This is a genomic window from Glaesserella sp. (assembly GCF_041814905.1).
In the GTDB taxonomy this organism is placed as follows: domain Bacteria; phylum Pseudomonadota; class Gammaproteobacteria; order Enterobacterales; family Pasteurellaceae; genus Glaesserella.
The window spans coordinates 1-54,471 of record NZ_JBGXYA010000045.1 but is presented as its reverse complement, the minus strand read 5'-3'; the positions used below and the strand labels follow the sequence as shown (position 1 = coordinate 54,471).

Below are 54,471 nucleotides of genomic sequence, written 5' to 3'. Positions count from 1 at the left end.
TATGCTCAAAATTTATAACACCTTAAAACGTGAAAAAGAAGAATTTAAACCGATCCACCCTGATCACGTTGGAATGTATGTCTGTGGTGTCACGGTTTACGATCTCTGTCACTTTGGGCACGGGCGGACTTTTGTTTCTTTTGATGTGATCGCACGTTACCTTCGCTATCTTGGCTATAACTTACGCTATGTGCGTAACATTACCGATGTGGACGACAAAATCATCAAACGTTCGTTAGAAAATAATGAAACCTGCGATCAGCTTGTTGATCGTATGATCATTGAAATGCACAAAGATTTTGATGCGTTAAATATCCTTCGCCCTGATGTTGAACCCCGTGCAACGCAACATATCCCTGAAATTATTGCGATTGTTGAAAAACTCTTAGCGAAAGGTCACGCTTATGTGGCGGAAGATGGTGACGTGATGTTCAATGTCGAATCTTTCCAAAAATACGGTGCCTTATCTCGCCAAAATCTTGAACAGCTTCAAGCAGGGGCAAGGGTTGAGATTAAATCGGTCAAGCGTAACCCGATGGATTTCGTATTATGGAAAATGTCGAAAGAGAACGAACCAAGCTGGGATTCCCCTTGGGGCAAAGGTCGCCCAGGTTGGCATATCGAATGTTCGGCGATGAACAGCAAAGAGTTAGGCAACCATTTTGACATTCACGGTGGCGGTTCGGACTTAATGTTCCCACACCACGAAAACGAGATCGCACAATCTTGCTGTGCTCACGGTGACGATTATGTGAATTATTGGCTACACACGGGAATGCTTACGATCAACGAAGAGAAGATGTCAAAATCGCTCAATAACTTCTTCACCATTCGTGATATTTTAAATAAATATGATTGTGAAAGTGTTCGTTACTTCTTCTTAACCGCACAATACCGTAGCTTGTTGGATTACAGCGAAGAAAATATCGGCTTGGCTCGCAAAGCGTTAGAGCGTTTATATACGGCATTGCGTGGCTGTGATTGGAATGTCGAACTTGCAGAAAACGATCAGTATGTGACCGCTTTTAAAGAATCGATGGACGATGATTTCAATACCCCTGGGGCATTAGCAGTGTTATTTGAATTGGCTCGTGAAATCAACAAACTCAAAGCGGAAAATCAGGGGGAAGCGAACAAACTAGCGGCGCGTTTAAAACAACTTGCTGGCGTGCTGGGTTTGTTAGAGCAAGACCCAGAAACTTTCTTACAAGGCGATGCAAATAACGATGAAGTCGCAGAAATCGAAGCATTAATTAAACAACGCAACGAAGCGAGAGCCGGCAAAAACTGGGCTGCAGCAGATGAGGCGCGCAATAAGCTGACAGCAATGGGCATTGTGCTTGAAGACGGAGCGAATGGCACCACATGGCGTAAGGCTTAGTTGATTGACAAGCGGTCGGATTGACAGAAAAATTTGCAAAAATACGGCTCAAGTTAGAGCCGTATTTTTTATCCGTTAAGGAGTGAGAGTCACACCATAAAATGCCGTATAACCAAACGGATTTTGTACAAAGCCTTGTACACGTTTATTTAACGGCACATAGTTGATCGAGTGGGCGAACGGAATAATCGGGCTATGTTGCTGGAAAATGTCGACCGCTTGCTGATACAACTTCGCACGTGCTTGTGTATCTTGTGTCTGCACCGCTGTGGCAAGCAAATTTTCAAATTCATCGTTTGTCCAACGAGAGTAGTTTGTCCCCGGGATATTCGCTTTGCTAAATAGAGGGAATAAGAAGTTATCAGGATCACCGTTACGGCTTGTCCAGCCGTAAGTTCCTGCTGAAAATTCCCCTTCACGAGTGCGCTTATTAAACTCCGCCCATTCGTATGTAACCAATTTGGCTTTTACCCCAATTTTTGCCCAGTCAGCTTGTATAATTTCCGCAGTTCGGCGAGGGTTTGGATTGGACGGACGCACCACAGGCTGAACCCAAATTTCCGTCTCGAACCCGTTCGGATAACCCGCTTCAACCAGTAATGCTTTGGCTTTTTCCAAGTTAAATTCATATTGTGGTAAATCAGGGTTATAACCTAAAACCGCATCGGGAAACGGATTCGTCGCCACAGTTCCGCCGCCTTGATAAACCGCATCGACAATCGCCTTTTTATCGGTTGCATAGTGAAGAGCTTGGCGGACTTTAATATGATTTAATTCAGGTTTTGTCGTATTTAAACCGATATAAGCCAAATTTAGCCCTTCACGTTCCAATAAATTGATTTGCGGATCGTTTTTCATCTGTGCAATATCGGAGATATTCGGGAAATCAATCACATCGCATTCGCCCGCTTTTAGCTTGGCGTAGCGTGTTCCCGCATCAGGCGTAATACTGAAAATCAGTCGATCAATCGCCGCTTTACCTTTCCAATAATCAGGATTCGCCGTATAGCGTACGGCATGGTCGGTTTGATAGGTTTGAAAAATGAACGGTCCTGTTCCGATAGGTTGTTGATCAAGTAATTCAGGCGTTCCTTTAGCTAAAAGCTGATCGGCATATTCTTTAGAATAGATAGAAAGAAAGTCCATCGCAACCGTCGTTATAAATGGTGTATTTGGCTTATGCAACGTAATTTTGACGGTATAGTCATCCACTTTTTCCACGGACTTAAGGATATTCGGCAAATTCATCCAGTTAAAATAGAAGTAAGTCCCCGCAGACACAGAGTGGTAAGGGTGGGTTTTATCTGCTTGGCGTTGAAATGAAAAGAGTACATCGTCAGCATTGAGAGGTCGGGTCGGCGTAAAAAGTTTATTACTATGGAACTTCACGTTTCGGCGAAGGTGAAAGGTATAGCTTAACCCATCGTCACTGACTTCCCAACGTTCGGCAAGCCCGGGTTCAATCTCGATTTTTCCCGGTTTGAATTCAACCAAACGGTTATAGATTTGTTGTGAACTGGCGTTGAAATCATTGGCATCGTTAGTGATTGCCGGGCTGAGTTTCATCGGCGGTGTCGCAATACAATTGACCAGCGTATTTGCCGGGGCGGATAACGCGGCGTAAGAAAGGGAGAAAAATCCCAATCCGATCATTATTTTTGACAGGTTCATTACGTTTCCTCTTATTTAGGCAGGTTATTTTTTCAAAATGTACAAGAGAGAGAAAAATATTCTAAATAGCGATAAGTTTTGGCTTATAACCAAACAGATTATATTTGTTTCGGATCCGATTATTTTGCGCTAGACTGCCGTATATTAATGCCATAACCCTATCGAAAAAGGGCAAGTGGCTTGACTGACTTTGTTTAATGAGAAATAACGTGAACTTAACCCTTCCGCCCCTGAGCCTTTATATTCATATTCCATGGTGTGTGCAGAAATGCCCTTACTGTGATTTCAACTCTCATGCGCAAAAAGGTATTATTCCTGAAAGGGAATATATCCAACATCTATTAATGGATTTAGAACAGGACCTGACATCTTATAAAACGGCGATTGGTGATCGTAAAATTCACTCGATTTTTATTGGTGGAGGTACGCCAAGTCTTTTTTCGGCGGAAGGCATTGCTTATTTATTGGCTGAAATTCGTCAGCGAATCGATTTTAGAGAACATTGCGAAATTAGCTTAGAAGCCAATCCCGGTACAGCGGAAGCCGAACGGTTTATCGGTTATGCTCAAGGCGGTGTTAATCGGATTTCGATGGGTATTCAAAGTTTTGAACCTGAAAAATTACTGAAACTCGGTCGAATTCACGATAGCCAAGAAGCGATACAAGCGGTCAGATTTGCACAAGATTCTGCAAAGGCTGGGCTGAAAAGTTTTAACATTGATCTGATGCATGGCTTGCCAAATCAGTCGGTGGCGCAAGCCTTAAATGATTTACGTCAAGGAATCGCCTTAAATCCACCGCATTTGTCGTGGTATCAACTGACGATTGAGCCGAATACGATGTTCTATTATCGTCAGCCAACCTTACCCGATGATGACGAACTGTGGGAGATTTTTGAACAAGGACATCAACTTTTAACGGAAGCAGGTTACGAACAGTACGAAACGTCTGCCTATGCGAAAAAAGGGTATCAATGCCAACATAATCTTAACTATTGGCGGTTTGGTGATTATTTAGCGATTGGTTGTGGCGCTCACGGAAAAATCAGCTATCCAACAGGGGAGATTTACCGTTTCAGTAAAACTAAGCACCCGAAAGGCTATATGCGTGGTGAATATCGCTATCAGCAAGAAGCAATAGCATTTGATGACCGACCGTTTGAATTTTTTATGAACCGTTTCCGTCTGCTTGAAGCTACACCAAAAGCAGAGTTTGAAGCCTATACAGGATTAGATAGACATATCGTTCAACCAACAATGGATTGGGCATTAGCGAAAAATTTCATCACTGAAACGGCAACCCATTGGCAGATCACACAACACGGCAAACTGTTTTTAAATGAGCTGTTAGAAGGTTTCTTGGATGAAATGTAAGGTGTAAAATTTTTTCAGAATCCGACCGTTTGTGTAGTAAGATACAAGCGGTGTGTTTTTAAAGGAATTTTGCAAATGAATAGATTAAAAGCGGGGGATCGCGCCCCTGAATTTACGCTGTTGAATCAACAGTCTGAGCCGGTCTCTCTCACACAATTTCGAGGCAAAAAAGTGTTGGTTTATTTTTACCCGAAAGCGTTAACACCCGGTTGCACTACGCAGGCTTGCGGTTTACGCGACAGTAAAAACGAGTTGGACGAGTTAAACGTCGTCGTATTGGGCATCAGCCCCGACCAACCGAAAAAATTAGCGCAGTTTATTGAGAAAAAAGCGTTGAATTTCATCTTACTTTCCGATCCCGATCATCACATTGCCGACGCCTTCGGCGTATGGGGTGAAAAAAAATTCTTAGGGAAAACCTATGACGGCATTCACCGAATCAGTTTTTTGATTGATGAAAACGGGGTGATCATGGCGGTATTTGACAAATTCAAAACCAGTGAACACCACCGCTTGATCGTCGATTTTCTAAAAGGATAACCATTATGGCGAAGAAAGCGATTTTTTTGGACCGAGACGGTACGATCAATATCGATCACGGCTATGTGCATACGATTGACGATTTCCAATTTATTGACGGCGTGGGCAAAGCGTTAAAAAAACTCCAAGATAAAGGCTATCTACTCGTATTAGTCACCAATCAATCAGGCATTGCCCGTGGTTATTTTACCGAAGCACAGTTTCATCAGCTTACTGAGTGGATGGATTGGTCGTTAGATGAAGATTATGGCGTTGTGCTTGACGGTATTTACTACTGTCCGCATCATCCCGAAGGGTTGGGCGAATATCGGGAAGATTGCGATTGTCGTAAGCCGAAAGCGGGGATGTTTTTGCAAGCGATCAAGGATCTGGATATCGATCCGGCACAATCTGTGATGGTCGGTGACAAATTGGAAGATATGTTGGCGGCGGAAAATGCGGGGGTGAGAACCAAGATTTTGGTTCGTACCGGTAAAACCGTGACGGACGAAGGCATTGCCAAAGCCGATCAAGTGATTGACAGTTTGGCGGATTTGCCTAAATTTATTTAAGGAAAACAATGCAGTACGATGATAAAAGTCTTTCCGGTTTGAAACTGGGACAGAAAACCGAATATAAAAGCGAGTATGATCCCAGCTTATTGCAAGCCGTACCACGTCGTTTAAACCGTGACGGCTTAGGCATCAGCGAGCGACAACCGTTTACCCAAGGCGCGGACATTTGGACGTTGTATGAATTGTCGTGGCTCAATCAAAACGGCTTGCCGCAGGTGGCGATTGCCGACGTGGCGGTGGATTTCCGTAGTGAAAATCTCATTGAGTCGAAAAGTTTTAAACTCTATCTGAACAGTTTCAATCAAACCCGTTTTAACTCGCTTGAGGACGTTCGGCAGCGTATTCAAGCGGATTTAAGCCGCTGTGCAAGCGGTCTGATTTCAGTAAAAATTTACAAATTGTCCGATTTCACTCACCGACCGATTGTTGATTTTCAAGGCGAATGTATTGATGAACAGTCGATTGAAATCGACAGCTATGCTTTTTCCACCGATTATTTGCAGGATGTCGCAAGCGGTGATACGGTGGAAGAAACCTTGGTCAGCCACTTGTTGAAATCCAATTGTTTAATTACTTCCCAACCCGATTGGGGCAGCGTGCAGATTCACTATGTCGGCAAGCGGTTGGATCGTGAAAAATTGTTACGCTATTTGGTGTCGTTTCGTGAGCATAACGAATTCCATGAGCAATGCGTCGAGCGGATTTTCTGTGATTTAATGCATTTTGCCCAACCTGAAAAACTAACGGTATACGCCCGTTACACCCGTCGCGGTGGGTTGGATATTAATCCGTTCCGTTCTAATTTTGAACAAGTGCCTCAAAACCATCGCATGGCGCGCCAATAATCCGAACGGCGATACAATGCATGCAACCGCAGGGACACACCGTGTGTCTCCACTATTTCGTATCGATAAGGAGGGAAAATGAGCGAACCGAATTATTATATCGGCGTGATGTCGGGAACCAGTTTGGACGGCGTGGATATCGCCTTGGTTGATTTTGCAAAACATCCGCCGAAACTGACCGCTTGTGATTTTGTACCGATGCCGGAAAGCTTGCGTGTAGCGCTTTCGCAATTATTGAAAACGGGCTCGACGAATTTGCAGCAGCTCGGTGAATTGGATCATCAGCTGGGGATATTGTATGCGGATTGTGTGAATGCGTTTCTAGCCAAACAGCAATTGACCGCAACGCAGATTCGGGCAATCGGTTGCCACGGACAAACCGTTTGGCATTCGCCGCAAGGGCAATATCCGTTTACCATGCAAATCGGCGACATGAATTTGGTGGCGGTTAAAACGGGGATTACTACCATCGGTGATTTTCGCCGTAAAGATATGGCATACGGCGGGCAGGGCGCACCGCTGGTACCGGCGTTTCATCAAGCGTTGTTTAGTTCGCCGAACCGGATTACCGGTGTACTGAATATCGGCGGGATCAGCAATATTTCGCAATTGGTGCCGAATCAGGTCACCATTGGTTATGATATCGGTGCAGGGAATACTTTGCTGGATATTTGGATTGAAAAGCACCAAGGCAAACGCTTTGATAAAGATGCCGAATGGGCAAAAACGGGCAGTGTGAATCACGCGTTGTTAAACGAATTGCTGAACGAACCGTTTTTCGCCAAGGCACCGCCGAAAAGTACGGGGCGGGAGTTGTTTAATTTGGCGTGGTTAGAGAAAAAATTGCAGCCTTTTGCCGAGTTGGCGGCGCAAGACGTTCAAGCTACATTGGTTGAATTTACGGCACAAAGTATTGTGGATGCATTGAATCGGATTAACAATCCTCAGCAATTACCTTGTTTGCTGCTGGTTTGCGGCGGCGGAGCGAGAAATCCGTTACTGATGTCACGTTTGGCGACATTGCTACCATACTGGCAAGTGTCAACCACTACGGAATACGGATTGGATGTGGATTATGTCGAAGCGGCTGCCTTTGCATGGCTCGCTTATCAGCGTCTCAACGATCTTCCGTCAAATTTACCCGGCGTGACAGGGGCAACGCAAGCGGTCAGTTTAGGGGTCATTTTTACCAAATAATCGACGCGGTTTTTTAGTGCAAAAATCGAAGGAGAAATCATCGTATGGCAGAATCGGATTTACTGGCGACACTCACGCAATTGGTGACCGAAGCGCGCAATCCCGACAGTATGAACATCGACCGTTTGGCGGCGTTGGATATTGTCAAACTAATGAACAAAGAAGATAAACGGGTACCGGAAGCTATTGAAAAATGCCTTCCGCAAATTGCGCAAGCGGTAGAGCGGATTGTGGCGGCATTTCAGGCTGGCGGGCGTTTGGTGTATATCGGTGCAGGAACCAGCGGACGTTTGGGGGTATTGGATGCATCGGAATGCTCGCCGACCTTCGGGGTGTCCCCCGAGATGGTAAAAGGCATTATTGCCGGCGGTGATCGGGCGTTGCGTCATCCGATTGAAGGAGCGGAAGATAATCAAGACGCGGGGGCGGCGGATTTGCGGCAAATTGCTTTTAGCGCACAGGATGTGTTGGTCGGCATTGCGGCAAGCGGCAGAACGCCTTATGTGATCGGAGCGTTGGCGTATGCCAAATCGTTAGGCGCGACAACGGTATCTATTGCCGGCAATCCGAATTCGGCAATGAGCCGGATCGCCGATATTGCGATTGATACGATCGTCGGACCGGAAGTGTTGACGGGATCAAGCCGATTAAAATCCGGTACGGCGCAGAAGCTGGTTCTGAATATGTTGACGACGGCAAGCATGATTTTAATCGGGAAATGCTATCAAAATTTAATGGTGGATGTTCAGGCAAGTAACCAAAAATTGGTAGCCCGCGCCATTCGTATTGTGATGCAGGCAACAGAATGTACGAAAGAAAGAGCCGAAGAAACATTGGCGATTGCCGGTAACAACGCAAAATTAGCTATTATGATGATTTTGGCGGATACGGATAAAGCGCGTGCCGAGCAATTATTAGCAAGCCATCAAGGTCGATTACGGCAGGCGTTGGCTTAAAAAACGGTCGGTGGAAAAGTATTATTTTTTCTCTTGATATTTTTCCACCGCAGTCAACATACCTCTCAATAAATTTAATTCCGCACTTTCCAGTTCGGCCCGTAGGTATAAGCGGCGGAGCTTTAACATGACCGCATCATTCCGAATAAAACCGAGCGATTTATATAGCCTTTCCGTATGGTTGAAAAAATGCTCCAACGCATCTGCCGTCGGATACTCAACAAGCGGTCTGTTTTCGGGATTTTTTGGCAAATTCAGCCATGCCATACGAATTTCATAGCTAATGAGTTGAACTGCCATAGCAAGATTCAATGAACCGTATTCCGGATTAGTCGGCACATTTAAATGATAATGGCATTTGAGCAATTCTTCATTCGTCAGCCCCACTCGTTCCCGCCCGAATACGATAGCCACATTACCTTGTGAGGCTCGTTGGACGGCTAATTCACCGCATGCTCTCGGCTCAATTAAACTGTTTTGCAAATGACGTAAACGCGCACTGGTGCCGATAACCAATCGGCAATCTGAAATCGCATCTTCAAAGCGGTCAAAAATAGCGACACGGTCTAAAACATCTTTTGCTCCAGCGGCAAGAGCAACGGCTTGCTCGTCAATAGGTTGTTTGGGGGAGACAAGGCGTAAATGGTGGAGTCCCATTGTTTTCATTGCTCGCGCCGTAGAGCCAATGTTTCCGCTGTGTGATGTTTCAACTAAAATAATCTGTATTTGATCAAGTATATTCATGTAATTGCAATAATAGGATTAAGTAATACCATTTTAGCATAAAAGAGAAGGGATTAATGCTTGAAATACGTAGCATAAATGATACACTTCGGCACCTTTATTTGTTGGAAGCTAAAATAAAATGCAAACTCAATTTAAAACACTTTTTGCTGCTTTATATGTGGCATTTCCTTTACTTTTTTCTCACTCGGTTCAAGCAGAAGGTAAATTAACCGTTTATTGCGGTGTACAAAACAAAGTCTGCGAAGATTTAACCCAAAAATTCTCACAAAAATATAATGTGGAAACCCAATTTATTCATGGCGGAAGCGGGACGATTTTAGGCAAAATCAAAGCGGAAAAAGAAAATCCGCAAGCCGATATTTGGTATGGTGGAACGATTGAGCCTCATTTTCAAGCGGGGGAATTAGGATTATTAGAAGCTTATCGTTCTCCTCTACAAGCAGAAATTTTGCCTCAATTCAAAAGCTTAATGGCGACAAAACGGGGAGACTACACGGCTATCGCTTATATGTTAGTGCTTGGTTTTGGTGTCAATACTGAAAAATTAAAAGCATTGGGCGTAGAAATGCCGAAAAAATGGGATGATTTACTGGATCCCCGTTTAAAAGGTGAAGTACAGTTGCCGGATCCTCGTAGTTCCGGCACAACATATACAATGATAGCAACCTTGATTCAATTATGGGGCGAAGAGAAAACCTTCGAATATTTGAAAAAACTGGATGAAAATATTTCGCAATATGTAAAAAGTACCTTAGTCACAACCAATTTATCTCGCGGTGAAAGTGCCGTATCGGTTGGGTTTGTCCATGGTTATATAACGGAAAAAGAGAAAGGGGCTCCGGTCGAGTACGTTTTGCCTGAAGACGGTGTGGGTTACGCATTAGGTGCGGTAAGCATTATCAAAAATGCGCGTAATTTAGATAATGCGAAGTTGTTCATGGATTGGACGTTATCGAAAGAAGTACAAGAAATGCCTTGGCGCGAACATGGTGTTTACCAAACACCGACCAATATTAATGCCGAAGTTTCTCCGCTTTCGCCAAAACTGGATAATGTGAAATTGATTGAAACGGATTTTGACAGATTCGGTTCAAGTGATGAAGGTAAGCGTTTAGTCGACAAATGGCTCTCAAAAGTGAAACTCTCAGAATAATCGGTTTAATTTAATATAATATAAGAAGTAAAGCACCTCATACCGAGGTGCTTTTTTTATTTGCTATTTTTATGTAAATTTATGTGATCTTTGTCTCATTTTTGAATTCTTTCGATTGTTTTTGAATTTGATTGTTTTTATAGTTAATTCGAAAGCAATCGTAGTGTGTAGTGACTGCTTGACGTAAGGAGAAACAATGAGAAGTAGTGTTGAAAGACGTTCTGATATTTTAGAACTGTTACAGCAAACAAGTAGTTGTCGAGTGGAAAAATTGGCGCAATATTTCGGTGTATCTAGCGTTACTATTCGTAATGATTTAAATAACTTAGAGAAACAAGGCTATATTACCCGCTCTCATGGTTTTGCCGTATTGAATTCGCGATTGATTGCGGAATTATCCATTGCAGATAAACGTAACAATTACCCGGAATTGAAACAACGGATTGGTAAATTAGCCGCTTCACTCTTAAAAGATGAAGAGCGTGTTATTTTTGATTCGGGGACAACAACGAAAGCAATCGTAAGTCATTTAAATGATTTGTCTTTGACTATCTTGACAAATGGATTGGATATCGCAATGGAATTGGTGGCTTATCCGAATATAGAAGTCAGAATGACAGGCGGCGTATTACGCAAAAATGCCATGTCTTTTTCCGGTGTCATGGCAGATAACAATTTGCGCCATTATCGTTTTGATAAGGTTTTTCTCGGTGTAGACGGATTTGATTTACACAAAGGGGTCACAACGTTTAATGAACAAGAAGCTCAGCTTAATCGTTTGATGTGTGAAGCGGCGGATCAAGTTATTGTCGTGACGGACTCAAGTAAGTTCGGACAATACAGTAACTATATTATTTGTCAGGCTGATCAAATCGATGTGCTGATTACCGATGATAAGTTACCGAAAAATTATCGTGAATATCTTGAAAATGTTGGTGTGAAAGTATTGATTGCTTAATCTTCCGACAAGGAAACACAATCAAGTTAATATTTTTTACAAATTGAGTCCTTTATTTAGGAGGAAGTTCAATGATTCTCAATATATCCAATCAAATTTTAGAAAAACAAAATGCATTTTGGACAGCAAAAGAAATTGCACAGCAACCGGCGACTTGGCGCGAAACGGCGGACATTGTCGCAAATTCCGATGTAAATACTTTTGTTTCCCCTCTGATTGAGCGTGCTAAAAAAGGAGAGCTTAGAATTATCTTTACCGGTGCCGGTACCTCGGCTTTTATTGGTGAAGTGGTTGCTCCGGTATTGAGTGAAAAACTCGGTTGCGTTATTGAGGCGATTGCCAGCACGGATTTAGTTTCCAGCCCTTATCAATATCTATTTGAAGATAAACCGACGTTATTGGTTTCTTTTGGTCGTTCGGGTAATAGTCCGGAGAGTATTGGTGCAGTTGAGCGCGTGAATGATATTGTCAAAGAACATTACCATTTAGCCATTACCAATAATGTTAAAGGCGCATTATTTACGAAGTGTTCTGAAAGTACATCAACTTATCCGTTGGCACTACCGGATTCTACTCATGATCAAGGTTTTGCGATGACTTCAAGTGCAAGCAATATGACGCTTGCCGCATTACTCGCTTTTGCCCCGACCGCCTTTAATCGTGAGTGGGTTGAATGTTTTTCCATAGTGACCGAACAGTTGTTAGAGAAAGATGCTGTAAAGATCCAGCAATTGGCTCATCTTCCATTAACACGTATTGTTTATTTAGGAAGTGGCGCTTTCCAAGGGCTGGCAAGAGAAACGGCACTGAAATTATTAGAACTTACTGCTGGCGAACGTTTAGGTTTTTTTGAATCTTGCATGGGATTCCGCCATGGTCCTAAGTCACTTGTGCAAGAAGAAACATTAATTTTTGTTTATCTTTCACAACATCCTCATACCGCTAAATATGATCTTGATCTCTATAACGAGCTGGTTGGTAATAAAAAAGCCCACAAAGTCGTTTTAGTCGGAGAAACAAGCGGTGACTTTTCAGCTGAAATTTGCAAATTAGATGATGCAGCTCGTATTTTCCCGTTTTTAGTTGTGGGGCAATTGTATGCATTTTATAGCTCGCTTTACCTTGGTTATACCACTGATAACCCTTGTCCGACAGGGGAAGTCAACAGAGTGGTACAAGGCGTAACTCTTTATCCATACAAATAACAACAAGGAGACCAATATGGCAATTTTAAATGTTCGTATTGATGCACGCTTGATTCACGGTCAGGTCGCTAACCTGTGGACATCTTACTTAAATATCACTCGCATTATGGTTGTGGACGAAATTGCAGCCAATAATGATATTGATAAAGCAGGATTACGTTTGGCTTGTCCTGCGGGAGTAAACTTAAGTGTTCTTACTGTGGAAAAAGCCGCTACTAATATTAACGACGGGCGTTATGATTCTCAACGCGTATTGCTCGTCACACGTAATCCGCAAACTTTGTTACAACTTGTTGAGCGAGGTGTGGCATTAACTGATATTAATGCAGGAAATATGCCAAAAACGGATATGACACGACCAATAAGAAAAACTGTTCATGTAACAGATGATGATGTGGAAGTGTTCAGAAAACTTTCTGAAAGAGGTATTGCTATTACGGCACAGCTTGTACCTAATGAAGAAAAAGTCGACTTAATGAAACTTTTATAAGAGGAGTAAAGATTATGATCGAGTGGTGGCAAATACTTTTGATAACGCTCTATGCGTTTTATCAAATTTTAGATGAAATTACTATCGTATCTAGTGCAGGTTCACCTGTTTTTGCTGGTTTTATTACAGGTTTAATTATGGGCGATCTTACCACAGGTTTGCTCATCGGCGGCTCAATGCAGCTTACCGTGCTTGGTGTGGGAACATTTGGTGGTGCATCACGTATCGATGCTAACTCAGGTACAGTTATTGCAACGGCATTCTCTGTATCGGCGGGTATGGATCCACAATTAGCATTAACTACCTTAGCGGTACCAATTGCAGCGTTAATGGTTTATACCGACATCTTGGCGAGAATGTCGAACGTATTTTTCGCTCACCGTATCGATAAAAATATCCAAGACCATGCTTACAATGCAATCACAATAAACTATTTCTGCGGTGCGATCGCTTGGGGGCTTTCACGTGCATTACCAATCTTCTTAGCATTAGTTTTCGGTGGTCCGTTCGTCGCAAGTCTTGCAGAAGCAATGCAACACGGTTTCTTAAAAGTTATTGCTGACGGTTTAACTGTCGCAGGCGGAGTATTACCGGCATTAGGTTTTGCAATCTTACTTCGTTACTTACCGACAAAACGTCATATCGCTTATTTAATCCTAGCATTCGCATTAACTTCTATCTTCATTACTTTATTCGGTAATGTAACGGCAGCAAGTGCTGCAGCGGGTGTGAGCAACTCAATTAACAATGTTCCAATGTTAGCAATGGCAGCAATCGGTTTCGCATTATCATATATGGTCTATCAACGTAGTGTAGAAGGTGGCTCATCAGCGCCGGTGAAAAAATCAACTTCTGCAACAGGAGAAATTGAAGATGACGAACTCTAATCAACAAGTAGGAAATCCACGTAATTACAAACTAACCGATGAAGATTTCCGTCAAATTAACGTCCGTAACTTATTTTTCAACCAAATCGGTTGGAACTACGAGCGTATGCAAGGTTCCGGTTATCTCTGGATTATGTTGCCACAGTTACGCAAAATGTACGGCGACAATACTCCGGAACTTCAAGAGGCAATGGTAACCCATAACCAATTCTTTAATACCAGCCCGTTCTTTAATACAGTGGTGAAAGGTATCGATTTAGCGTTAGAAGAAAAACAAGGGACTGAATCACTTGAAACCGTAGCAGGTATTAAATCCGGTCTTATGGGACCGTTTGCAGCGATTGGTGATGCGATCTTCGGTTCATTAGTTCCGGCGATTATGGGGGCTATCGCAGCGACCATGGCTGTAAACGGTAATCCGTTGGGGGTGGGTTTATGGGTTGCCGTTGCAATTGCAACCATGGTATTCCGTTGGGTACAACTTAAAATCGCATACCGCGAAGGTGTAAACCTTGTAACTAGTTTAGGTCATAAACTTAACGCTTTAACTAACGCAGCAACCGTTCTTGGGGTGTTCGTTGTTGGGGTTATGTGTGCCACTATGGTTAACGTAATGGTGCCATTCACAGCAACAATCGGTGAGAAAGTCGTTTCAGCACAAGCGAACTTAGATTTAATCTTACCTCGCTTAGTCCCTGCGTTAATTGTGTTCTTCATCTACTGGTTATTAGGTAGACCGAAAATGAACTCTAACAAAGCAATTATGATTATCATCGTGTTATGTATCTTACTCTCTTGGGCAGGGTTATTAGCGAAAGGTTAATAGACCAAACTGTGGCGAGCGTATTCGCACGCCACAGTTTATCAATTTCTCCTAACCCCTTTTTAAACTATAAAGAATCAGGTACATATTTTTACGTGTATTAATAAAAACATAAAGTGGCAGAAAGATATTTTTGCTCAATATAGATTCTGCAATAAAAGGAGAATAAAAAAGGGTTAGGAAAAATAAAAAATTTTAAAGTGAATGAATAGAAGTTGAGTATCAAAAATATTGAGTTAAGGGATGATCAGTCTATGTTGAAATTAATTGTATTTGATATGGATGGTGTGATTGTCGATAGTGAATATCAAGGCTTTTCCTTTTTAAAACAATTTATTGAATCGCTCAAAACACATGATGACGACATTACTCATGAACAGTATTCTGCGATTATCGGGTGTTCTTATGATGATTTATATCAAGCGATAAAATCGCTTAGTCAGAGTGAATTAACGTTAACACAAATCGGTGAAAAATTATTGCAAGAATATAATAGTAGTGTCGGTGAATATAATTATTTAACGATTTTTAGAAAAGATATTATCGATATTATTCAGTTTGCCAAACAACAAGGGATTAAATTGGCGGTAGCATCTTCATCGGAGCAAACACATATAGAAAAAGTACTTGGACTTTGTGATATCCATCAGCATTTTGATTTAATTCTAAGCGGTCGAAAATTTCCGAAAAGTAAGCCGGATCCTGCAATTTATCAAGCCGTCTTAACTTACTTTGGTATAAAAGGGTATGAAGCGGTCGCCATTGAAGATTCTAGTCATGGTATCCGAGCCGCAAAAGCCGCAGGGCTAACCGTGATTGCTTACGAAGAGACTCGAATGGCTATTGATCAAAGCCAAGCTGACTATAAAGGTAAAACGATGCTGGAAATCTTGAATATTATTCAGCAACTTGCAGATTAACACGAAATTATCGGAGAGATTATGCAATTCCAAATCGGTGAAAAAGATTTTTTGCTTAATGGTAAACCATTCAAAATTATTTCAGGAGCGGTGCATTATTTTCGTATTGTTCCGGAATATTGGTACAAAACACTGTATAACCTTAAAGCAATGGGATGTAACACGGTCGAAACTTACGTCGCTTGGAATTTGCATCAGCCTGAACCGAATAAATTCAACTTTGACAAGCGGTCAGATTTGGTCAAATTTTTGCAAATTGCAAAAGATCTTAATTTATATGTCATTTTGCGCCCGACGCCTTATATCTGTGCAGAATGGGAATTCGGCGGTTTACCTGCTTGGTTGTTAAATAACCCGCATATTCGTTTTCGTCAAAATGAACCGTCATTTTTAGCGGAGGTTGATCGCTACTTTGCAAAACTGCTGCCGTTAGTTAATCCTTACCAATTTACCGAGGGCGGTAATATTTTAATGATGCAGATCGAAAATGAATACGGTTCTTTTGGTAACGACAAAGAATATTTACGTGCGATTCGTTCGATGATGCGCAAACACGGTGTGACAGTGCCTCTATTTACATCTGACGGCGCGTGGCAGAATGCGTTAGAAGCCGGCACATTAATTGAGGATGATATTTTGCCGACAGGGAATTTTGGCTCCCGTTCAAATCAAAATTTAGATGAGTTACAGCATTATATTGAAAAACACGGCAAATCTTATCCGTTGATGTGTATGGAATTTTGGGATGGCTGGTTTAATCGTTGGAAAGAACCGGTCATTAAACGCGATGCTCAGGATTTGGTCGATTGTGCTAAAGCGTTATTGGACCGTGCCAGTATCAATTTTTATATGTTTCAAGGCGGTACTAATTTCGGCTTTTGGAACGGTTGCTCGGCTCGCTTAGATACTGATTTACCGCAGGTAACTTCATATGATTATGATGCGCCTGTTCGTGAATGGGGTGAACCTTCGGAAAAATATTACTTATTACAAAAATTATTGTCCCAGTATCCGGATGCAAATCCAATAATGGATCCGATTTTACCGAAAATTAAGACTTATCCGACATTAACGCCGAAAAACCAAGTTTCGTTGTTTAATACTTTAGAAACGATCAGTCATCGTTACGATAGCCCTTATACTCAAACGATGGAACAACTCGGACATTACTACGGATACGTTCTTTATCGAGCAAAACCAACCGCTTACAGTGATGAAATTAAATTGCGCATTTTCCAATGTCGCGATCGAGTACAGGTATTTAATGACCATCGATTTGTTACGACGCAATATCAGCACGAAATAGGGCAAGATATTATGCTTCAAACTCCAAACGGTGAATTCCAACTGGATCTGCTTGTTGAAAATATGGGGCGAGTTAATTATGGCGGAAAAATGCTGGCTCCGACCCAACATAAAGGGATTGCGGCAGGTGCGGTGTTAGATCTGCATTTTCACATCGGTTGGCAGCAATACGCCATAGATTTTTCGCGGTTAGCGTACATCGATTTTAATAAAGATGCCGACCCACAGTTACCATCGTTTTATCAATTTAACTTACATATTGATGATGAACCGAACGATACCTTTATTGATACCCGTTTATTTGGTAAAGGCGTAGTTGTGGTGAACGGTGAAAATTTAGGTCGCTATTGGTCGGAAGGTCCGACATGCTACCTCTATTTACCTGCCCCTATACTGCAAAAAGGAGACAACCAAATTATCGTATTTGAAACAGAAGGTGTAGAGATTACGGAATTAAAATTCAGTGATAAGCCTATTTATAAAGAACTCAATACGAAGAATTTGTAAAAAATCCCCGTAAGTGGGATGCAGAATTTTAAAAACTAACAAAATAAAGGAGCCGGCAATGAGCTTAATTTTAATCAGCCATGGTGAGTTTTCTAAGGGACTGCTTGAAACTGCGGAAATGATTCTAGGAGAAATTCCAAAAGCACAGACAGTATGTTTATATCCTCATGAAAGTTCTGATGATTTTAAAGTTAAATTTGAACAAGCGCTTGCGCAAGCAGAAGGAGAGATTGTGGTATTTTGCGATATTATGGGCGGGACACCTTGTAATGTTGCAATGCGTTATTTACCTCAACTTGCCGGATTATATAGTGGCATGAATTTACCGATGGTGCTCAGCTATGTAAGTGAAGATGGCGTAGACGGTTTGCTTGAAAATGCGAAAGAACAGATTCACGATGTTGGTCAACAACTTAAGAATCTAGTGTCAGGTGATGATGAGTAAATAGCAGGAGACAAAAATGACGAAGCAAGATTATTTAAAAAAATTGAGTACAAAAAGCGGCATTATTGCGGCGTTGGCAATAGATCAACGCGGAGCATTACGTCGTATGATGGGGGATGATATTACCCCGACTCAAGTCAGTGAATTTAAAACGTTAATCTCACAAGAATTAACCCCGTATGCCTCTTCTATTTTACTGGATCCTGAATTCGGCTGGGCTGCAGCAGGGAAACGTGATGAGCATTGTGGTTTGATAATGGCTTATGAAAAAACCGGCTATGATAAAACGGCAGTCGGACGTTATCCGGATTTAATTGATGATGTTTCTGTATACCGCTTAAAAGAGAAAGGTGCGGAAGCGGTTAAACTATTAATCTATTTTGATGTAGATGAGCCTTCCGACATTAATGATCGTAAAGCGACTTTTGTTGAACGGGTTGCTGCGGAATGTAATGCGGAACAATTGCCGTTATTCTTAGAAATCTTAACTTATGACGGTTCAAATGAAGATAAAATTTATAATGCGAAAATGAAAGCTCATAAAGTCATTGGTGCCATGAAGTTCTTTGCGGATAAACGTTTTGGCGTAGATGTGTTAAAAGTCGAAGTACCGGTGGTAATGAACTATGTGGAAGGTTTTGCCGACGGTGAAGTATTATATTCACAGGCGGAAGCAAAAGCATTATTCAAAGCACAAAGTGATGCAACATCATTACCGTTTATCTTCTTAAGCGCGGGCGTTTCTGCGAAATTATTCCAGCAGACACTTGAATTTGCGAAAGAAGCGGGTAGCAAATTTAACGGTGTATTATGTGGTCGTGCGACTTGGGCAGGGGGCGCCGATATGTATAAAGCAGAAGGTGTTGAGGCTGCACGTGAATGGTTAAAAACACAAGGTAAACAAAATATTAGTGAATTATTAGAAGTTCTTCAAAGAACCGCAACACCACTTGAACTCTAAGCAGGGGGGTTACCTAGGGAGGGGCCATATCGTTTTGATATGGCTTTTTTTATTTGTCAAAAATCGTCATCAAATTGAGTTTATTCAAATTCAGACAAAAAATAACCAATCAAGAAAATATAAAGAGTATATTTACTCAAAATCATAGTATCATTGTTAATGATAATGGTTTTTAATTGTTTTATTTAACAATAAATGCGAGATTTTGATATGAAATTGAAACACAACATAATCTATACCACACTTTTTGTTATTCCGACGACCACTTTTGCTAATACAAACTCGGATAATCTTGATGAAATTGTCGTAGACGTGAATGCCGATACTTTACAGCAAGTCGGTTACCATGCGGTAGGTACATCTTCTGTATCTAAAGTTAATGTGCCGATTATTGATACACCAACTACAGTCAATGTGGTCACATCACAACTCATTTCGGATCGTCAACCGGATAATTTAACCGATGCGCTTTCCAGTGTAAGCGGAGTAAGTCAGGCGAATACTTTAGGTGGTGTATTTGATGCAATACAGAAACGTGGTTTTGGCGGTAATCGTGACAATTCAATTATGCGCAACGGCATACAAGCGGGGCCGTCGCACAACTTTGGTGCAACCACAGAAACCATAGAAGTGCTAAAAGGACCGGCTTCCGTACTTTACGGTATTCAAGATCCGGGCGGCATTGTTAACGTGATCACCAAAAAACCGCAACAAGAATCCAAACACATAATTAGCGGTACTATCGGTAATCATAGTGCGTGGGGAACACAGTTTGATTCAACCGGCTCTCTTGGAAACGGCTTTGCCTATCGTTTTATTTACGACAAACAAGATAAAAATTACTGGCGCAATTTTGGGAAAATCGAACGTACAACCTATGCCCCGTCTATTTCGTGGGAAAATGATAAAACTCAAGTTTTGGTTGCCTATGAGCATTTGGATTATGTTGAACCTTTTGATCGTGGAGCCTATTTATTAACTTCAACGGGAGAATTACCGGATATCCCGATTACCCGTCGTTTGGACGAACCGAACAATGAAACTATCGGTAAAGTAGACAATATTCAAGTCAAAGCCGAACATAAACTAAGCGATACCTGGAAATTAAACGCAGCTTACGGTTATTCTCGCGCTTTATATAGCTATAACCAAGCACGCGTTACTCAGATCAACACAACAACACGCACGGCAACCCGCTTAATTGAACAGCAAAATAATGGTGATCAGCGTATTCATACCGGTTCGGTTAATTTAGTCGGAGAATTTGCGATTGGTGAGATTGCCAACCGCTTTATTATAGGCGTGGATGCAACCCGTAACTATCGCCACATCGGACCGATTTATAATACCAATGCACGCGGTAACAGATCGGTAATTAATATTGATAATCCAATCTATACTAACCCTTCAGTTGTTGAAGCGAACGTCAATAATAATGCCTACCAATATAACTTTGTGAAAACAGCCGGTGTATTTGTGCAAGACACCGCTTATTTAACCGAAAAATTAATCGTTACTGGAGGGATGCGATATGAATATTACGACCAATATGCCGGTCGTCATCCTCTAGGCGGAACCCGAACCGCCAATACCGATCAGCATGGAGGCAAATTGCTTTATCAATTAGGCTCTGTGTATAAATTTACTCCGAATTGGGCAGTATATGCGAATTATTCGGAATCGTTCAGACCACAATACAGCATTGCAACACCGGTTAATTCTTCATTGAAACCGGAAGAAGGAAAATCAATTGAAGTCGGGACAAAATTTGAAAACGCTTACATTAATGCGACGTTAGCTCTGTTTAATATTGATAAACGAAATGTGGCGGAAAGCGTCACCAACGCTACAACCGGTGATTCGGAAGTGAATATTGTCGGTAAACAACGTTCACGCGGTGTGGAAGTGGATATTAACGGTTACCTTACGGAAAAATTAAGCGCATCGGCAACCTATACTTTTACTAAAGTAAAGTCATTGAGCAACGATCTTTATCCTGAGGCTATCGGCTTGCAATTAAGCGGAGTGCCGCGACATCAAGCAGCGTTGTTCTTAAGTTACGATCTCGGTAATGTCGGTTTCGGTAAATTCCGTGTCGGAGGCGGAGCGAGATACCTCGGCTCGTGGTATGCCTATACTTCGGACTATTTACAATCCTACAAAATTCCGCATGCAGTGGTGTATGACGCTTTCATCGCGTTTGACACCAAAATCTCTGGTAAAAACGTCGGCTTGCAATTCAATGCAAAGAACTTAAGCGATAAAACCTACTTCCAATCCACATCCGGTAACGCAACAGGTAACTTGATTCCGGTTTCGTTAGGTTATGGACGCGAGTTCTTATTGACGGCTAAAGTCGAATTCTAATCTTACAAGCGGTCTGTTTTGGTAAAAAATTTGCAAAAACAGACCGCTTGTTTTGTCTCTTACCTTCTCGCTGTTCTGGTAAATTATGGAAAAATGGCAAGTTGAATTAAATAATACTTTCCCGTGGTTGATTATTGCATTGGTCGCAGTGTCTATTGGGTTGTTCACTGCAAGTTGGTTGATTGGAAAAACGTCATTCGGACAAAAATTTTGGCATATCACAAAACCGGTATGGCGCAAGTCAAATCGCGCTAAACCCCTCTTTTTGGTACTCTTGTTATTGCTGATGATTTTGCTGGAAGTCCGTATCAGCGTACTGAATACGCATTTTTATAATGGTCTGTATAGCGCTTTGCAGAACAAAAATGCCGAGGCTTTTTGGTTTTTCGCTTTAATCAATTTAATGTTGGTGATTGTGAAAATCATCCATGCAATCGTCAATTATTTCTTACAGCAGGCGTTTGAAATTAAATGGCTTGAAAAGCTGAACAGCGAAATGCTGAACCGTTGGCTTGCCAATAAAAACTATTATTTGGTCAAATACGAAAAAGAGTTACCGGATAATATCGACCAACGTATCGAACAAGATGCCACCGAATTTGTTCACGGCACAGTGGATGCGATTCGAGGTGTGGTGAATGCGGTTGTATCTATTGTTGAATTTACCGTGTTACTTTGGGCATTAGCCGGGATTTTAACCTTATTTGGGATTGATATTCCAAAAGGAATGGTTTTCTTTATTTACCTTTTTATTATTCTGGCTACGGTGTTTTCAGTCATTATCGGTCGTCCGCTGATTCGCCTTAATTTCAATAAAGAGAAATTACAGGGGGATTATCGTTACTCATTAATTCGTGTGCGTGATAATGCGGAAAGTATCGCATTCTATTCGGGAGAGAGTAATGAACGTAAAAACCTGCGGGAAAAATTTGCGGTAATGATTGATAACCGCTGGAAAATCGTACATAAAATGTTGGGGCTGGACGGCTTTAATACCGGCGTTACCCAAATTGCAATGATCTTACCGCTCATGTTGCAATCGCAACGTTTTTTTGCCGGACAGGTTACTTTAGGCGATATGCATCAAACCGTGCAAGCATTTAACCGACTAATGCGTGCGTTATCTTTTTTTCGCCTGTTTTATGATGATTTTACACTTTATCAGGCACGCTTAAACCGTCTTTATGGCTTTTTTACCACTTTGGATAAATTGGACAATACTCCGATACATCAGCCTTATCCTTGTAGTGAAGGTATGATCTTGAAAGATTTTGGTATCAAAGACGGGCAGGGCAAAATTTTGATGCAAGACATTAATATTGAATTGGAAAACGGAGATTCACTGTTAATTCAAGGTGCATCAGGAACCGGTAAAACAACGCTACTTAAAACGTTGGCGGGAATTTATCCGTTTGAGACTTTCGGAACGGCAAAACGCCCGTGTTTAGAACAGCCGTTATTTTTACCGCAACGTCCTTATATGCCGCAAGGAACATTACGTGAAGCGATTTGTTACCCGCATATCGACGCAAGCGATCAGCAAATTATTGAAGCAATGAAACAGTGTTGCTTGGAAAAATATATTGCTTCATTGGATTTTGATAATGATTGGCAAGCCACCTTATCACCGGGTGAATTACAGCGTGTTGCCTTTGTACGCATTTTGCTTTTAAAGCCGGAATTCATTTTCTTAGATGAAACAACCTCAGCGCTCGATGAACCGACAGAAGCAGTGCTATATCAGATCGTAAAAGATCGCCTACCAAACAGCATCATCATTAGTGTCGGACATCGTTGCACCCTCCATGCTTTCCATAATAAGCGGATTCAATTAGATGGAAAATGTGTGGCATAAATAATATTTATAAGGGTTATACTTATGCTGATTTATCTAATGTTCTCACAAATACCCATATTAAAAATAAGGTAGATATTATCTGATTTTGCAAAAAATCGGGCGAAAAACACCGCTTGCATCCAACTAATCCGATGAATGTTTATTTATACGAACAGGAGATAAAAAGGTTTTATAGCTGAAAAATCAAATAATTACGTAAATTAATGCAAAATACAAATAATTAACGATTTCTAGTGGATTTTTCTGTATAATACATCAGTTTTATTTCTAGCTATCAGAAGGCGGCTATCAAAAGTTATCTTAATTGAGATGATTTTTGCTAGTCGCAATTTTTAAGAAGTAAAACTACAATAAACATTAAAAATTCAAAAGGAAATCAATAGATGACTCCAATCGTTAAACAATTCAAATACGGTCAACACACCGTTACACTAGAAACAGGCGCAATCGCTCGTCAAGCGACAGCAGCTGTAATGGCAAGCATGGATGACACCACTGTTTTCGTGACTGTGGTGGCGAAAAAAGATGTGAAAGAAGGTCAAGACTTCTTCCCGTTAACTGTAGATTATCAAGAGCGTACTTATGCGGCAGGTCGAATCCCTGGCGGTTTCTTCAAACGTGAGGGCCGTCCTTCTGAAGGCGAAACCTTAATTGCGCGTTTAATCGACCGCCCGGTTCGTCCACTTTTCCCTGAAGGTTTCTTCAACGAAATTCAAGTTATTGCAACAGTGGTTTCTGTTAACCCACAAATCAGCCCAGATTTAGTGGCGATGATCGGTGCTTCAGCAGCATTATCTTTATCTGGCGTGCCTTTCAATGGTCCGATCGGTGCAGCGCGTGTTGGTTTTATTGATAACCAATTCGTCCTTAACCCAACCATGTCAGAACAGCGTTTAAGCCGTTTAGATTTAGTCGTTGCAGGTACAGACAAAGCAGTATTAATGGTTGAGTCTGAAGCAGACATCTTAACGGAAGAACAAATGTTAGCTGCGGTGGTATTCGGTCACGAGCAACAACAAGTCGTGATTGAAAACATCAAAGAATTTGTGAAAGAAGCGGGCAAACCGCGTTGGGATTGGGTTGCACCAGAGCCAAATACAGATTTAATCAATAAAGTTAAAGCTTTAGCAGAAGCACGTATCGGCGATGCTTATCGTATCACTGAAAAACAAGCACGTTACGAACAAATTGACGTAATTAAAGCTGAAGTTATCGCTCAATTAACCGCAGAAGATGAAACCGTTTCAAGCGGTAAGATTGTAGATATTATTACCGCATTAGAGAGCCAAATCGTGCGTAGCCGTATTATTGCAGGCGAACCGCGCATTGACGGTCGTACTGTGGATACCGTTCGTGCATTAGATATTTGCACAGGCGTTTTACCACGTACACACGGTTCAGCGTTGTTTACCCGTGGCGAAACACAGGCGTTAGCGGTTGCGACATTAGGTACAGAACGTGATGCACAAATCATTGATGAATTAACAGGCGAAAAATCAGACCGCTTCTTATTCCACTATAATTTCCCTCCGTATTCAGTGGGTGAAACAGGTCGTATCGGCTCGCCAAAACGTCGTGAAATCGGTCACGGTCGCTTAGCGAAACGTGGTGTGTTAGCAGTAATGCCGACCGCAGAAGAGTTCCCGTATGTGGTGCGTGTGGTTTCTGAAATTACCGAGTCAAACGGTTCTTCTTCAATGGCTTCTGTGTGTGGAGCTTCTCTTGCGTTAATGGATGCCGGTGTGCCGATCAAAGCAGCGGTCGCAGGTATCGCAATGGGCTTAGTGAAAGAAGAAGAGAAATTTGTGGTACTTTCAGACATCTTAGGTGATGAAGACCACTTAGGTGATATGGACTTTAAAGTGGCTGGTACGCGTGAAGGTGTGACTGCATTGCAAATGGACATCAAAATTGAAGGGATTACCCCTGAAATTATGCGTATCGCATTAAATCAAGCGAAAGGTGCCCGTATGCACATTTTAGGCGTGATGGAACAAGCGATCCCTGCACCGCGTTCAGAAATTTCTGACTTTGCACCTCGTATTCATACGATGAAGATCGATCCGAAGAAAATCAAAGATGTGATCGGTAAAGGCGGTGCGACAATTCGTGCGCTAACCGAAGAAACCGGTACATCAATCGATATTGATGATGACGGTACTGTGAAAATTGCAGCAACAGATAACAACGCAGCAAAACGTGTGATGGAACGTATCGAAGAGATCGTTGCAGAAGTCGAAGTCAATGCGATCTACAAAGGTAAAGTAACCCGTGTAGTGGATTTCGGTGCATTCGTCTCTATCCTTGGTGGAAAAGAAGGTTTAGTGCATATTTCTCAAATCACTGACGCTCGTGTAGAACGTGTCGCGGATTACTTATCTGTCGGACAAGAAGTTCAAGTCAAAGTCGTTGAAATCGATCGTCAAGGTCGTATCCGTCTTACGATGAAAGAGCTTAACGGTACTTCTCAAGTTGCGGAAGAATCCGACGTTGTAGAAGAATCAGCCGAGTAGTACTATTGACGTCCCTTCCCGAAAAGAAGGGGCATATCTTTAAATCCTAAGGTTTTATTAATGCCTCGATTTTTTAAGTCATTTAACGTTCGTTTTTATTTGCTTAATTTATTGGCCGTTTTATTTTTGACAGGCTGTATGAATCGTGTGTCAGATATCATTGCGCCAACCAAATTACCTTTGGCAGAACTTAATCCGCAACTACGTTTTGAGCAGGAAGTGATGGTTGTTCGTTTGTCACAAGTGTTGCAGGAAGCAAAATTAAGCCAAGCGGAACGTGCGGAATTACTTTTTGAAAGAGGTGTTATTTATGACAGCTTAGGATTATGGTCATTAGCGCGTTATGACTTTACGCAAACCGTTGAGTTAAGTCCTAAAATGGCAGCAGCCTATAACTATTTAGGGTTATATTTACTGCTTGAAGATGATTATGACAGTTCGGTTGATGCCTTTAATGCCGTATTAGAACTTGATCCGAATTATGACTATACCCGTTTAAATCGTGGCTTAGCATTCTATTATAGTGGTCGCTATTCAGAAGCTGAACGTGATTTATTACACTTTTATGAAGCAGATAAAACCGATCCGTATCGCGTTTTATGGCTTTATTTTAATGAGTTAGAATTGAATCCGAATGAAGCAAAAAATAATTTGGTTAAACGCTCAAAGAGCTTATCAAAAGATTTTTGGGGAACAAACATTGTTTCTTACTTCCTTGGTGATTTTACTCTTGAACAACTTCGTTTAAAAATGAATGCGCAAGCTGAACCAAATACAGTAGCTTATGCAGAAATTTTAACCGAAACTTATTTTTATCTTGCAAAACAAACACTCAAAATGAATCAAACCGAAGAGGCTATCAGCCTTTTCCGTCTCGCTATTGCAAATCAGGTGTATAACTTTGTTGAGTATCGTTTTGCGTTGTTTGAATTAGCTCAATTAAGAGCGAAACAAACACAAACAGATCCCGTTGTTGGGAAGAATTAGGACGATCAAGCGGTACGTTTTGCAAAAAATTTTGCAAATCAGACCGCTTACACCGTGTAACAAGTTATATAAAGCATTGATTTGCTTTCTATTTATTTTTCTTACCTATAAAGCTCAACAATATAATTTTTATTTTTTAGTGAAATGTTGGATTGATCCGCTCCCCTCTTTAGCAAAGAGGGGCAGGGGGAGATTTGGCAGTAGATGAAGCGAAGAAAATAAGGGAAAAATGTTTATGACATTGTTCTGACTATTTACTCTCTCACTTTGTTATTTATTCTATCAAATCTCCCCTAACCCCTCTTTGCTAAAGAGGGGGATCAGTTTTTGTGGAAAAACGCATTCCCTAAAATAACCAATTTTGGAATTTTATGACTGAAACAACTTTAACTTTCGCCGATTTAGGCTTACCACAATCTATCCTTAACGCTGTGACTGAGATGGGCTACGTGACTCCGTCTCCAATTCAGCAAGCCTGTATACCGCACCTGTTAAACGGTCGTGATGTGTTAGGTATGGCACAAACAGGGAGTGGTAAAACAGCGGCATTCTCTTTACCTTTATTAGCGCAAATCGATCCGGATCAACGCCACCCGCAAATGTTGGTGATGGCGCCGACCCGTGAATTAGCGATTCAAGTAGCGGATGCTTGCGAGCAGTTCAGCAAAAATATGAAAGGCATTCGCACGGTCACGATTTACGGCGGTCAGCGTTATGATATTCAAATTCGTGCCTTGAAAAATGGGGCGCAGGTTGTGGTGGGAACGCCGGGGCGTATTCTTGACCATATTCGTCGCGGCACCTTAGATCTTTCTATGTTGAAAGCGATTGTGTTGGATGAAGCGGATGAAATGTTACGCATGGGCTTTATCGAAGACGTGGAAACGGTTATGGCGGAACTGCCTGAAGATCACCAAACGGCATTGTTCTCAGCGACTATGCCGGAACCGATTCGTCGTATCACGAAGCGTTTTATGAACGATCCGCAAGAGGTAAAAATTCAAGCCACTCAACGTTCAGCCCCTGATATTGCGCAAAGCTATTGGTTAGTCAACGGCTTCCGTAAAAATGATGCGTTATTGCGTTTTTTGGAAGTGGAAGAATTTGATGCGGCGATTATCTTTACCCGTACCAAAACTGGTACCATTGATATTGCGGAACTGTGTGAACGTAACGGCTATCGTGCGGCGGCATTAAACGGCGATATGACCCAACAATCTCGTGAGCAAGCATTGGAAAAACTCAAATCGGGTCGCTTGGATGTGATTGTGGCAACGGATGTCGCAGCGCGTGGTATTGATATTGATCGTATCAGCCTTGTCGTAAACTACGATATTCCGCTTGATGCAGAATCTTATGTTCACCGTATCGGTCGTACCGGTCGTGCCGGTCGTTCAGGTCGAGCATTGCTATTTGTAGAACCTCGTGAACGTCGTTTATTGAAAAATATTGAACATTTAATCAAAAAACCGATTGATGAAGTGCCGGTGCCAAACCACGAGATTTTAATGGAAAAACGCCGTGAGAAATTCAAAGCACGCATTTCATTGCAATTAGAGCACCACGATTTAGAACTTTATCGTGAATTGTTAGAAGATTTATTCACTGCAGACCAAGATCACGAAGAATTAGCCGCTGCAATGATGATGTTATTGCAGGAAAAACAAAAACTCATTCTTCCGCCGGATCCTGAAATTCGCCCGGTACGTGGTGAGCGTGGCAAAGGGCGTGAAAATCCACGTTCTGCGGAACGTCGTGGTGGCGGTCGTGAACATCGTGACAATAATGGTGTAGCAATGGATCTCTATCGTATCGAACTTGGACGTGAAGACGGCGTTGAAGTACGTCACATTGTCGGAGCGATTGCCAACGAAGGTGATATTAACAGCCGTTACATTGGGCATATCAAATTGCACGATAAATACTCAACCATTGAGCTACCACAAGGTATGCCGAAGCATTTAGTGCAACATTTTGCACAGAAAGCACGAGTATTAAGTAAGCCGATGCAGATGTCTTTCTTAGGTCCGGTGGGCAGTGCAACCAATGCCAACCCTTATGACGATAAAGGTGGTCGTGGTAAAGGTCGAGGCAACAGAGACGGTCGCCGTGAAGAACGCGGCTTTAAAGATCGCAAAGAAGGCGGCTTTAAAGAAAAACGTTTTAACGAGCGTGGTCGTCGATAATAATTTATCTATTCCTTCATATTGTGAACTGTAGGGGCGAATTACATTCGCCCTGGCATTCCAGTAATTGTTTTGGGGCAAATGTCATTTGCCCCTACAAATTTTATTTCGTGCAACTGCTACGTAATACCGATAAAGACTGGTTAAAAATTATGTTCATCCAACCCACCCAAACCCATTGCGATTTAACCCTAACCGAACAAGATTTTCACTTTATGCAATATGCCTTATCTCTTGCCGATAAAGCTGAAGCGGAAGGGGAAATTCCTGTCGGGGCGGTGTTGGTCGATAAAACAGGCAATGTTATCGGGGAAGGGTGGAATCGTTCGATTATACTTTCCGATCCAACCGCTCACGCCGAAATCCAAGCAATCCGAATGGCTGGACAACAGCAGCAAAATTATCGTCTATTAGATACAACGCTTTATGTGACCTTAGAACCTTGCACCATGTGTGCCGGTGCGATTTTACACAGCCGTATCGGACGATTGGTGTTCGGGGCGTCAGACTACAAAACCGGCGCAGTCGGATCCCGTTTTCACCTTTTTGAAGATTACAAAATGAATCACTTTCTACAGATTCGGGGAGGCGTGATGGCAGAAGCGTGCAGCCAAAAAATCAGTGACTTTTTTAAGAAAAAAAGAGAGCGGCAGAAAGCGTTAAAAGCGCTACAAGCGGTCTGATTTCGGCAATTTTTTGCAAATCTCTCCGAGGATTTTGGTACGAAAACTATCGGGTACGAAGCGTTTTATTGTGTGAAAATAGCACCATAGCAGGGGAAATGGTATGGATAATTTAAAAGCATTTAATAAAACCATTGATTATATCGAAGCGAATTTGGATAGCGAGATTGATTCAAAAACCGTCTTGAAGTTATCCGGTTATTCGTTAGCCATGTTTGGTCGTGTTTTTTCGATTATGGCAGGCTTTCCGCTTGGTGAATATATTCGTTTACGGAAGCTCACTCGCGCAGCGATAGATTTGCGTAGTAGCGATGAAAAAGTGATTGATATTGCGCTTAAATATGGCTACGAATCGGTGGATGCTTTCAGTGTTGCTTTTAAACGATTTCATCATCAAACACCTTCTGCGGTGAAGCAGGGGGCAGATTTTCAAGTTTGTGCCGTGGTAAATTTTATACTCAGTGTGACTGGAGGAAAAAAGATGAATATTCGTATTGAAACAAAACCGGCATTTAAAGTCGCAGGTTTGATGGTTCAAGCAACACCGCAAACCGATTTTTTTAAACTTTGGCAGCAATTATATGAAATGGGTTCGCATGAAACCTTTGCAGAGATGGGGAGCGGGCAGTCTTTCGGAGCGTGCTATGAAATGAGTTCTCACGGGTCATTTAAATATTTAGCAGGTTATGATATTTGTGATGAAAATAAGGCAAGGTCATTTGGATTGGAAATATTAAGTGTGCCGGAATCGGAATATGTGGTCGTTGAACTTATTGGTGCTGCCCCGCAATCCATTCAAGCAGGTTGGAAATATATTTTAGAGAAATTCTTTCCGGAACACGGGTATAAACACGCAGGTACGCCGGATTTTGAGGCTTATTTTGAGGGAGATGTTTGTTCCTCGGATTATAAAATGGAACTTTGGGTACCGATTAAGCGTTAGTCGGTCAGAATAATTTTAGGCACAATGTATTATGCACCAAACCGCCAATACATTGTGCCTATTTTTACATCCGTCTTTTCACTTATCACTTATGCGATGTTAAACCATTTGTATTGAAATATTTTTAATTTTGATAAAAACGGAACAATAGCGACAAAAATGATTAAGTGAAAGAGATAGCTGATAAGAGTGCTTGCTGCAACATCGATCGGGTAATGCATACCGAGTCGGATACGACTAATCGACATCAATATGGCAGAAATATAGAGAAAGGAAAGAGCAAAAATGATACTACTTCTACGAGGGTGTCCATGCTGCTTACCATATAAAAATCCTATGAAGATAAATATCCAAGAGTCGATAAAAATGGTGTGACCGGAAGGGAAGCTAAAACCGAGATTTCTCGCCCTATGTTCATCGAATGGTTTATATTCGCCCTCTCGAATAAACGAATTAATTATTTGCTGACGCTCTTCTTCATCCGCAATTTGATAGAATGTTTCAGCATCCTCTTGAAGTAGATATGTTATATAAGGGCGGGGTTCCATAAAGATATTTTTAGTGGTCTCTTTTAAGTAGTGAACACTGATTACAGAAAAAGCACAGATTCCTCCAATTAATAGCCAAGAATATTTTTTACGCGCCAACCACATTATCCATAACATAAATATGACACAAATATAGAAGGTATTGGGGATACCGATAATGTCACTGATAAACAGAAGCGGTGTGTCGATGATAGGAATTTGTTCTCCTGCCCATTGATAGCCGATAAGCCAAGTTATTATGGGAATAGATAATAATAACAACATGAATAAGAAAAGTTTTTTGACCATATTAATGTCCTATAAGCAAGTCCTAAAACAATAAGTAGCCGGTGCTACCATTTTCCAATGGAATATGTATGGGTAAGTCGTATTCCTCCTCTCAATATCGATGCTCTGATATATACTAATTAAACAGATGAGTCCAATATAGATAGCACAGAAATAAAGAGTGATCGGAATCTTTTTCTTTATGCTGTTGGTATCAGATGACTTGAGGGAAGTATAGGTTATCTCTGAAGATAATCTATGAAATAGTCATAACTTTGCTATAAAATGACAGTGGTTTACATAAAAAATAGCCGTTTCGATTGAAACGGCTATTGATTAAAAAAATGTTATAGGTGGGAATTAATTGAGTACCCAAACGCGTCCGTAATGTTTCATATGACCGGCATTGTGTCCTGCTTGGTGACCAATACCTTGGTATAGATCAAAATGTTGACCTTTTACCGCTCCGCCGACATCTAACGCAACCATTAAGCGTAATTCATGTCTACCGGTCCAGTTTCCGTTTTGGTCGTTAATCGGCATTTCGACCAATAATACGCTACCTGTCGGCACAATGTTTTTATCGGAAGCAACGGAGGCAAGAGCAACGAGCGGAACCCCGGCAGAACCTTTCACATCCAATGTATGATCCGGTTTGAAATAGACAAAAGAACGATTGCGTTCCAATAATGATTGTAAGCGTGCCGGATTGCGTGCCGCCCATTCGCGAATTGCTTGAATCGACATTTTTTCTTTCGGGATTTCGCCGTCTTCAACTAATAAACGTCCGATACTGGTATAGCTGTAACCGTTTTTATCGCCGTAAGCAAAATGACGCAAGTTACCACCGCCGATATCAACAAAGCCACTACCTTGGACTTCCATTAAAAAGTTTTCCAGCATTGAATTAGTATAAGCTAGTTCTAAGCCTTGTCCGGCAAGCGCTCCTCGATAGATTTCAGCCCGACTGAATTTTTTATTGCCACGCGGAATTGCATAAAGTGGGTGCTGAAAGGGACCTTGGCGATTCATTCGTGCTTGAATCACCGGAATATAGTAGCCGGTCATTAACACGTTTTGATAGCCGTCTTGGCCGCGCATTTGGCGTAGGTTAATGCCGTATCTCGCTAAATCCTGGACATTACCGCCTGAAGATAACCAAGAGGACACTTTTCCGTACGTGCCGGCATAACGTCCGGTCAGATTATTAGAGTAGCTTCTTACATTAGCAATTTGTTGTAAGAAATCGCGAGGGTTAACGATTTGACCTTTTGCCGCAACTTCAGAAATACCGACTAACGGCATTGATTGCGGAATAAATTGCCTCCCTTTGAATACCGCACCTAATTTTGCGGTTTCGGGGTTATAGCCCGCAGTGGGTTTTGATGTTTTAGATGTACTTCCGCAACCTGCAACGATGAGCGCAATTCCGGTGACAAGTGCGAATTTTTTATATGCTTTCCACGACATAAAGCAGAATCCTAATTAAATAGTGTGAGTGAATAAATAAGTGCGTAGATTAACAAAATTCATTTAAAAACGATACATAAAATTTCTGTTGAAAAATAAAACGATATTGGATTTTTTAATCGAGATTTGGTTTAAATAAAGGCAAGTAAACCATGTTGAATCAATTTATTCTTGCATCTGTTCGGATTAACGGTATTATTCACCACCTCAGACGCGGGGTGGAGCAGCTTGGTAGCTCGTCGGGCTCATAACCCGAAGGTCGTCGGTTCAAATCCGGCCCCCGCAACCATTTTTCACTTCTCTTTTGGTTTTCCCTTTCAATTTCATTTAAAAGCCCATACTATAATTCCACCTTTATTTTAACGGGAGAATGTTATGGCTATTATTCATCATACTGCTCAACATCGTTTTGTTTACATTGACGAAGATGGTACTCAAGCCGGGGAGTTGGATTATCGTTATTTAAGTGAACGGAAGATTGATGCTTACCATACCGGCGTTGATCCGGCATTTAGAGGGAAAGGCATTGCGGGAAAGCTCTACGATGCATTAATTGAATTTACACAGCAACAGAATTTAAAGATTAAACCGAGTTGTAGCTATATTGAAATTCGTATGGAGCGTAGTCATCCTGAATTGATTGCCTAGATTTGCAAATTATTGGACGAAAATACCCGCTTGTTAATGCAACAAGCGGGTAATTTTATACTAAGCTTTGACCAATAATGCGACCGCTTCACACGCAATTCCTTCACCACGTCCGGTAAAACCGAGTTTTTCTGTGGTGGTTGCTTTGACGTTGACTTGAGTAATCTCACAGCCAAGATCTTCTGCAATCGCTTGGCGCATTTGGTCGATATAAGGGCGCATTTTCGGAGCCTGAGCAATAATGGTGATATCCACATTACCCACAATATAACCTGTTGTTTGCACTTGACGGTAAGCTTCGATCAACAGTCCGCGGCTGTTTGCTCCCTTATATGCCATATCGGTATCCGGAAACAGTTTGCCGATATCACCGAGTGCCGCAGCGCCCAGTAGCGCGTCTGTCAGCGCGTGCAACGCCACATCACCGTCGGAATGAGCGATAAAACCTTTTTCATAAGGAATGGTTACGCCGCCAATAATTAACGGTCCTTGTTCACTGAAAGCGTGTACATCAAAACCGTGCCCGATTCTTATCATTCGTTATCTCCTTGCGTTAAATAAAATTCAGCTAATGCTAAATCTTCAGGTTGTGTGACTTTTAAATTATCGTTACGCCCTGTAACTAATTGCGGATGAAATCCGGCAAGCTCCATGGCAGAAGCTTCGTCTGTGACAATTAACTGTTTTTCAAATGCGTTTTGTAATGCTGATTTCAATAATGTCACCGGAAAGAATTGAGGCGTTAATGCATGCCATAAGCTTGAACGATCTTCTGTATGTGAAATAGTCGTACCATTAGCCCGTTTCATAGTATCGACCACGGGTGTGGCTAAGATTGCCCCGTTAGGGTCGTCGATTTGCAAAATTTTATCCAAATCGGACCGCTTGATACAAGGTCTGGCTGCGTCATGTACCAAAACCCAAGCTTGATCATCATCAATTTGTTGCAACGCATTGAACACCGAATCGGCTCGAGTTTTTCCACCGAAGACCAGCTCAATTTTCTCTGACTGCAGAATGGTAAGTTCCGAATAGTAACGATCCTCCTTTGAAACCGCTACGATAATTTTATTGATAGCAGGATGGTTCAAAAAAGGTTGCAGGGTATATTCCAAAATAGTTTTGCCGTGAATTTTAAGGTATTGTTTTGGTAGCGGAGCGTTCATTCGACTGCCGATGCCGGATGCCGGAATAACCGCGATAATATTACGCGTCATGGGCGGGCATCCTTAGTTTTTCGGTACGATACGATAAAAGACCTCATCTTCTTTCACCATTTCTTGTTCAAGGCGGGCGCGCTCTTCCAGTGCATTAACTCCGCTTTTAAGGTCATCGATTTCAGCTTTGATAAGCGCATTACGCGCTTCCAGTTTGATATTTTCTTGTTTTAAGTGGGCGACGTTTTTTTCAGCATCCTGATAATCGCTCCAACCGTTTTGTCCAAACCAAAACAGATACTGGAAATATCCTAAAATGATGGTTAAACAGACAATCAGTAATCGCATTGGGGTTCTCTCGTTAAAAATGATGTTGCCATTTTACCCTGAAATCGGCAAATCAACATTGAAAATTGTAAATATTTTTACAGATATCCAAAAATTTGAAGTAGGTAACATTTTTTTTTAGACGGGAATTTTATAATAACCCTAGTTTTTATATTTTAGTTAGATGAGGTAATTTATGTTAAATCGTATCGAACAAGAACTCGCTCTTTTAGGCATCACTAATGTGAAAGAGATTGTTTATAACCCAAGTTATGAACAGCTTTTTGAAGAAGAAATGAAACCAGGGTTACAAGGCTTTGAAAAAGGCACTTTAACAACGTCAGGCGCAGTTGCGGTAGATACTGGTATTTTTACCGGTCGTTCACCGAAAGATAAATATCTTGTATTAGATGAAAAAACCAAAGATACCGTTTGGTGGACATCTGATGCGGTTAAAAACGATAATAAACCAATGAACCAATCTACTTGGCAAAGTTTAAAAGAGCTTGTTACCAATCAACTTTCCAATAAACGTCTATTCGTGATTGATGCCTTCTGTGGTGCAAACGAAGACAGTCGCGTTGCGGTACGTATTGTAACCGAAGTTGCGTGGCAAGCACACTTTGTAAAAAACATGTTTATTCGCCCGTCAGAAGCTGAATTAGCAACCTTTAAACCGGATTTTGTGGTAATGAACGGCTCTAAAGTGACGAATCCGAATTGGAAAGAACAGGGTTTGAATTCGGAAAACTTTGTTGCATTCAACCTAACCGAAGGGATTCAATTGATCGGTGGTACTTGGTACGGCGGTGAGATGAAAAAAGGCTTATTCTCATTGATGAACTATTGGTTACCATTAAAAGGCATTGCTTCTATGCACTGTTCTGCCAACGTAGGCAAAGATGGTGATGTTGCTGTATTCTTCGGTTTGTCAGGCACAGGTAAAACGACGCTTTCAACCGATCCGAAACGTCAATTAATCGGTGACGATGAACATGGTTGGGATGATGACGGTGTATTCAACTATGAAGGTGGTTGCTATGCGAAAACCATCAAACTTTCACCTGAAAACGAACCGGATATTTACGGAGCAATTAAACGTGATGCGTTATTGGAAAACGTAGTGGTTCGTGCAGACGGCTCGGTGGATTATGATGACGGTTCAAAAACTGAAAATACTCGTGTTTCTTATCCGATTTATCATATCAAAAACATCGTTGAGCCGGTATCAAAAGCAGGTCATGCGAAGAAAGTGATTTTCTTAACGGCGGATGCATTCGGTGTATTACCTCCGGTATCTAAATTAACGCCGGAACAAACCAAATATTACTTCTTATCCGGCTTCACGGCGAAGTTGGCAGGTACAGAGCGCGGTATTACCGAACCGACTCCGACATTCTCAGCCTGCTTCGGTGCTGCATTCTTATCATTACACCCGACTAAATATGCGGAAGTATTGGTAAAACGTATGGAAGCTGCCGGTGCGGAAGCATATTTGGTTAATACAGGCTGGAACGGTACGGGTAAACGTATTTCAATCAAAGATACTCGCGGTATTATTGATGCAATCTTAGATGGTTCAATCGAAAATGCCGAAATGAGTAAATTACCAATTTTTGATTTGTCGATTCCTAAAGCATTACCGGGTGTTGATCCTGCAATCTTAGATCCGCGTGATACTTATGCGGATAAAGCACAATGGCAAGCTAAAGCGGAAGATTTGGCAAGCCGTTTCGTGAAAAACTTTGAGAAATATGCAACCAATGATGAAGGTAAAGCATTAGTGGCGGCTGGTCCGAAACTATAAAGTTTGAGTTTCCTTAAATCTTAAATAGAAAGGCGGTGCTTAGAAATAAGCACCGTTTTTGTTTTTTATTCATCAATACAAGCGGTGAGTTTTAAGGATTATTTTGCAAAAATAAAAAACCGAGGGGGCCCCTCGGTTTTTGAAATCGTCAATTTCAGCTTACCAGTATACGCGCATACCAACACCGATTGCTTTATCGGTAATTTTAGCTGTATAGTCATCGTTTGAATCGTAACCTTTTGTGCGAACATATTTCGCTTCCACAAATGTTACAACTTGTTTGTGCACTTTATAATCCACACCGACTAAACCGCCGTGAGATTTTTCTTTTGCAGCACCGGTATCATTTTCAACTTTAGCAAAGCTTGAACCTTCTACTAAATCATCACTATTGATATTGCCAGTGAATTTATTGTGTTCGTATAAGTAGTTACCGTAAACACGAATGTTTGGAGTCACTTGATATTGTACGCCCGGAGATACGAAGTAACCGCGTGCTTTAGCGCCACCTAATTTTTCATTGCCGTAGCCTAAGTCAGCGACTAATGTTAATGCACCGATACGGTAACCAACACCTAATTCTACACCGTCAGCATAGTGTTTTGAATTTGTGTGAGTTGCATAATTATTACGGGTATAAGCAGATTCAATCATGAATCTTTGTTCCGGAGCTACATCAGTCGCATATACGAAACCTGCACCATAACCGTTTTTAATTTCGTTTGTTAACACTTCTCCGCTTGCATCACGTTTTTCTGCAAAGTTATAGTTCACACCTAATTGTAAACCTTCAATCGCTTTGTAGTCATAACGTACAACGGCAGTACCGTCTGTTTGGGTATAACCCGGGATAATACCGTATTCATAGTCATCTGTTAAACCAATGTCATCGGCAATAGTTAATTGACGACCAAAAGTCACTTCACCATATTGTTTATGCCCTAGTCCGACGTAAGCACGTTTTGCATAGAGATCACCGAAATCTGAAGTATCTTGGCTATCATCGCTATCAAAACGGAACTCTAAACGTCCTAATGCGTATAAACCGCTGTCTAATTCATGGTTTACACGAACACCAAAACGAGAATCTGCGTTACGCAAATTGGAGTGAGTACGGTTACCTACTCCGTTGGTCTCTTTTTTCGCATTTTCTAAAATTAAACGCAAAGAGCCGTCAAAACCGACTGTAGTACCTTCATTTTCATACACAGTTAACGCCTGAGCTGAGGTTGTTGCCAACGCAGCTGTTGCTAATGCAATAAGTGTTTTTTTCATAACATGTTCCTTTTTTAAAGACTAAGGATTTAAATACAAACTCCGAGAGGAATTAACTCTATTTATATACAAATAAAGCGCTACCATAATAGCAAAACAAATGCCGAGGAACATAAATTAGTGCAAATTTTGTAGAAGAAGCTCAAATAATACGTAAAAAATGCTCCATTTGGAGAAAAATGGAGCATTTTCAATATGTAAGATTGTAAATGAAGTGATTATTTATTTAAAACTGCACGTAATGCAGAGCCTATATCAGCTAAACTTCTGACTGTTTTTACCCCTGCTGCTTCAAGTGCTGTAAATTTTTCGTCTGCGGTACCTTTACCACCACTAATGATTGCACCAGCATGTCCCATCCGTTTACCTTTCGGCGCTGTGACACCGGCAATGTAGCTAACGACTGGTTTTTTGACATATTGTTTAATAAAGGCTGCAGCTTCTTCTTCCGCAGAACCGCCGATTTCGCCAATCATAACAATCGCTTCAGTTTCCGGATCATCTTGGAACAATTTTAATATGTCGATAAAGTTTGAGCCCGGGATAGGATCACCACCGATACCGACACAAGTCGACTGACCAAAGCCTTCATCCGTAGTCTGTTTTACCGCTTCGTAAGTTAATGTCCCTGAACGAGAAACAATGCCGATCTTACCTTTTTTGTGGATATTGCCCGGCATAATACCGATTTTACATTCATCAGGCGTAATCACGCCCGGGCAGTTCGGTCCAATCATTCGTACGCCTGTTTGGTTCAGACGTTGTTTCACTTGTAGCATATCTAAAGTTGGAATGCCTTCGGTGATACAGATCACAAGTTGAATACCGGCATCAATTGCTTCTAAAATCGCATCTTTACAACCCGGTGCCGGTACATAGATAACTGTTGCCGTAGCCCCCGTAGCTTCTACGGCTTCACGCACTGTGTTAAAAACAGGCAAACCTAAGTGAATAGTGCCCCCTTTACCCGGCGAAACTCCGCCAACTAATTTTGTACCGTAATCTAATGCTTGTTGTGAGTGGAAAGTGCCTTGTCCGCCCGTGAAACCTTGGCAAATAACTTTAGTATCCTTATTGATTAAAATAGACATTCTTTCCTCCTAAGCGTTGTCTTTTGCTGCTTTGACAACTTGTTGTGCGGCATCGGTTAACGTTTTTGCGGCAATTAAGTTTAATCCGCTGTTAGCTAAGATCTCACGACCAAGTTCTGCGTTATTACCTTCTAAACGAACAACGACAGGGACATTTACTCCGACTTCATTTACGGCTGCAATAATCCCTTCAGCAATTAAGTCACAGCGTACGATACCACCGAAAATGTTCACTAATACTGCTTTTACCGCTTTGTCGGATAAGATAATTTTGAATGCCTCTGCAACACGTTCTTTCGTTGCTCCGCCGCCAACATCAAGGAAATTTGCCGGGAAGCCACCGTGCAGTTTAACAATATCCATTGTTCCCATTGCCAGTCCGGCACCGTTTACCATACAACCGATATCACCGTCTAATGCAACATAGTTAAGCTGGTGCGATTCCGCTAATGCTTCGCGCGGGTCATCTTGGCTTGGATCTTGCATTGCAAGCAGTTCGGGTTGACGATAAAGAGCATTACTGTCCACCACTAATTTTGCATCTAAACAAAGAATATTGCCCTCTTTAGTTACAACCAGTGGGTTGATTTCCAATAAGGAAAGATCCTTTTCAACGAATAATTTAGCTAGTTGAGTAAAGATAAAAGAGAATTGTTTGATTTGATCGCCTTCTAAATTCAGTTTGAAAGCTAATTCACGAGCCTGATACGGCATACCGCCGGTTAGCGGATCAATTGTTGCTTTATGAATTAATTCAGGCGTTTCGTGGGCAACGTCTTCAATATTCATACCACCTGCTTGAGATGCCATAAATACGATTTTTTGTGATGAACGATCGACCACTGCCCCTAAATAGAGTTCACGAGCGATATTTGCCGTCTCTTCGACATAGAGTGTATTAACCGGTTGACCATTTGCGTCAGTTTGGAAGGTCACCAAGCGTTTGCCGAGCCATTTGTCTGCAAATTCACGCACTTCCGCTTCGTTACGCACTAATTTCACACCGCCTGCTTTACCGCGTCCTCCCGCGTGTACTTGGCATTTAATTGCCCAAGCGCCACCATTTAATTTATTAATCGCTTCAACGGCTTCATCTGCTGTTTTGCAGGCAATGCCTTGGCTTACAGGGAGTTTATATTTGGCAAAAATTTGTTTGCCTTGATACTCGTGTAGATTCATTTTATTTCCTCAAGAAGTCTCTGTATTTAACAGAAGGGTCAATTTACAGGCTAAAAAATAATACGGATAAGATCGACTACATTTTTACTATTGCAATACGTTATTACTATTTCTGTGACTTATTCTTTGATTAATGTATTTTTATTCCTCTTTTTGGGAACCAAATGCATAATAAATTAACCGAATGACACTGATCAACAAGACAATACCGACAGCAGACAAATGCATGATCGCAATGATGATACTGCCTCGGTCAAAGTGTGTCGGCTGATGTAAAAAGTACGTCCAAAAATAAAATATGCCTAAGCCTATTACCGGTGCAATAAACCATCTTCTGGTTTTTTTCAAATAGAAAATGGTAAATAACATGATACCGAAACTCAGCATTGGGAGAAAAATATCTAGAACATTCATAATTAACTCCTTAAATTTGCAAATTTCAGCAAAAAAACGACCGCTTGTATTAGGCTACTCCTCCCTTTTTAACGGGAGGAGCGGTGCATTAGATTTCCAATAGCAATCTTGTCGGATCTTCTAACAAATCTTTGATAGCTACTAAAAATCCCACTGACTCTCGTCCGTCGATTAAACGATGATCGTAGGAAAGAGCAAGATACATCATCGGGTGGATAACCACTTGACCATCAACGGCTACAGGGCGATCTTTAATGGCATGCATGCCTAAAATCGCACTTTGCGGTGGGTTGATAATTGGCGTTGACATCAACGAGCCGAACACCCCGCCGTTAGTGATAGTGAAGTTTCCGCCTGTTAAATCTTCAACCGTCAATTTGCCGTCACGACCTTTTTCCGCTAGGGCTTTGATCGCTTTTTCGATATCTGCCATGCTTAATTTATCGCAATCGCGTAATACCGGCGTGACTAAGCCGCGAGGGGTGGAAACGGCAATGCTCACATCAAAATAGTTATGGTAAACCACATTGTCGCCGTCAATCGATGCATTGACTTCCGGATAACGTTTTAGCGCTTCAACCACTGCTTTAATATAGAACGACATAAAGCCTAAACGTACACCGTGTTGTTTTTCGAATTTATCGCCGTATTGTTTGCGTAAATCCATGATAGGTTTCATATCCACTTCGTTGAATGTCGTTAACATTGCCGTGGTATTTTTAGCTTCTAACAAGCGCTCTGCAATACGTTTGCGTAAGCGAGTCATCGGCACGCGTTTTTCGCTACGGGAAGAGTAGGCTACGGTACTGATTGTATTTTCTACATTGGCGGCTGCTTTTTTCACTTCTTTGGCTTTTTGTTTAGCGATTGCCACTTCTACGTCTTCACGGGTTAAACGTCCGCCAACACCGGAACCTTTAATTTCACTCGCATTTAAGCCGTGTTCAGCAAGTAAACGACGAACTCCCGGGCTTAGTACATCAGCCGCACTGTTATCCGGTTCGAGCGAAGCGGTTTGGCGATCAGCCGGTGTCGCTTCGTTTGCCGGAGTAATCGTTGCTTTGCTGAAATCACCAGCTTGAGCAGTAGACAGTACCCCTAAAATTTGTTTACTGACGACGGTCGCTCCCTCTTCTTGTAAAACTTCAGCAATAACACCATCACTGGTTGCTGGCACTTCAAGAACCACTTTATCTGTTTCAATCTCAACGATGACCTCATCACGTTTAACCGTATCACCCGCTTTTTTATGCCAAGTTGCAACAGTCGCGTCGGCAACGGATTCAGGAAGATCTGGAACAAGAATTTCAATAGTCATAATTTTTTCCTTTACTTTTAAATTGTTAACGCATCTGCAACTAATTGTTTTTGCTGTTTAGTATGTAGCGACATATAGCCTACAGCCGGTGATGCTGAAGCCGGGCGTCCGGCATATTTGAGTTTTGCCCCTTCCGGTAAATCGGCTTCGAAATTATGTTTACTTGAATACCACGCTCCTTGGTTGAGAGGCTCTTCCTGACACCATACAAAATCTGTTACGTGAGCGTATGGCGCCATCGCTTTTTTCACATCTTCGTGTGGATACGGATAAAGTTGCTCAATACGAATAATTGCTACATCCGTTTGGTTGTCGGCTCGGCGTTGTTCGAGTAAGTCGTAGTAAACTTTACCTGAACACATCACAACACGTTTGACTTTTGCCGGATCCAAATTATCGATTTCGCCGATAACATTTTGGAATTCACCGTTGATTAACTCATCTAAAGTTGAAACAGCAAGCGGATGACGTAATAACGATTTTGGCGAAATACCGACTAATGGGCGGCGCATTTTGCGTAACGCTTGGCGACGTAACATGTGATAAACTTGTGCCGGTGTGGAAGGCACACATACTTGCATATTTTGTTCGGCACAAAGTTGTAAATAACGTTCTAAACGAGCGGAAGAGTGTTCCGGACCTTGCCCTTCATAACCATGCGGTAATAGCATCACAAGACCGCACATCCGACCCCATTTTTGTTCTCCTGAGCTGATAAACTGATCTATAACGATTTGTGCACCGTTGGCAAAATCGCCGAATTGCGCTTCCCAAATCGTTAATGTTTTCGGATCAGTCGTCGCAAAACCATATTCAAAAGCTAATACGGCTTCTTCGGAAAGTACGGAATCCCAAACTTCAAAACGACCTTGATTGGCATGTAATTGCGTTAATGGAACGTAACCCGTACCATCGTTTTGATTATGAATTACAGCATGGCGGTGGAAGAAGGTTCCACGACCAGCATCTTCACCGGATAAACGGACATGCGTACCTTCATCAAGTAAGGTCGCATACGCCATTGTTTCTGCCATCCCCCAGTCGAGTAATTTATTACCTTGATACATTTCTTTACGGTCGGCATAAATTTTTTCAACACGTGGGTGAGGGCGAATGCTTTCCGGATATTCGCATACGCGTTTTGCAATCGTGAGAAAGCGTTCTTCCGGGAATTTATTTTCATACGGATCCGTCCACTCATAATTGAGATATTGCAGCCAATCCATTGTTGCAGTATCCATTTCGCGCCATTCCGGTACGACACGATCTCCGTTATCTAACGCATCACGGTATAGATTCAACATTTCGATTTCATCATCAGCACTTATTACCCCTTCGGCAATTAGACGATCTGCATAAACTTTACGCGGTGTTGGGTGTTTACGGATAATGCTGTACATCATCGGTTGAGTCGCTAAAGGCTCATCCGCTTCATTATGACCGTGACGACGATAAGAAATTAAATCGATGAAAATATCGCGTTTGAATAAGCAGCGGTATTCCACTGCCATACGGGCAGCAAAAGCAACTGCTTCAGGATCATCTCCGTTTACATGGATAATCGGTGCCTGAATCATCTTGGCAATATCGGTACAATATTCAGTTGAGCGGGTATCATTTGGGTTTGATGTGGTAAAACCGATTTGGTTATTAATGACGATACGAATTGTACCGCCAACTTTATAACCACGAGCATTAGACATATTCAATGTCTCTTGTACAACCCCTTGACCGGCTACGGCAGAATCACCATGAACCGTAATAGCTAAGACTTTATTGTGTTCCTTATCATGAATACGGGTTTGTCTGGCACGTACGGAACCGATAACGACCGGACTAACGATTTCTAAGTGAGACGGGTTGAACGCAAGGGCTAAGTGAACTTGCTTATCATCTACGGCAAAATTAGAAGAGAAGCCCTGGTGGTATTTTACGTCACCGGTACGGCGTTCATCGGCATGTTTACCGGCAAATTCATCAAACAGTTCCGCCGGTTTTTTACCGAGTACATTAACCAGTAAGTTTAAACGACCACGGTGAGCCATTCCCATGACCACATCGCTCATGCCTTGACGACCGGCGTGGCGGATAATTTCTTTCATCATCGGGATGAAAGCATCCGACCCTTCTAATGAGAAACGTTTTGCCCCCGGGAATTTTGCCCCAAGATAACGTTCTAAACCGTCTGCAGCGGTAAGTTCTTGGAGGAGGTTAATTTTTTCTTCTTTACTGAAAAGCGGCTTGTTTAGCAGCGATTCCATTTTGTCTTGTAGCCAGTTTTTTTGCTCCATATCTTGAATATGCATAAATTCAAGACCGATACTACCGCAATAAGTCTCTTTTAAATTGTTAGCCAGTTCGCCTAATTTAATCGTTTCTTTGTTGTAAACATAACGACCGATATTGAAGGTTTCTTCAAGATCTTTCTCGGTTAATCCGTGGTGGCGATAATCTAATTCGGGAACATTGGACGTTTTCCAACGATAGTAATTAAGAGGGTCGAGTTTGGCTTCAAGGTGTCCGCGGAAACGGTAAGCGTTGATGAATTGAAGAATTTTAACCAGTTTTGCGCTGGCTTCCGGATCAATAACGGTAATGGCTTCTGCCCGGTTTTCTCTCGCTAAACGGCGAAAATAATCGCGAACGGTGGAGTGAGGTTGTTCAACCTCGGTAGTTTTTGGTAATTGTTCAAAGACAGCTTGCCAACTTTCATCGACACTTTCAGGATCTTCAAGATACTGCTCGTAGATTTCTTCAACATAAGATTGATTTGCGCCACCGAGAGCGGTTGAGGCAATCCATTCATCAAAATTATTATGTTGCATAAAGACCTAACCTTATTCATGAGTTTACAAATGATCAAAATTTTACCGTTATCGATCTCGATAATCGGCATAAAACGTTATTGAGTGTTGCGTTGCATTCAGGCGATACCCTAAACGAAATTATGCCTGAAATTTAAAATGAAATCTGTGATATAGGTCTTATTTTTACAAATAATTAACAAATATATAAACTTTTTATTGCCTTTTGGCGTAGGCAAAAATCGTTGTTAATGAACGTAATCTGATTCGTTCTTTTTAAAATATGTCGGAGGCGATGTTGACGACATAAGCCAACAAACTGATCGCAATTCCATACATAATTAAGCCAGTAATCGTATCTAAAATCTGCCAGGTTCTGCGTTTTTTAAAGTAGGGCGAAAGAAAACCGGCACCGTAACCGACACTGAAAAACCAAAGGAAAGAGCAGATTAGGGCTCCGGCTAAAAATTGCATTTTTTGTTCAAATGTAAGTGTGCCACCAATACCACCGATGATCACCACCGTATCAATATAAACGTGTGGGTTAAGTAAAGTAATTGCGAGGGTAATCAAAATGGTTTTCTTTAAACTGCCTTTGGGGGCAGTTTGTTGAGAAAGCAGTTGGCTGGTTCCGCGATAAGCACTCATAAAAGAACGGCTACCATAGGTAAATAGAAACACGGCACCAACTAATGCAAGCAAAAGGCTGGCGAGAGGAGATTGACTAATCAGTGAGCCTAATCCTAGCACGCCGATAGTCATTAGCACGACATCACAAAAAAAGCAGAGAAAAGCGACCCAAAACACGTGGTGTTTTAAAATACCTTGCTTTAATAAAAACGCATTTTGAGCACCGATAGAAACAATTAGCCCAAAACAGACAACTAAACCGTGTAAAAAACTATCCATACATCATCCTTTATTTATAAAGGGCGCAATTATACTCAAAAACTCATTAAAGTTGCGCTATAATTCTCAATAAAGTTAGCCCAATTAAAGGAATTTGTTATGCCTCAATCGACTGAAAATGCATCTTGTATTGTTATTGCTATTGCCGGAGCATCGGCATCAGGAAAAAGCTTGATCGCTTCTACCATCTATAAAGAACTGAAATCCGAATTAGGGCAAGACGATATCGGAATTATTTCGGAAGACTCGTATTATCGAGATCAAACACACCTTGCGATGGAAGAACGCATAAAAACCAATTACGATCATCCGAACTCTATGGATCACACACTGTTACTTTCTCACCTCAAAGACTTGAAGCAAGGTCATGCGGTAGACATTCCTGAATATGATTATGCAGAACATAACCGTAAAAAGAGTGTGACTCACTTTTCTCCAAAACGCATTATTATTTTAGAAGGTATTTTATTATTAACCGATGAACGCATTCGTAACGAAATTAATGTATCCATTTTCGTCGATGCGCCGTTGGATATCTGCTTTATCCGTCGTTTACAACGTGATATGGAAGAACGCGGCAGAACTTTAGAATCAGTCGTAGAGCAGTACCGAACAACCGTTCGTCCGATGTTTTTACAGTTCGTCGAACCGTCCAAACAGTATGCGGATATTATTATCCCCAAAGGCGGGAAAAATCGTATTGCCATCAATATTTTAAAAGCCCAAATCAAACAACTGTTGAATAAAAAATAATTGGAGGGAAATTATGCGCCTATGTGATAGCGATATTGAGCGTTATTTGGATGACGGTATCATCAGTCTTACGCCACGTCCGGCCAATGATAAAATTAACGGTGCGACTATTGATGTGCGTTTAGGCAATTCGTTTCGTGTATTTCGTGAGCATTCAACACCTTATATTGATTTAAGTGGTCCGCGGGAAGAAGTTACCGCACAGCTTGAACGGGTAATGAGCGATGAAATTATTATTGCAGATGACAGTGCATTTTTTTTACACCCCGGGGAGTTAGCCTTAGCCACGACTTTGGAATCGGTTAAATTGCCCGCCAATATTGTGGGTTGGCTGGACGGACGTTCTTCTTTGGCACGTTTGGGATTAATGGTTCACGTTACTGCACATCGTATTGATCCGGGTTGGGAAGGCAAAATTGTTTTGGAATTTTTTAATGCCGGAAAATTACCTTTAGCCTTACGTCCGAATATGGCAATCGGCGCATTAAGCTTTGAAGTGTTGAGCGGAGAAGCAAAACGTCCATACAACGCCCGTAAAGATGCAAAATATAAAAATCAGCAAAGTGCGGTGTTCAGTAGAATTAATCAGGATGAATAAATTTGCAAAATAATCAAAGAAACAGACCGCTTGTATAAGCGGTCCTGTTGTTTTCAGGCTTTAATGACCTTTATTTCTCTACAAATTGATTGCTTTGTTGAATCAACTGTAAAAACAGCGCTAAAGGCGGGCGGTTATTACTCTGTTTTTCTCCTTGAATATTGTAGTAATCAAAATCCCCTTTGCGGTCGATATGAAACTGTTCACCATCGGACATAATCGCAACATTCCATTTGTAATTGGATGCCAACAACCATTTACGATCATTCTCTTTAGTAAGATCAATGCCTTGTGAATAGTCGGAGATCGGCGAGGTTACGCCGAAAAATTGCGTTAATAACGTCGGTGCAATATCCATATGGCTGGAAATTTGGTTATAAACCCCTTTATCACCTTGCCAATACATTAACAACGGCACTTGAATTCTTTTTGAACTGAAACTATTCGCTTGTTCCGTTTTATCGGCAATATCAGCGGTGATAATAATCAACGTACTTTTCGTTAGCCCTTGTTGCTCTAATTGTTGCCAAATATTGCCAAGTTGAGTGTCAAGTTGTGCGAGTTGCTCCGCCGAATCGGATCGCGCAAGTAAGTCAATGTAACCGAAAAACGGCTTATTCGATGCACGGTTAATCAACCAGTCCTGCCATTGATGAATTGCCTCATCATTGTTAGTGGCTTTCGGGTATTTCAAGTCAGCAAATAATGCTCGATAGTAAATCGGTTCATCAAAACCGTTGTGGGAGAACAACCCGAATTGGTATTCAAATTTCTGTAACGTGGCAATCAAAGCTGACGGCTCTCTTTCATTTAAAATCGCATCAACATAACGTCCGCTTAATCCGTAGAATAAGCTTGCAATTCCCGCACCGCTTGAGTCGCCTCCGGTATAGTGGCGGATAAAACGGCGTGAATTGGTGCTGATTTGAGCTAAATTCGGCATGTTGTCTTGTCGGATAACATCGTTACTCAAACCCGAGACATTAATAAAAATTATATTGGCTTTATAGGGTGTAGACGTATATTGCAATGGTTTTTTCGGGTAATTCAGATAGAACGTGTCCAAACGTCCGCTTTCTTCAATTTTTTGTTCTAATTGCGATCGGTCAACCAAACCGTGTTTTTCCAAGAAACTCCGTGCAGTCATCGGGTAAGCAAGCGGATAATTGGCTTTTTGTGCGGTGATCGGGCGATATAACGACATATCCGCCCAAGCATAGAGTAAGTGGGTTGCGGTGAAACAGATTAAAAAAAACAGCGCAACATATTTTCCCCATTTTTGGCGATTAAAACTGCGCAGTTTATTCCAGCACCAGCGGGAATAGAGCATTTCCAGCATCAAAATAATCGGCATCGGCACAAATAACAGCTGCCATTGGCGCGACAGTTCGCCTTCGTCCGGATTCACTAACAGATCCCATACTAACGGCGATAAATGCAGATAAAAGCGTTTAAATACCTCTGTATCAACCAACAACACCGTCATACCGAACGTCGCGAAAATGACCGAAATGCCTCGGAAAGTGCGATGGTTTTTTACCACAAAACTGAGTGGAAACAGAATCAGTAGATAGAGCGCAAAGACGACGAAACTGAAATGTCCGAACAGGCTGATGAAAAAATAGAGTTTACCGAACAGCGTATTCGGCCAGTCGGCATTAAAGGCATAGCGGGAAGAAATCAGTAACGCCACCACAATATTAAACAAGGCAAACCAGTGACCCCACGAAATTCGTTGGGAGGTTTCCTCTCGATATTGGCGAGAATTTTCAGGTAACAGGTGACGAACTTTTTCTAACATACTATTTTGCTGATTTTAACGAATTCTTTAACGCAGAACCGAATGCCTCGGCAAGTACCTCGCGCTGTTGAGCGCTCTGTATATTGGTCACCAAAATATTGGTTACCGTATTCCCGAGAGCCATTAAGGATAAATCGACCGGAGCTTTGTGTTTTTCTAAGGTAATAATGAGATCGTTTAATAACGCATCGAGTTGCTTGTCTTGATATTTTGATTTTGTTGCCATAATTGAAATCTTACATAAAAAAGTGGAGGAATAGTAGCATAAAAGCCCGTAACAAGCGGTGGGTTTTGCACAAAAATTTGCAAATTATTGAATGAAACGGACCGCTTGTTATCCGGTTGCAAACCGCAAACGCACATCTACTGCTTAATCGCTACCATCGAACCGAAATTAAAACATTGGAACCAAAGCTCAACCTGTGAGAATCCCGCTTGCTGTAAACGCGCTTTATGGGTATCGATAGAATCGGTTCGCATCACATTCTCAAGAGCGGTACGTTTTTGACTGACCTCTAATTCACTATAACCGTTGGCGCGTTTAAACGTGTGATGAAGGTTGATCAGCAATTCATTCATCTTCGTATCGGTAAACGTGAATTTTTCAGATAACACTAACACACCGTTCGGGTTTAAACCTCGATAAATTTTAGTCAATAAGGCAAGACGGTCCGCGGGCGGTAAAAATTGCAGGGTGAAATTCAACACGACCATCGAGGCGTTTTGAATCTCGGTATGGCGAATATCGTCGCAAATAATCTCAATGGGGATTTCAGAATGGTAAGCATCCAAGTGACGACGACAACGTTTAACCATCGGCTCGGCGTTGTCCACACCGATAATCCGAACGCCTTTCGCCGTGACATTACGGCGAATCGATAATATACCGGCGCCGCGCGAACAGCCCAAATCGTAGACATTGGAATTATCTGTAACAAAACGGGCAGCAAGCATACCGATTGCGGTAATAATATTGGAATAGCCCGGTACCGAACGTTGGATCATATCGGGGAAAACTTCTGCCACCGACTCATCAAAAGTAAAATCGCCCAATTTTTCAATCGGAGCGGAAAAAAGCATATCTTTCGCCATAATTATTCTAATTCGTTTCAAAAACCGCTATTGTACCTGTAATTTAAATCGTTGGGCTAACTGAGATGAAAAAAATCGCAATCTGCGCGATGTTAGATTGCTGATAGCGCCAAGCAAATTACAGTAATGCCCAAAACCTTTTCAGTAATTTGAGCGATTTCGCTATAATGAGCCATTTTTGACACACAAAGAGATCTCAAATGGCAACTATCGCGCAAAATCCTCTCGTTCTGGTAGACGGTTCTTCTTACCTCTATCGTGCTTTCCATGCGTTTCCTCCGTTAACCAATAAACAGGGGGAGCCGACCGGTGCAATGTATGGCGTACTGAATATGTTGAAAAGTTTAATCAATCAGGTGGAACCCAGCCATATTGCCGTCGTGTTTGATGCGAAAGGTAAAACCTTCCGAGACGAGCTGTTTGAACAATATAAATCCCACCGACCGCCGATGCCTGATGAACTGCGTTCACAAATTCAACCGCTGCACGCCATGATTAAAGCGCTTGGTATTCCGCTGTTGTCGGTTGAGGGTGTGGAAGCGGACGATGTGATCGGTACGCTTGCCATACAGGCTTCAAAGGCTGGGAAAGATGTCTTGATCAGCACCGGCGATAAAGATATGGCGCAGTTGGTAAATGAACATATTATGTTGATCAACACCATGAATAACACCGTCCTTGATCGCGAAGGCGTGATTGAAAAATACGGTATTCCGCCGGAGCTCATCATCGATTATTTGGCCTTATTGGGCGATGCTTCCGATAATATTCCCGGTGTAAAAGGGGTAGGCGAAAAGACGGCGATTGCTTTGTTACAAGGTATCGGTTCGATAAAAGAGATCTATGCGAATTTGGATAAAGTTGCGGCGCTCTCTTTTCGCGGGGCAAAAAACTTTGCGCCGAAACTGGAAGCGGAAAAAGAGACGGCGGATCTCTCCTATTTGTTAGCTACGATTAAAACCGATGTGGAACTAGAGATCACCCACGATCAGTTATTAACCCAACCGCAACAGCGCGAGCAATTGGTCGAACTATTCGGACGCTATGAATTTAAACGTTGGTTGAGCGAAGTCATGGGGAATAATAATCCGGTGACTCTAACCACACAGGAGAAGCTTCCGAATAATTATCAAGCAACCCAACAAGCGGTCAGTTTCGAGCAGAATTTTGCAAATTCGGTGAAGATTGAGATTGAGCGTTCGGCTTATCAGTGTGTGAATTCAGCGAAACTATTCAGCCAATGGTTGGAAAAATTACAATCAGCGGAGTTTGTCGCATTAGATACCGAAACGGATAATCTGGATGCCATGCAGGCAAATTTAGTCGGAATTTCTTTTGCGTTAGCCAATGGTGAAGCATGCTATATCCCGTTGGCGCATAAAGGTACAACACCGCCGCAGCAGGACGACCTGTTTGAAGAGTCTGACAATGGAAATCACATTGAACAAATGCTCCCGAATCAGTTGGATAAAGCCAAGGTATTGGCGGATTTAACCCCGATTCTGACTAATCCGAAAATCAAAAAGATCGGGCAGAATATTAAATACGATTTGACCGTTTTCGCGCATAACGGCATTGATGTACAAGGCGTCGCGTTTGATACAATGCTTGAATCTTACACCTTAAACAGTACCGGTCGTCACAATATGGATGATCTCGCCGACCGCTATTTAGGCTATCAAACGATTCCGTTTGAAGAGATTGCCGGCAAGGGTAAAAATCAGATAACTTTCGATCTAATCCCGTTAGATAAAGCAACGGAATATGCTGCAGAAGATGCGGATATTACGATGAAATTGCATCAAGTGTTGTCGGCGGAATTGGCGAAATCCCCTGAATTATTGAAACTGTTCGAACGGATTGAAATGCCGTTGGCGAGTGTACTTTCTCGCGTTGAGCGTAACGGCGTATTGATTGATCCGCAACGGCTGATGGCGCATTCGGCAGAAATCGAACGGCGCTTGGCAGAACTCGAAAAAGACGTTCACGCTGAGGCGGGTGAGGTGTTTAATCTGGCTTCAACCAAACAGTTACAAGAGATTCTGTTTAACAAACTCGGTTTGCCGATTTTAAAGAAAACCCCGAAAGGTGCGCCTTCGACCAATGAAGAAGTTTTGGAAGAATTGGCTCAAATGGGACATAAAGTACCTGTGTTGTTGATGGAACATCGAGGCTTGAGCAAACTGAAATCGACCTATACCGACAAATTACCGCAGATGATCAACCTGCAAACGGGCAGAGTACATACTTCCTACCATCAGGCGGTAACGGCAACGGGACGACTCTCTTCGAGCGATCCGAACCTGCAAAATATCCCGATTCGTAACGAGGAAGGCAGACGCATTCGCCAAGCCTTTATCGCACGCGAAGGTTATGTTATTTTAGCTGCGGACTATTCTCAAATTGAATTACGCATTATGGCGCACCTTGCCAATGACGCCAATATGATTAAGGCTTTCGCCGAAGGGAAAGATATTCACCGTTCCACCGCTTCGGAGATTTTCGGCGTGCCGTTGGAAGACGTTACAAGTGAACAACGTCGTAGCGCGAAAGCGATTAACTTCGGGTTGATTTACGGAATGTCTTCTTTCGGTTTATCCAATCAGCTCGGTATTTCCCGCAACGATGCGCAAAGATATATGGATCTCTATTTCCAACGTTATCCGGCGGTGCAACAATTCATGTTGGATATTCGTGAAAAAGCGGCAGAAAAAGGCTATGTTGAAACGCTGTTTGGTCGCCGTTTATATCTGCCGGATATTCAATCAAGCAACCAAATCCGCCGCAAAGCCGCCGAGCGTGTCGCAATCAATGCGCCGATGCAAGGTACCGCAGCAGATATTATTAAGGTTGCTATGATTGGGATTGATAATGCAATCCGCCATTGTAATGATATTCGGATGATTATGCAGGTTCACGATGAATTGGTGTTTGAAGTGAAAGCCGATCGCGTTGAACATTATACTCCGCTGATTAAAGCCGAAATGGAAAAAGCGATTGAGCTGAATGTTCCGTTAATCGCAGAAGTGGGGATCGGTAACAACTGGGACGAAGCGCATTAACGTGTTGACAAGCGGTCGGTTTCAGCCAATTTTTTGCAAATTTTTGGCTGAAAACGACCGCTTGTTTTTGAAAAAATAGGAGATTTATCGTATTCGGATTACGATGAATTAAAGGCTCAACTGTAAAGAAATATGGAATATTCACTGATTAATCTGCGTTGGATTGGACAAATCCACAGATTGAGAAAATGACCAATGAATGGTAAATTAACACTTCCGATCCTATTGATTTATATCATGGAACTTGCGTTTCACGGTTATACACAACTCACCGATAGAAATAAAATGTCGTCAATTTAATGAATAAAGTCAAGGTTTAATCAAGGAATCTGATATGAAAAATTTTGCTCTTATTGGAGCAGGAGGGTATATCGCGCCCCGCCATTTGAAAGCGATCAAAGAAACTGGTAACAATTTAACCGTTGCAATGGATGTAAATGATTCGGTCGGTATTATGGACAGCCATTTCCCTGAAGCCGAATTTTTTACTGAATTTGAAGAATTTGAAGCTTTTGTTGAAGATCAAAAATTGCAAGGAAAGAAACTGGATTATATTTCAATCTGTTCGCCGAACTACCTACATTTACCTCACATGAAATATGCATTAAAAAACGGTATTGATGTCATTTGCGAAAAACCATTAGTGTTAAACGCTAAAGATTTAGATACTCTTGCAAAATATGAGAAAAAGTACGGCACAAAGGTGAATTCTATTTTACAGCTAAGATTACATCCCTCCATTATTACATTAAAAGAAAAAGTCGATGCCGCCCCGAAAAATAAAGTCTTTGATGTAGATTTGGCTTATTTAACATCTCGAGGAAAATGGTATTTAAAATCCTGGAAAGGCGTAAACCGTAAATCAGGCGGCATTGCGACAAATATCGGGATTCATTTTTACGATATGCTTCATTTCATCTTTGGTAAAGTGGTTAAAAATGAAGTTTACTATCGTGACGAGAAAACGACCTCAGGCTATTTAGAGTATGAGCGGGCAAGAGTTAGATGGTTTTTATCCATTGATGCAACACATTTACCTGAAAATGCCGTGCAAGGGGAAAAACTCACTTACCGCAGTATTACGATTGAAGGCGAGGAACTGGAGTTTTCTAACGGCTTTACTGATTTACATACACCGAATTATCAATTAGTGTTGGAAGGAAATGGTTTTGGGATTGAAGAAAATCGTGCTGCGATTGAAACGGTGGAGATGATTCGTACCGCATCGATTATTGAAAATCCAGTGAACCCGCATCCGCTGTTAGTAAAGTTAAAAAGCCGACAAAAGTAGCTTAAGGAATCGTGAAGCAACAAAGAGCGATGAATAAGAGAAAAAGCCCTTGAAACTTTGTGTGTCAAGGGCTTTGCGATAAGTTACGTTAAGTAACGATAGGAATAATGGTGCGACTAGCTGGACTCGAACCAGTGACCCCCACCATGTCAAGGTGGTGCTCTAACCAACTGAGCTATAGTCGCGTAAAAACGGAGCGAATTCT

Annotated in this window: 47 protein-coding genes and 2 tRNA genes; 31 read left to right on the top strand and 18 right to left on the bottom strand. The window is 41.8% G+C overall.

Going from position 1 to position 54,471, the window contains the following annotated elements:
• Nucleotide 1 precedes the first annotated feature (1 nt).
• Nucleotides 2-1,381 carry a cysteine--tRNA ligase gene (gene cysS, locus ACEYJ7_RS06855; RefSeq protein WP_373778332.1) on the top strand — a complete coding sequence of 460 codons (1,380 nt, stop codon included), beginning with the start codon at nt 2-4 and terminating at the stop codon, nt 1,379-1,381.
• A gap of 75 nt (nt 1,382-1,456) precedes the next feature.
• On the opposite strand, the gene ACEYJ7_RS06850 is transcribed toward cysS, so the two are convergent.
• The gene (locus ACEYJ7_RS06850) at nt 1,457-3,052 is read right to left on the bottom strand and encodes an ABC transporter substrate-binding protein (RefSeq protein ID WP_373778331.1); all 1,596 of its coding nucleotides are present in this window, start codon (nt 3,050-3,052) and stop codon (nt 1,457-1,459) included.
• 209 nt (nt 3,053-3,261) lie between these two features.
• Between ACEYJ7_RS06850 and hemW the strand changes: the two genes are divergently transcribed.
• The 6 genes from hemW to murQ all read left to right on the top strand — a co-directional run bounded on the left by hemW (nt 3,262) and on the right by murQ (nt 8,517).
• Nucleotides 3,262-4,425 (top strand): radical SAM family heme chaperone HemW, encoded by a 1,164-nt coding sequence (gene hemW, locus ACEYJ7_RS06845; protein ID WP_373778330.1) that lies wholly within the window; start codon nt 3,262-3,264, stop codon nt 4,423-4,425.
• 75 nt (nt 4,426-4,500) lie between these two features.
• Nucleotides 4,501-4,965, top strand: a complete 465-nt coding sequence (gene bcp / locus ACEYJ7_RS06840) for a thioredoxin-dependent thiol peroxidase (RefSeq protein WP_373778329.1) — start codon at nt 4,501-4,503, stop codon at nt 4,963-4,965.
• Between the two features lie 5 nt (nt 4,966-4,970).
• Nucleotides 4,971-5,516: a D-glycero-beta-D-manno-heptose 1,7-bisphosphate 7-phosphatase gene (gene gmhB / locus ACEYJ7_RS06835; protein ID WP_373778328.1), complete on the top strand. Its 546-nt coding sequence runs from the start codon at nt 4,971-4,973 to the stop codon at nt 5,514-5,516.
• An 8-nt stretch (nt 5,517-5,524) separates the two neighbouring features.
• A complete protein-coding gene (gene queF / locus ACEYJ7_RS06830) occupies nt 5,525-6,364 on the top strand; it encodes an NADPH-dependent 7-cyano-7-deazaguanine reductase QueF (protein WP_373778327.1) in 840 nt (279 codons plus the stop codon).
• A gap of 78 nt (nt 6,365-6,442) precedes the next feature.
• A complete protein-coding gene (locus ACEYJ7_RS06825) occupies nt 6,443-7,561 on the top strand; it encodes an anhydro-N-acetylmuramic acid kinase (protein ID WP_373778326.1) in 1,119 nt (372 codons plus the stop codon).
• Nucleotides 7,562-7,605: 44 nt separating this feature from the next.
• Nucleotides 7,606-8,517: an N-acetylmuramic acid 6-phosphate etherase gene (gene murQ / locus ACEYJ7_RS06820; RefSeq protein WP_373778325.1), complete on the top strand. Its 912-nt coding sequence runs from the start codon at nt 7,606-7,608 to the stop codon at nt 8,515-8,517.
• A gap of 21 nt (nt 8,518-8,538) precedes the next feature.
• Here the strand turns inward: murQ and trmJ are convergent, their stop codons facing one another.
• Nucleotides 8,539-9,261, bottom strand: coding sequence for a tRNA (cytosine(32)/uridine(32)-2'-O)-methyltransferase TrmJ (gene trmJ / locus ACEYJ7_RS06815; protein WP_373778324.1), 723 nt, complete (start codon nt 9,259-9,261; stop codon nt 8,539-8,541).
• Between the two features lie 121 nt (nt 9,262-9,382).
• Between trmJ and ACEYJ7_RS06810 the strand changes: the two genes are divergently transcribed.
• The 17 genes from ACEYJ7_RS06810 to ACEYJ7_RS06730 all read left to right on the top strand — a co-directional run bounded on the left by ACEYJ7_RS06810 (nt 9,383) and on the right by ACEYJ7_RS06730 (nt 30,455).
• The gene (locus ACEYJ7_RS06810) at nt 9,383-10,417 is read left to right on the top strand and encodes an ABC transporter substrate-binding protein (RefSeq protein ID WP_373778323.1); all 1,035 of its coding nucleotides are present in this window, start codon (nt 9,383-9,385) and stop codon (nt 10,415-10,417) included.
• Nucleotides 10,418-10,613: 196 nt separating this feature from the next.
• A complete protein-coding gene (gene agaR, locus ACEYJ7_RS06805) occupies nt 10,614-11,375 on the top strand; it encodes a transcriptional repressor AgaR (protein WP_373778322.1) in 762 nt (253 codons plus the stop codon).
• Nucleotides 11,376-11,446: 71 nt separating this feature from the next.
• Nucleotides 11,447-12,580 (top strand): SIS domain-containing protein, encoded by a 1,134-nt coding sequence (locus ACEYJ7_RS06800; protein ID WP_373778321.1) that lies wholly within the window; start codon nt 11,447-11,449, stop codon nt 12,578-12,580.
• Nucleotides 12,581-12,596: 16 nt separating this feature from the next.
• Nucleotides 12,597-13,070, top strand: coding sequence for a PTS system mannose/fructose/N-acetylgalactosamine-transporter subunit IIB (locus tag ACEYJ7_RS06795; protein WP_373778320.1), 474 nt, complete (start codon nt 12,597-12,599; stop codon nt 13,068-13,070).
• 14 nt (nt 13,071-13,084) lie between these two features.
• Nucleotides 13,085-13,957 (top strand): PTS mannose/fructose/sorbose/N-acetylgalactosamine transporter subunit IIC, encoded by an 873-nt coding sequence (locus ACEYJ7_RS06790; protein WP_373778319.1) that lies wholly within the window; start codon nt 13,085-13,087, stop codon nt 13,955-13,957.
• Entirely contained in the window at nt 13,944-14,780 is an 837-nt protein-coding gene (locus ACEYJ7_RS06785) for a PTS system mannose/fructose/sorbose family transporter subunit IID (protein ID WP_373778318.1), read from the top strand. The genes ACEYJ7_RS06790 and ACEYJ7_RS06785 overlap by 14 nt, the downstream gene beginning before the upstream one ends.
• Before the next feature lie 254 nt (nt 14,781-15,034).
• Nucleotides 15,035-15,700, top strand: a complete 666-nt coding sequence (locus ACEYJ7_RS06780) for an HAD family hydrolase (protein WP_373778317.1) — start codon at nt 15,035-15,037, stop codon at nt 15,698-15,700.
• A 21-nt stretch (nt 15,701-15,721) separates the two neighbouring features.
• Nucleotides 15,722-17,512 carry a beta-galactosidase family protein gene (locus ACEYJ7_RS06775; RefSeq protein ID WP_373778316.1) on the top strand — a complete coding sequence of 597 codons (1,791 nt, stop codon included), beginning with the start codon at nt 15,722-15,724 and terminating at the stop codon, nt 17,510-17,512.
• 58 nt (nt 17,513-17,570) lie between these two features.
• The gene (locus ACEYJ7_RS06770) at nt 17,571-17,957 is read left to right on the top strand and encodes a PTS sugar transporter subunit IIA (RefSeq protein ID WP_373778315.1); all 387 of its coding nucleotides are present in this window, start codon (nt 17,571-17,573) and stop codon (nt 17,955-17,957) included.
• Between the two features lie 16 nt (nt 17,958-17,973).
• Entirely contained in the window at nt 17,974-18,918 is a 945-nt protein-coding gene (locus ACEYJ7_RS06765) for a tagatose 1,6-diphosphate aldolase (protein ID WP_373778314.1), read from the top strand.
• Between the two features lie 210 nt (nt 18,919-19,128).
• Nucleotides 19,129-21,285, top strand: a complete 2,157-nt coding sequence (locus tag ACEYJ7_RS06760) for a TonB-dependent siderophore receptor (RefSeq protein WP_373778313.1) — start codon at nt 19,129-19,131, stop codon at nt 21,283-21,285.
• Nucleotides 21,286-21,370: 85 nt separating this feature from the next.
• The gene (locus ACEYJ7_RS06755; protein WP_373778312.1) at nt 21,371-23,140 is read left to right on the top strand and encodes an ABC transporter ATP-binding protein/permease; all 1,770 of its coding nucleotides are present in this window, start codon (nt 21,371-21,373) and stop codon (nt 23,138-23,140) included.
• A gap of 386 nt (nt 23,141-23,526) precedes the next feature.
• A complete protein-coding gene (pnp, locus tag ACEYJ7_RS06750) occupies nt 23,527-25,656 on the top strand; it encodes a polyribonucleotide nucleotidyltransferase (RefSeq protein ID WP_373778311.1) in 2,130 nt (709 codons plus the stop codon).
• Between the two features lie 60 nt (nt 25,657-25,716).
• Nucleotides 25,717-26,643, top strand: a complete 927-nt coding sequence (gene nlpI, locus ACEYJ7_RS06745) for a lipoprotein NlpI (protein WP_373778310.1) — start codon at nt 25,717-25,719, stop codon at nt 26,641-26,643.
• A 371-nt stretch (nt 26,644-27,014) separates the two neighbouring features.
• The gene (locus ACEYJ7_RS06740; RefSeq protein ID WP_373778309.1) at nt 27,015-28,829 is read left to right on the top strand and encodes a DEAD/DEAH box helicase; all 1,815 of its coding nucleotides are present in this window, start codon (nt 27,015-27,017) and stop codon (nt 28,827-28,829) included.
• Nucleotides 28,830-28,981: 152 nt separating this feature from the next.
• Nucleotides 28,982-29,512 (top strand): tRNA adenosine(34) deaminase TadA, encoded by a 531-nt coding sequence (tadA, locus tag ACEYJ7_RS06735; protein ID WP_373778333.1) that lies wholly within the window; start codon nt 28,982-28,984, stop codon nt 29,510-29,512.
• Nucleotides 29,513-29,615: 103 nt separating this feature from the next.
• A complete protein-coding gene (locus tag ACEYJ7_RS06730; protein WP_373778308.1) occupies nt 29,616-30,455 on the top strand; it encodes a GyrI-like domain-containing protein in 840 nt (279 codons plus the stop codon).
• Between the two features lie 89 nt (nt 30,456-30,544).
• On the opposite strand, the gene ACEYJ7_RS06725 is transcribed toward ACEYJ7_RS06730, so the two are convergent.
• Both ACEYJ7_RS06725 and mltA read right to left on the bottom strand, forming a co-directional pair.
• Nucleotides 30,545-31,291, bottom strand: coding sequence for a phosphatase PAP2 family protein (locus ACEYJ7_RS06725; RefSeq protein ID WP_373778307.1), 747 nt, complete (start codon nt 31,289-31,291; stop codon nt 30,545-30,547).
• Between the two features lie 339 nt (nt 31,292-31,630).
• Nucleotides 31,631-32,740 carry a murein transglycosylase A gene (gene mltA, locus ACEYJ7_RS06720; RefSeq protein ID WP_373778306.1) on the bottom strand — a complete coding sequence of 370 codons (1,110 nt, stop codon included), beginning with the start codon at nt 32,738-32,740 and terminating at the stop codon, nt 31,631-31,633.
• A gap of 212 nt (nt 32,741-32,952) precedes the next feature.
• Between mltA and ACEYJ7_RS06715 the strand changes: the two genes are divergently transcribed.
• Nucleotides 32,953-33,029, top strand: a tRNA-Met gene (locus ACEYJ7_RS06715).
• 86 nt (nt 33,030-33,115) lie between these two features.
• Nucleotides 33,116-33,388, top strand: coding sequence for a GNAT family N-acetyltransferase (locus tag ACEYJ7_RS06710; protein WP_373778305.1), 273 nt, complete (start codon nt 33,116-33,118; stop codon nt 33,386-33,388).
• A gap of 60 nt (nt 33,389-33,448) precedes the next feature.
• Here ACEYJ7_RS06710 and ispF read toward each other — a convergent pair whose 3' ends face one another.
• The 3 genes from ispF to ftsB are packed head-to-tail and all read right to left on the bottom strand — an operon-like array spanning nt 33,449 to nt 34,893.
• On the bottom strand, nt 33,449-33,925 hold the full coding sequence (gene ispF / locus ACEYJ7_RS06705; protein ID WP_373778304.1) for a 2-C-methyl-D-erythritol 2,4-cyclodiphosphate synthase: 477 nt from the start codon (nt 33,923-33,925) through the stop codon (nt 33,449-33,451).
• Entirely contained in the window at nt 33,922-34,605 is a 684-nt protein-coding gene (gene ispD, locus ACEYJ7_RS06700; protein WP_373778303.1) for a 2-C-methyl-D-erythritol 4-phosphate cytidylyltransferase, read from the bottom strand. The genes ispF and ispD overlap by 4 nt, the downstream gene beginning before the upstream one ends.
• A gap of 12 nt (nt 34,606-34,617) precedes the next feature.
• Nucleotides 34,618-34,893 carry a cell division protein FtsB gene (gene ftsB, locus ACEYJ7_RS06695; protein WP_373778302.1) on the bottom strand — a complete coding sequence of 92 codons (276 nt, stop codon included), beginning with the start codon at nt 34,891-34,893 and terminating at the stop codon, nt 34,618-34,620.
• A gap of 175 nt (nt 34,894-35,068) precedes the next feature.
• On the opposite strand from ftsB, the gene pckA reads away from it, so the two are divergent.
• Nucleotides 35,069-36,679 carry a phosphoenolpyruvate carboxykinase (ATP) gene (gene pckA / locus ACEYJ7_RS06690; RefSeq protein ID WP_373778301.1) on the top strand — a complete coding sequence of 537 codons (1,611 nt, stop codon included), beginning with the start codon at nt 35,069-35,071 and terminating at the stop codon, nt 36,677-36,679.
• A gap of 159 nt (nt 36,680-36,838) precedes the next feature.
• Here the strand turns inward: pckA and ACEYJ7_RS06685 are convergent, their stop codons facing one another.
• The 7 genes from ACEYJ7_RS06685 to ACEYJ7_RS06655 all read right to left on the bottom strand — a co-directional run bounded on the left by ACEYJ7_RS06685 (nt 36,839) and on the right by ACEYJ7_RS06655 (nt 45,669).
• Complete coding sequence (locus tag ACEYJ7_RS06685) at nt 36,839-37,954, bottom strand: porin (RefSeq protein WP_373778300.1); 1,116 nt, start codon at nt 37,952-37,954, stop codon at nt 36,839-36,841.
• A gap of 218 nt (nt 37,955-38,172) precedes the next feature.
• Nucleotides 38,173-39,045 (bottom strand): succinate--CoA ligase subunit alpha, encoded by an 873-nt coding sequence (gene sucD, locus ACEYJ7_RS06680; protein ID WP_373778299.1) that lies wholly within the window; start codon nt 39,043-39,045, stop codon nt 38,173-38,175.
• 9 nt (nt 39,046-39,054) lie between these two features.
• Nucleotides 39,055-40,224, bottom strand: coding sequence for an ADP-forming succinate--CoA ligase subunit beta (gene sucC / locus ACEYJ7_RS06675; protein WP_373778298.1), 1,170 nt, complete (start codon nt 40,222-40,224; stop codon nt 39,055-39,057).
• Nucleotides 40,225-40,365: 141 nt separating this feature from the next.
• Complete coding sequence (locus tag ACEYJ7_RS06670) at nt 40,366-40,638, bottom strand: hypothetical protein (protein ID WP_373778297.1); 273 nt, start codon at nt 40,636-40,638, stop codon at nt 40,366-40,368.
• Nucleotides 40,639-40,726: 88 nt separating this feature from the next.
• A complete protein-coding gene (odhB, locus tag ACEYJ7_RS06665; RefSeq protein WP_373778296.1) occupies nt 40,727-41,956 on the bottom strand; it encodes a 2-oxoglutarate dehydrogenase complex dihydrolipoyllysine-residue succinyltransferase in 1,230 nt (409 codons plus the stop codon).
• 17 nt (nt 41,957-41,973) lie between these two features.
• The gene (sucA, locus tag ACEYJ7_RS06660; RefSeq protein ID WP_373778295.1) at nt 41,974-44,781 is read right to left on the bottom strand and encodes a 2-oxoglutarate dehydrogenase E1 component; all 2,808 of its coding nucleotides are present in this window, start codon (nt 44,779-44,781) and stop codon (nt 41,974-41,976) included.
• Between the two features lie 255 nt (nt 44,782-45,036).
• Entirely contained in the window at nt 45,037-45,669 is a 633-nt protein-coding gene (locus ACEYJ7_RS06655) for a LysE/ArgO family amino acid transporter (RefSeq protein WP_373778294.1), read from the bottom strand.
• Nucleotides 45,670-45,768: 99 nt separating this feature from the next.
• Here ACEYJ7_RS06655 and udk point away from each other — a divergent pair, with 99 nt between their 5' ends.
• A complete protein-coding gene (gene udk / locus ACEYJ7_RS06650; protein ID WP_373778293.1) occupies nt 45,769-46,422 on the top strand; it encodes a uridine kinase in 654 nt (217 codons plus the stop codon).
• A 13-nt stretch (nt 46,423-46,435) separates the two neighbouring features.
• Nucleotides 46,436-47,020, top strand: coding sequence for a dCTP deaminase (dcd, locus tag ACEYJ7_RS06645; protein ID WP_373778292.1), 585 nt, complete (start codon nt 46,436-46,438; stop codon nt 47,018-47,020).
• Nucleotides 47,021-47,090: 70 nt separating this feature from the next.
• Here the strand turns inward: dcd and ACEYJ7_RS06640 are convergent, their stop codons facing one another.
• From ACEYJ7_RS06640 to cmoA, 3 genes are all read right to left on the bottom strand, one after another.
• Nucleotides 47,091-48,821: a DUF3413 domain-containing protein gene (locus ACEYJ7_RS06640; protein WP_373778291.1), complete on the bottom strand. Its 1,731-nt coding sequence runs from the start codon at nt 48,819-48,821 to the stop codon at nt 47,091-47,093.
• A 1-nt stretch (nt 48,822) separates the two neighbouring features.
• Nucleotides 48,823-49,047 (bottom strand): DUF1414 domain-containing protein, encoded by a 225-nt coding sequence (locus ACEYJ7_RS06635; protein WP_373778290.1) that lies wholly within the window; start codon nt 49,045-49,047, stop codon nt 48,823-48,825.
• Between the two features lie 137 nt (nt 49,048-49,184).
• Nucleotides 49,185-49,913: a carboxy-S-adenosyl-L-methionine synthase CmoA gene (cmoA, locus tag ACEYJ7_RS06630; protein WP_373778289.1), complete on the bottom strand. Its 729-nt coding sequence runs from the start codon at nt 49,911-49,913 to the stop codon at nt 49,185-49,187.
• Between the two features lie 200 nt (nt 49,914-50,113).
• Here cmoA and polA point away from each other — a divergent pair, with 200 nt between their 5' ends.
• Nucleotides 50,114-52,975: a DNA polymerase I gene (gene polA, locus ACEYJ7_RS06625; protein ID WP_373778288.1), complete on the top strand. Its 2,862-nt coding sequence runs from the start codon at nt 50,114-50,116 to the stop codon at nt 52,973-52,975.
• A gap of 334 nt (nt 52,976-53,309) precedes the next feature.
• Nucleotides 53,310-54,266, top strand: a complete 957-nt coding sequence (locus ACEYJ7_RS06620; RefSeq protein ID WP_373778287.1) for a Gfo/Idh/MocA family protein — start codon at nt 53,310-53,312, stop codon at nt 54,264-54,266.
• Between the two features lie 108 nt (nt 54,267-54,374).
• Here ACEYJ7_RS06620 and ACEYJ7_RS06615 read toward each other — a convergent pair.
• Nucleotides 54,375-54,451, bottom strand: a tRNA-Val gene (locus tag ACEYJ7_RS06615).
• Nucleotides 54,452-54,471: the final 20 nt, after the last annotated feature.

Excerpts from the sequence above, each read along its gene's own strand:
- ACEYJ7_RS06850 (WP_373778331.1), bottom strand. The coding sequence starts at position 3,052 with ATGAACCTGTCAAAAATAATGATCGGATTGGGATTTTTCTCCCTTTCT.
- ACEYJ7_RS06795 (WP_373778320.1), top strand. The coding sequence starts at position 12,597 with ATGGCAATTTTAAATGTTCGTATTGATGCACGCTTGATTCACGGTCAG.
- mltA (WP_373778306.1), bottom strand. The coding sequence starts at position 32,740 with ATGTCGTGGAAAGCATATAAAAAATTCGCACTTGTCACCGGAATTGCG.
- trmJ (WP_373778324.1), bottom strand. The coding sequence starts at position 9,261 with ATGAATATACTTGATCAAATACAGATTATTTTAGTTGAAACATCACAC.
- odhB (WP_373778296.1), bottom strand. The coding sequence starts at position 41,956 with ATGACTATTGAAATTCTTGTTCCAGATCTTCCTGAATCCGTTGCCGAC.
- gmhB (WP_373778328.1), top strand. The coding sequence starts at position 4,971 with ATGGCGAAGAAAGCGATTTTTTTGGACCGAGACGGTACGATCAATATC.
- tadA (WP_373778333.1), top strand. The coding sequence starts at position 28,982 with ATGTTCATCCAACCCACCCAAACCCATTGCGATTTAACCCTAACCGAA.
- ACEYJ7_RS06635 (WP_373778290.1), bottom strand. The coding sequence starts at position 49,047 with ATGGCAACAAAATCAAAATATCAAGACAAGCAACTCGATGCGTTATTA.
- ACEYJ7_RS06740 (WP_373778309.1), top strand. The coding sequence starts at position 27,015 with ATGACTGAAACAACTTTAACTTTCGCCGATTTAGGCTTACCACAATCT.
- nlpI (WP_373778310.1), top strand. The coding sequence starts at position 25,717 with ATGCCTCGATTTTTTAAGTCATTTAACGTTCGTTTTTATTTGCTTAAT.
- cysS (WP_373778332.1), top strand. The coding sequence starts at position 2 with ATGCTCAAAATTTATAACACCTTAAAACGTGAAAAAGAAGAATTTAAA.
- ispF (WP_373778304.1), bottom strand. The coding sequence starts at position 33,925 with ATGATAAGAATCGGGCACGGTTTTGATGTACACGCTTTCAGTGAACAA.
- pckA (WP_373778301.1), top strand. The coding sequence starts at position 35,069 with ATGTTAAATCGTATCGAACAAGAACTCGCTCTTTTAGGCATCACTAAT.
- ACEYJ7_RS06670 (WP_373778297.1), bottom strand. The coding sequence starts at position 40,638 with ATGAATGTTCTAGATATTTTTCTCCCAATGCTGAGTTTCGGTATCATG.
- ACEYJ7_RS06800 (WP_373778321.1), top strand. The coding sequence starts at position 11,447 with ATGATTCTCAATATATCCAATCAAATTTTAGAAAAACAAAATGCATTT.
- ispD (WP_373778303.1), bottom strand. The coding sequence starts at position 34,605 with ATGACGCGTAATATTATCGCGGTTATTCCGGCATCCGGCATCGGCAGT.
- ACEYJ7_RS06725 (WP_373778307.1), bottom strand. The coding sequence starts at position 31,291 with ATGGTCAAAAAACTTTTCTTATTCATGTTGTTATTATTATCTATTCCC.
- ACEYJ7_RS06770 (WP_373778315.1), top strand. The coding sequence starts at position 17,571 with ATGAGCTTAATTTTAATCAGCCATGGTGAGTTTTCTAAGGGACTGCTT.
- ACEYJ7_RS06775 (WP_373778316.1), top strand. The coding sequence starts at position 15,722 with ATGCAATTCCAAATCGGTGAAAAAGATTTTTTGCTTAATGGTAAACCA.
- dcd (WP_373778292.1), top strand. The coding sequence starts at position 46,436 with ATGCGCCTATGTGATAGCGATATTGAGCGTTATTTGGATGACGGTATC.
- ACEYJ7_RS06755 (WP_373778312.1), top strand. The coding sequence starts at position 21,371 with ATGGAAAAATGGCAAGTTGAATTAAATAATACTTTCCCGTGGTTGATT.
- ACEYJ7_RS06655 (WP_373778294.1), bottom strand. The coding sequence starts at position 45,669 with ATGGATAGTTTTTTACACGGTTTAGTTGTCTGTTTTGGGCTAATTGTT.
- ACEYJ7_RS06825 (WP_373778326.1), top strand. The coding sequence starts at position 6,443 with ATGAGCGAACCGAATTATTATATCGGCGTGATGTCGGGAACCAGTTTG.
- ACEYJ7_RS06640 (WP_373778291.1), bottom strand. The coding sequence starts at position 48,821 with ATGTTAGAAAAAGTTCGTCACCTGTTACCTGAAAATTCTCGCCAATAT.
- ACEYJ7_RS06765 (WP_373778314.1), top strand. The coding sequence starts at position 17,974 with ATGACGAAGCAAGATTATTTAAAAAAATTGAGTACAAAAAGCGGCATT.
- ACEYJ7_RS06780 (WP_373778317.1), top strand. The coding sequence starts at position 15,035 with ATGTTGAAATTAATTGTATTTGATATGGATGGTGTGATTGTCGATAGT.
- polA (WP_373778288.1), top strand. The coding sequence starts at position 50,114 with ATGGCAACTATCGCGCAAAATCCTCTCGTTCTGGTAGACGGTTCTTCT.
- ACEYJ7_RS06790 (WP_373778319.1), top strand. The coding sequence starts at position 13,085 with ATGATCGAGTGGTGGCAAATACTTTTGATAACGCTCTATGCGTTTTAT.
- sucD (WP_373778299.1), bottom strand. The coding sequence starts at position 39,045 with ATGTCTATTTTAATCAATAAGGATACTAAAGTTATTTGCCAAGGTTTC.
- ftsB (WP_373778302.1), bottom strand. The coding sequence starts at position 34,893 with ATGCGATTACTGATTGTCTGTTTAACCATCATTTTAGGATATTTCCAG.
- pnp (WP_373778311.1), top strand. The coding sequence starts at position 23,527 with ATGACTCCAATCGTTAAACAATTCAAATACGGTCAACACACCGTTACA.
- agaR (WP_373778322.1), top strand. The coding sequence starts at position 10,614 with ATGAGAAGTAGTGTTGAAAGACGTTCTGATATTTTAGAACTGTTACAG.
- ACEYJ7_RS06710 (WP_373778305.1), top strand. The coding sequence starts at position 33,116 with ATGGCTATTATTCATCATACTGCTCAACATCGTTTTGTTTACATTGAC.
- cmoA (WP_373778289.1), bottom strand. The coding sequence starts at position 49,913 with ATGGCGAAAGATATGCTTTTTTCCGCTCCGATTGAAAAATTGGGCGAT.
- udk (WP_373778293.1), top strand. The coding sequence starts at position 45,769 with ATGCCTCAATCGACTGAAAATGCATCTTGTATTGTTATTGCTATTGCC.
- ACEYJ7_RS06810 (WP_373778323.1), top strand. The coding sequence starts at position 9,383 with ATGCAAACTCAATTTAAAACACTTTTTGCTGCTTTATATGTGGCATTT.
- sucC (WP_373778298.1), bottom strand. The coding sequence starts at position 40,224 with ATGAATCTACACGAGTATCAAGGCAAACAAATTTTTGCCAAATATAAA.
- ACEYJ7_RS06730 (WP_373778308.1), top strand. The coding sequence starts at position 29,616 with ATGGATAATTTAAAAGCATTTAATAAAACCATTGATTATATCGAAGCG.
- ACEYJ7_RS06785 (WP_373778318.1), top strand. The coding sequence starts at position 13,944 with ATGACGAACTCTAATCAACAAGTAGGAAATCCACGTAATTACAAACTA.
- queF (WP_373778327.1), top strand. The coding sequence starts at position 5,525 with ATGCAGTACGATGATAAAAGTCTTTCCGGTTTGAAACTGGGACAGAAA.
- bcp (WP_373778329.1), top strand. The coding sequence starts at position 4,501 with ATGAATAGATTAAAAGCGGGGGATCGCGCCCCTGAATTTACGCTGTTG.
- ACEYJ7_RS06685 (WP_373778300.1), bottom strand. The coding sequence starts at position 37,954 with ATGAAAAAAACACTTATTGCATTAGCAACAGCTGCGTTGGCAACAACC.
- ACEYJ7_RS06760 (WP_373778313.1), top strand. The coding sequence starts at position 19,129 with ATGAAATTGAAACACAACATAATCTATACCACACTTTTTGTTATTCCG.
- sucA (WP_373778295.1), bottom strand. The coding sequence starts at position 44,781 with ATGCAACATAATAATTTTGATGAATGGATTGCCTCAACCGCTCTCGGT.
- murQ (WP_373778325.1), top strand. The coding sequence starts at position 7,606 with ATGGCAGAATCGGATTTACTGGCGACACTCACGCAATTGGTGACCGAA.
- ACEYJ7_RS06620 (WP_373778287.1), top strand. The coding sequence starts at position 53,310 with ATGAAAAATTTTGCTCTTATTGGAGCAGGAGGGTATATCGCGCCCCGC.